This is a genomic window from Xanthomonas arboricola (genome assembly GCF_002940665.1).
GTDB classification, from domain to species: domain Bacteria; phylum Pseudomonadota; class Gammaproteobacteria; order Xanthomonadales; family Xanthomonadaceae; genus Xanthomonas; species Xanthomonas arboricola_B.
Map to the genome: position 1 here is coordinate 1,252,895 of NZ_MIGY01000001.1, position 57,280 is coordinate 1,310,174.

Annotated in this window: 49 protein-coding genes and 1 pseudogene (2 of these 50 cut by a window edge); 18 read left to right on the forward strand and 32 right to left on the reverse strand. The window is 65.6% G+C overall.

All coding sequences use genetic code 11. The features are described 5' to 3' along the window. From XarjCFBP7645_RS05515 to XarjCFBP7645_RS05535, 5 genes are all read right to left on the reverse strand, one after another. Positions 1-1,820, reverse strand: the 5' portion of a protein-coding gene (locus tag XarjCFBP7645_RS05515; RefSeq protein ID WP_104536485.1) for an NADP-dependent isocitrate dehydrogenase. 412 nt of this gene lie to the left of the window's left edge; only the first 1,820 of its 2,232 coding nucleotides appear in the window; it begins with the start codon at positions 1,818-1,820; the stop codon falls past the left edge of the window. A gap of 390 nt (positions 1,821-2,210) precedes the next feature. After that, positions 2,211-2,768, reverse strand: coding sequence for a hypothetical protein (locus XarjCFBP7645_RS05520; RefSeq protein WP_104536486.1), 558 nt, complete (start codon positions 2,766-2,768; stop codon positions 2,211-2,213). A 62-nt stretch (positions 2,769-2,830) separates the two neighbouring features. Next, on the reverse strand, positions 2,831-3,124 hold the full coding sequence (locus tag XarjCFBP7645_RS05525) for a LysM peptidoglycan-binding domain-containing protein (RefSeq protein ID WP_104536487.1): 294 nt from the start codon (positions 3,122-3,124) through the stop codon (positions 2,831-2,833). Between the two features lie 102 nt (positions 3,125-3,226). After that, positions 3,227-4,042 carry an NADPH-dependent 7-cyano-7-deazaguanine reductase QueF gene (gene queF, locus XarjCFBP7645_RS05530; RefSeq protein ID WP_104536488.1) on the reverse strand — a complete coding sequence of 272 codons (816 nt, stop codon included), beginning with the start codon at positions 4,040-4,042 and terminating at the stop codon, positions 3,227-3,229. A 162-nt stretch (positions 4,043-4,204) separates the two neighbouring features. Beyond that, positions 4,205-5,521, reverse strand: coding sequence for a M20 family metallopeptidase (locus XarjCFBP7645_RS05535; RefSeq protein WP_104536489.1), 1,317 nt, complete (start codon positions 5,519-5,521; stop codon positions 4,205-4,207). A gap of 255 nt (positions 5,522-5,776) precedes the next feature. On the opposite strand from XarjCFBP7645_RS05535, the gene XarjCFBP7645_RS05540 reads away from it, so the two are divergent. From XarjCFBP7645_RS05540 to XarjCFBP7645_RS05550, 3 genes are all read left to right on the forward strand, one after another. Then, on the forward strand, positions 5,777-7,018 hold the full coding sequence (locus XarjCFBP7645_RS05540; RefSeq protein WP_104536490.1) for an efflux RND transporter periplasmic adaptor subunit: 1,242 nt from the start codon (positions 5,777-5,779) through the stop codon (positions 7,016-7,018). Between the two features lie 93 nt (positions 7,019-7,111). Next, on the forward strand, positions 7,112-10,360 hold the full coding sequence (locus XarjCFBP7645_RS05545; protein ID WP_181126182.1) for an efflux RND transporter permease subunit: 3,249 nt from the start codon (positions 7,112-7,114) through the stop codon (positions 10,358-10,360). A gap of 133 nt (positions 10,361-10,493) precedes the next feature. Then, positions 10,494-13,634 (forward strand): efflux RND transporter permease subunit, encoded by a 3,141-nt coding sequence (locus tag XarjCFBP7645_RS05550; RefSeq protein WP_104536492.1) that lies wholly within the window; start codon positions 10,494-10,496, stop codon positions 13,632-13,634. A 1,009-nt stretch (positions 13,635-14,643) separates the two neighbouring features. Here the strand turns inward: XarjCFBP7645_RS05550 and hglS are convergent. The 13 genes and pseudogenes from hglS to XarjCFBP7645_RS05620 all read right to left on the reverse strand — a co-directional run bounded on the left by hglS (position 14,644) and on the right by XarjCFBP7645_RS05620 (position 26,288). Next, positions 14,644-16,011, reverse strand: a complete 1,368-nt coding sequence (gene hglS / locus XarjCFBP7645_RS05560) for a 2-oxoadipate dioxygenase/decarboxylase HglS (RefSeq protein WP_104536494.1) — start codon at positions 16,009-16,011, stop codon at positions 14,644-14,646. A gap of 342 nt (positions 16,012-16,353) precedes the next feature. Continuing rightward, positions 16,354-16,491: pseudogene (locus XarjCFBP7645_RS05565) on the reverse strand (beta-ketoacyl-[acyl-carrier-protein] synthase II); the annotation flags it as partial. Between the two features lie 124 nt (positions 16,492-16,615). Beyond that, the gene (locus XarjCFBP7645_RS05570; protein WP_104536495.1) at positions 16,616-17,224 is read right to left on the reverse strand and encodes a hypothetical protein; all 609 of its coding nucleotides are present in this window, start codon (positions 17,222-17,224) and stop codon (positions 16,616-16,618) included. An 83-nt stretch (positions 17,225-17,307) separates the two neighbouring features. Beyond that, entirely contained in the window at positions 17,308-18,066 is a 759-nt protein-coding gene (locus XarjCFBP7645_RS05575; protein WP_104536496.1) for an HAD family hydrolase, read from the reverse strand. A gap of 37 nt (positions 18,067-18,103) precedes the next feature. Beyond that, positions 18,104-18,538: a hypothetical protein gene (locus XarjCFBP7645_RS05580; protein ID WP_104536497.1), complete on the reverse strand. Its 435-nt coding sequence runs from the start codon at positions 18,536-18,538 to the stop codon at positions 18,104-18,106. 253 nt (positions 18,539-18,791) lie between these two features. Then, entirely contained in the window at positions 18,792-19,154 is a 363-nt protein-coding gene (locus XarjCFBP7645_RS05585; protein ID WP_104536498.1) for an EF-hand domain-containing protein, read from the reverse strand. A 226-nt stretch (positions 19,155-19,380) separates the two neighbouring features. Next, positions 19,381-19,758 (reverse strand): hypothetical protein, encoded by a 378-nt coding sequence (locus XarjCFBP7645_RS05590; RefSeq protein WP_104536499.1) that lies wholly within the window; start codon positions 19,756-19,758, stop codon positions 19,381-19,383. A gap of 137 nt (positions 19,759-19,895) precedes the next feature. After that, the gene (locus XarjCFBP7645_RS05595) at positions 19,896-20,093 is read right to left on the reverse strand and encodes a CPXCG motif-containing cysteine-rich protein (RefSeq protein ID WP_104536500.1); all 198 of its coding nucleotides are present in this window, start codon (positions 20,091-20,093) and stop codon (positions 19,896-19,898) included. Positions 20,094-20,172: 79 nt separating this feature from the next. After that, positions 20,173-20,823 carry a M15 family metallopeptidase gene (locus tag XarjCFBP7645_RS05600; protein WP_429001452.1) on the reverse strand — a complete coding sequence of 217 codons (651 nt, stop codon included), beginning with the start codon at positions 20,821-20,823 and terminating at the stop codon, positions 20,173-20,175. 336 nt (positions 20,824-21,159) lie between these two features. After that, positions 21,160-23,115 (reverse strand): peptidoglycan-binding protein, encoded by a 1,956-nt coding sequence (locus tag XarjCFBP7645_RS05605; RefSeq protein WP_104536502.1) that lies wholly within the window; start codon positions 23,113-23,115, stop codon positions 21,160-21,162. Between the two features lie 169 nt (positions 23,116-23,284). After that, the gene (locus XarjCFBP7645_RS05610) at positions 23,285-24,067 is read right to left on the reverse strand and encodes a hypothetical protein (RefSeq protein ID WP_104536503.1); all 783 of its coding nucleotides are present in this window, start codon (positions 24,065-24,067) and stop codon (positions 23,285-23,287) included. Positions 24,068-24,469: 402 nt separating this feature from the next. Next, positions 24,470-25,375 carry a hypothetical protein gene (locus XarjCFBP7645_RS05615; RefSeq protein WP_104536504.1) on the reverse strand — a complete coding sequence of 302 codons (906 nt, stop codon included), beginning with the start codon at positions 25,373-25,375 and terminating at the stop codon, positions 24,470-24,472. A gap of 109 nt (positions 25,376-25,484) precedes the next feature. Next, a complete protein-coding gene (locus XarjCFBP7645_RS05620; protein ID WP_104536761.1) occupies positions 25,485-26,288 on the reverse strand; it encodes an N-acetylmuramoyl-L-alanine amidase in 804 nt (267 codons plus the stop codon). Positions 26,289-26,598: 310 nt separating this feature from the next. On the opposite strand from XarjCFBP7645_RS05620, the gene XarjCFBP7645_RS05625 reads away from it, so the two are divergent. From XarjCFBP7645_RS05625 to XarjCFBP7645_RS05660, 7 genes are all read left to right on the forward strand, one after another. Beyond that, the gene (locus XarjCFBP7645_RS05625; protein ID WP_104536505.1) at positions 26,599-28,011 is read left to right on the forward strand and encodes an SH3 domain-containing protein; all 1,413 of its coding nucleotides are present in this window, start codon (positions 26,599-26,601) and stop codon (positions 28,009-28,011) included. Continuing rightward, on the forward strand, positions 28,008-29,105 hold the full coding sequence (locus tag XarjCFBP7645_RS05630; protein ID WP_104536506.1) for a dipeptide epimerase: 1,098 nt from the start codon (positions 28,008-28,010) through the stop codon (positions 29,103-29,105). Before XarjCFBP7645_RS05625 ends, XarjCFBP7645_RS05630 begins: the two co-directional genes overlap by 4 nt. Positions 29,106-30,070: 965 nt before the next feature. Beyond that, positions 30,071-30,847 carry a L,D-transpeptidase family protein gene (locus XarjCFBP7645_RS05640; RefSeq protein WP_104536507.1) on the forward strand — a complete coding sequence of 259 codons (777 nt, stop codon included), beginning with the start codon at positions 30,071-30,073 and terminating at the stop codon, positions 30,845-30,847. Next, a complete protein-coding gene (locus XarjCFBP7645_RS05645; protein WP_104536508.1) occupies positions 30,844-32,151 on the forward strand; it encodes an APC family permease in 1,308 nt (435 codons plus the stop codon). The genes XarjCFBP7645_RS05640 and XarjCFBP7645_RS05645 overlap by 4 nt, the downstream gene beginning before the upstream one ends. Before the next feature lie 88 nt (positions 32,152-32,239). Next, on the forward strand, positions 32,240-32,737 hold the full coding sequence (locus XarjCFBP7645_RS05650; protein WP_104536509.1) for a hypothetical protein: 498 nt from the start codon (positions 32,240-32,242) through the stop codon (positions 32,735-32,737). 170 nt (positions 32,738-32,907) lie between these two features. Next, positions 32,908-33,240, forward strand: coding sequence for a hypothetical protein (locus XarjCFBP7645_RS05655; protein WP_104536510.1), 333 nt, complete (start codon positions 32,908-32,910; stop codon positions 33,238-33,240). A gap of 434 nt (positions 33,241-33,674) precedes the next feature. Beyond that, positions 33,675-34,853, forward strand: coding sequence for a PQQ-dependent sugar dehydrogenase (locus XarjCFBP7645_RS05660; RefSeq protein ID WP_104536511.1), 1,179 nt, complete (start codon positions 33,675-33,677; stop codon positions 34,851-34,853). 274 nt (positions 34,854-35,127) lie between these two features. On the opposite strand, the gene XarjCFBP7645_RS05665 is transcribed toward XarjCFBP7645_RS05660, so the two are convergent. From XarjCFBP7645_RS05665 to tsaD, 3 genes are all read right to left on the reverse strand, one after another. Then, positions 35,128-37,299, reverse strand: a complete 2,172-nt coding sequence (locus tag XarjCFBP7645_RS05665) for a glycoside hydrolase family 3 N-terminal domain-containing protein (RefSeq protein ID WP_104536512.1) — start codon at positions 37,297-37,299, stop codon at positions 35,128-35,130. A gap of 224 nt (positions 37,300-37,523) precedes the next feature. Further along, positions 37,524-37,880, reverse strand: coding sequence for a dihydroneopterin aldolase (gene folB, locus XarjCFBP7645_RS05670; RefSeq protein ID WP_104536513.1), 357 nt, complete (start codon positions 37,878-37,880; stop codon positions 37,524-37,526). 74 nt (positions 37,881-37,954) lie between these two features. Next, the gene (gene tsaD, locus XarjCFBP7645_RS05675) at positions 37,955-39,022 is read right to left on the reverse strand and encodes a tRNA (adenosine(37)-N6)-threonylcarbamoyltransferase complex transferase subunit TsaD (protein WP_104536514.1); all 1,068 of its coding nucleotides are present in this window, start codon (positions 39,020-39,022) and stop codon (positions 37,955-37,957) included. A 280-nt stretch (positions 39,023-39,302) separates the two neighbouring features. On the opposite strand from tsaD, the gene rpsU reads away from it, so the two are divergent. The 4 genes from rpsU (at position 39,303) to dnaG (ending at position 43,279) form a co-directional block, all read left to right on the forward strand. Next, a complete protein-coding gene (rpsU, locus tag XarjCFBP7645_RS05680; RefSeq protein ID WP_002808376.1) occupies positions 39,303-39,518 on the forward strand; it encodes a 30S ribosomal protein S21 in 216 nt (71 codons plus the stop codon). Between the two features lie 255 nt (positions 39,519-39,773). Continuing rightward, positions 39,774-40,220: a GatB/YqeY domain-containing protein gene (locus XarjCFBP7645_RS05685; protein ID WP_104536515.1), complete on the forward strand. Its 447-nt coding sequence runs from the start codon at positions 39,774-39,776 to the stop codon at positions 40,218-40,220. 249 nt (positions 40,221-40,469) lie between these two features. Beyond that, complete coding sequence (locus XarjCFBP7645_RS05690) at positions 40,470-41,420, forward strand: YihY/virulence factor BrkB family protein (RefSeq protein ID WP_166773899.1); 951 nt, start codon at positions 40,470-40,472, stop codon at positions 41,418-41,420. Between the two features lie 110 nt (positions 41,421-41,530). Then, positions 41,531-43,279, forward strand: a complete 1,749-nt coding sequence (gene dnaG, locus XarjCFBP7645_RS05695) for a DNA primase (RefSeq protein WP_104536517.1) — start codon at positions 41,531-41,533, stop codon at positions 43,277-43,279. Positions 43,280-43,560: 281 nt separating this feature from the next. On the opposite strand, the gene XarjCFBP7645_RS05700 is transcribed toward dnaG, so the two are convergent. Continuing rightward, a complete protein-coding gene (locus tag XarjCFBP7645_RS05700; RefSeq protein ID WP_104536518.1) occupies positions 43,561-44,772 on the reverse strand; it encodes a lipase family protein in 1,212 nt (403 codons plus the stop codon). Positions 44,773-45,088: 316 nt separating this feature from the next. On the opposite strand from XarjCFBP7645_RS05700, the gene XarjCFBP7645_RS05705 reads away from it, so the two are divergent. Then, on the forward strand, positions 45,089-46,099 hold the full coding sequence (locus XarjCFBP7645_RS05705; protein WP_104536519.1) for a bile acid:sodium symporter family protein: 1,011 nt from the start codon (positions 45,089-45,091) through the stop codon (positions 46,097-46,099). 261 nt (positions 46,100-46,360) lie between these two features. Next, positions 46,361-47,941, forward strand: coding sequence for a thioredoxin family protein (locus XarjCFBP7645_RS05710; RefSeq protein ID WP_104536520.1), 1,581 nt, complete (start codon positions 46,361-46,363; stop codon positions 47,939-47,941). Positions 47,942-48,143: 202 nt separating this feature from the next. Here the strand turns inward: XarjCFBP7645_RS05710 and cyoE are convergent, their stop codons facing one another. From cyoE to XarjCFBP7645_RS05730, 4 genes are read right to left on the reverse strand one after another with little or no spacing between them, the layout of a single operon-like run. Beyond that, positions 48,144-49,040 carry a heme o synthase gene (gene cyoE / locus XarjCFBP7645_RS05715; protein WP_104536521.1) on the reverse strand — a complete coding sequence of 299 codons (897 nt, stop codon included), beginning with the start codon at positions 49,038-49,040 and terminating at the stop codon, positions 48,144-48,146. Positions 49,041-49,042: 2 nt separating this feature from the next. Continuing rightward, on the reverse strand, positions 49,043-50,206 hold the full coding sequence (locus XarjCFBP7645_RS05720) for a COX15/CtaA family protein (protein ID WP_104536522.1): 1,164 nt from the start codon (positions 50,204-50,206) through the stop codon (positions 49,043-49,045). A gap of 10 nt (positions 50,207-50,216) precedes the next feature. After that, positions 50,217-50,792 carry a hypothetical protein gene (locus XarjCFBP7645_RS05725; protein ID WP_104536523.1) on the reverse strand — a complete coding sequence of 192 codons (576 nt, stop codon included), beginning with the start codon at positions 50,790-50,792 and terminating at the stop codon, positions 50,217-50,219. A 27-nt stretch (positions 50,793-50,819) separates the two neighbouring features. Beyond that, positions 50,820-51,545: an SURF1 family protein gene (locus tag XarjCFBP7645_RS05730; RefSeq protein ID WP_104536524.1), complete on the reverse strand. Its 726-nt coding sequence runs from the start codon at positions 51,543-51,545 to the stop codon at positions 50,820-50,822. A 60-nt stretch (positions 51,546-51,605) separates the two neighbouring features. Between XarjCFBP7645_RS05730 and XarjCFBP7645_RS05735 the strand changes: the two genes are divergently transcribed. Beyond that, on the forward strand, positions 51,606-51,824 hold the full coding sequence (locus tag XarjCFBP7645_RS05735; RefSeq protein WP_104536525.1) for a twin transmembrane helix small protein: 219 nt from the start codon (positions 51,606-51,608) through the stop codon (positions 51,822-51,824). 98 nt (positions 51,825-51,922) lie between these two features. Here the strand turns inward: XarjCFBP7645_RS05735 and XarjCFBP7645_RS05740 are convergent, their stop codons facing one another. From XarjCFBP7645_RS05740 to XarjCFBP7645_RS05765, 6 genes are read right to left on the reverse strand one after another with little or no spacing between them, the layout of a single operon-like run. Next, positions 51,923-52,798, reverse strand: a complete 876-nt coding sequence (locus XarjCFBP7645_RS05740; RefSeq protein WP_104536526.1) for a cytochrome c oxidase subunit 3 — start codon at positions 52,796-52,798, stop codon at positions 51,923-51,925. A 39-nt stretch (positions 52,799-52,837) separates the two neighbouring features. Continuing rightward, a complete protein-coding gene (locus XarjCFBP7645_RS05745) occupies positions 52,838-53,434 on the reverse strand; it encodes a cytochrome c oxidase assembly protein (protein ID WP_104536527.1) in 597 nt (198 codons plus the stop codon). Next, positions 53,431-53,601, reverse strand: a complete 171-nt coding sequence (locus XarjCFBP7645_RS05750) for a hypothetical protein (protein ID WP_024938846.1) — start codon at positions 53,599-53,601, stop codon at positions 53,431-53,433. The genes XarjCFBP7645_RS05745 and XarjCFBP7645_RS05750 overlap by 4 nt, the downstream gene beginning before the upstream one ends. Next, complete coding sequence (ctaD, locus tag XarjCFBP7645_RS05755) at positions 53,582-55,186, reverse strand: cytochrome c oxidase subunit I (RefSeq protein WP_104536528.1); 1,605 nt, start codon at positions 55,184-55,186, stop codon at positions 53,582-53,584. The genes XarjCFBP7645_RS05750 and ctaD overlap by 20 nt, the downstream gene beginning before the upstream one ends. A 39-nt stretch (positions 55,187-55,225) precedes the next feature. Beyond that, positions 55,226-56,176: a cytochrome c oxidase subunit II gene (coxB, locus tag XarjCFBP7645_RS05760; protein WP_104536529.1), complete on the reverse strand. Its 951-nt coding sequence runs from the start codon at positions 56,174-56,176 to the stop codon at positions 55,226-55,228. Between the two features lie 16 nt (positions 56,177-56,192). Then, on the reverse strand, positions 56,193-56,669 hold the full coding sequence (locus XarjCFBP7645_RS05765) for a DUF2244 domain-containing protein (protein WP_104536530.1): 477 nt from the start codon (positions 56,667-56,669) through the stop codon (positions 56,193-56,195). A gap of 289 nt (positions 56,670-56,958) precedes the next feature. On the opposite strand from XarjCFBP7645_RS05765, the gene putA reads away from it, so the two are divergent. Further along, a protein-coding gene (putA, locus tag XarjCFBP7645_RS05770) for a bifunctional proline dehydrogenase/L-glutamate gamma-semialdehyde dehydrogenase PutA (RefSeq protein ID WP_104536531.1) crosses the window boundary here: on the forward strand, positions 56,959-57,280 show its start. The gene runs 2,879 nt beyond the window's last position; the window shows 322 of its 3,201 coding nt (coding positions 1-322); its start codon is at positions 56,959-56,961; its stop codon lies off the right edge, out of view.

Genomic DNA, 57,280 nt, shown 5'->3' on the forward strand with positions numbered 1-57,280 from the left:
TCGCCCAGCGAATCCCAGCGCAGGCTGTTCTGTTCGACGAACTGCTGCACGTGCTTGGGCGCCGAGCCACCGGCACCGGTCTCGAACAGGCCGCCACCGGCCATCAGCGGCACGATCGACAGCATCTTGGCACTGGTGCCCAGCTCCAGGATCGGGAACAGGTCGGTGAGGTAATCGCGCAGCACGTTGCCGGTGACCGAGATGGTGTCCTGGCCCTTGCGGATGCGCTCCAGCGAGAAGGTGGTCGCTTCCACCGGCGGCAGGATGCGGATATCCAGGCCATTTGTGTCGTGGTCCTTCAGATAGGTGTCGACCTTGGCGATGACCTGCGCATCGTGCGCGCGGGCCTTGTCCAGCCAGAACACCGCAGGCGTCTGGCTCAGGCGCGCGCGCTCCACGGCCAGCTTGACCCAGTCCTGGATCGGTGCATCCTTGACCTGGCACATGCGCCACAGGTCGCCCGCTTCCACCGCATGTTCGAAGACGGTGGCGCCGGTGTCGTCGGTGACCTTGACGGTCCCGGCGGCGGCAATCTGGAAGGTCTTGTCGTGCGAGCCGTATTCCTCGGCTTTCTGCGCCATCAGGCCGACGTTGGGCACCGAGCCCATGGTGGACGGATCGAATGCGCCATGCGCCTTGCAGTCGTCGATCACCGCCTGATAGACATCGGCGTAGCAGCGATCGGGAATCACCGCCTTGGTGTCCTGCAGCTTGCCTTCGGCATTCCACATCTGACCGGAGTCGCGAATCATCGCCGGCATCGACGCATCGACGATCACGTCGCTGGGCACATGCAGGTTGGTGATGCCCTTGTCGGAGTTGACCATGGCCAGGGCCGGGCGCTGCGCGTATTCGGCCTGGATATCAGCCTTGATCTGCGCCTGCTGGTCGTCCGGCAGCGTGGCGATGCGTGCGTACAGGTCGCCGATGCCGTTGTTGGGATCGAAGCCGGCCGACGCAAGCGCCTCGGCATGCTTGCTCAGCGTGTCCTTGTAGAACTCGCCGACCACCACGCCGAACAGCACCGGGTCGGAGACCTTCATCATGGTGGCTTTCAGATGCACCGAGAACAGCACGTCGCGGGCCTTGGCATCGGCGATCTGCGCGTCGATGAAGCCGGCCAGCGCGCGCTTGCTCAACACCGCGGCATCGACGATCTCGCCGGCCTTGACCGCGACCTTGTCCTTCAACACGCTGCTGCTGCCGTCGTTGCCGACGAACTCGATCTTCAACGAGCCAGCTGCGGCCACTGTGGCGGATTGCTCGCTGCCGAAGAAGTCGCCATCGTCCATGTGCGCCACGTGCGACTTGGAGTCGCTGCTCCACTTGCCCATGCGGTGCGGATGCTTGCGTGCGTAATTCTTCACCGACAGCGGCGCGCGGCGATCGGAATTGCCCTCGCGCAGCACCGGATTGACCGCGCTGCCCTTGACCTTGTCGTAGCGCGCCTTGATGTCCTTTTCCGCATCGTCCTTGGGCGTGTCCGGATACGCCGGAAGCGCATAGCCCTGGCCCTGCAGTTCGGCGATGGCGGCCTTGAGCTGCGGCACCGAGGCGCTGATGTTGGGCAACTTGATGATGTTGGCTTCCGGCGTGGTGGCCAGCTCGCCCAGCTCTCCGAGGTCGTCGGCGATCTTCTGCGCGTCGTTTAGGTGCTCGGGAAACAGCGACAGGATGCGGCCGGCCAGCGAGATGTCGCGGGTTTCGACCACGATGCCGGCGGTATCGGTGTAGGCATCGATGATCGGCAGCAGCGACTGCGTGGCCAGATACGGTGCTTCGTCGGTGAGCGTGTAGATGATCTTCGGTGTCTTCGACATAAGGTGCGATGGCTCGTGTGGTCGGAAGGAGCGCCGGCGTCCTTGGCACTGGCGTTGGCGTGCGCGACGGGGGTCGCTGCTGGCACGCCGATCAGCCATCGCGTGGAACGCGGCGATGGGTCAGCACGGCATTGTCGCGTCTGAGCCGCGCCCGGGTAAAGCGACCACAGGCGGATGCTCCATCCCGCCGCTGGCCGATGTAATGGATGCAGCTGTAACGAACATGCCATGCAAGCAAAAGGGCGCGACCTTGCGATCGCGCCCTTTTGTGTCATTGCCTGAGTCAAGCATCCGGCCCAATGCACTGTCGCCGTCTACAAAAACCCTGGGGATGGCCACTGCGGCCACCCGCCACTAGCGATGCGGGATGTGCCTTGTTCGTCGGCGTGCTCACTTCACCGAGATGGTTTGCGGCGCACCGGCCGGCTTGCCATTGACCATCGCCTGCACGGTGTACGTGCCGACCGGCCAGCCATCAGGCTTGGTGAAGCTCAGGTTGGTGGTCTCTGCGCCGGTGGTGTTGAGCGTTGCGATCTGCTCGCCGGCAACCTGGCCGTCCTGGTAGGTCATCTTGGCCGCCACCGGCACGTTATTGGCGCTACCGTCGGTCTTGATCGAGACGATGATCGTGTTCTTGTTCCCGATACTGGCAGACGGCGTCACGCTCTTGTCCGCAGCGGCCTGGGTGCCCACCACCACGCTGGAAACCGTGACTGCCGATCCAGCAGATGCCGCGCTGTCGGTGCTGGCAGCGCCGGTTGCGCTGCTCTGGCCGGCCTGATCGCTTGCCGGCGGTGTGCCGGCCGGACCCGGCATTGCCTCGGTGGCAGCGCCCGCGGTTGGATCCTTGGACACGCTGTCGTCGTCGACCTTCTTGTTGCAGCCCGACAACGCTAGAACGCCGGCCAGGGCAATGGCGAGGGTGCTGGAAACGGTTGTAGTACGCATGGATCAATCTCCGGATATCAAACTATAAAATGGGTCGAAAAGTCGCCAGGTATGCGATGCGCCTACGATTTCGGCGGCAACTGCAGGACCTGCCCTGGAAAGATCTTGTCCGGATCCTTGAGCGTTTCGCGGTTGGCCTCGAAAATACGTGGCCACAGGTTGCCATCGCCGTAATGGCGCTTGGCGATGCTGGAAAGGCTATCGCCCGCCTGCACGGTGACCGATTCGCCAACCAGTTGCGCAGTGCTCTGCACGCTGGTGCGAACGTTGGAAAAATCCGCCGTCGGCGCAACCTCTGCGGTGCTATCCACCGAAGACGTCACGTTGGAAAAATCTGCTTTCTTGTCGACATTCATTGCCGCAATCCCTGTGCATCACGATGACTGCAGGGTGCGCGGTGCGCTGTTAAGCGTGGATCGCGCCACCGTGAAGCTGGCGCGATCCTTGGTTGGGCGCGATCACTGGCGCAGGTCGCGGAAGATCGACAACGGTGTCGGCACGTTGGGCGAACTACGCAACGGGTTGATGTCCAGCCCGCCACGGCGGGTATACCGCGCCTCCACCACCAACCATTCGGGTGCGCAACGGAGCAGCACGTCATTGAAAATACGCTCCACGCATTGCTCATGAAACCCGGCGTGGTCACGGAAACTCACCAGATAGCGCAGCAGGCCTTCGCGATCGATCGGTGCGCCGCGGTAACGCAGCGTGACGCTGGCCCAATCCGGTTGACCGGTGACCGGACAATTGGATTTGAGCAGGGCCGAGGTCAGCACTTCTTCCACGATCGGTTGTGCGTGCGCCGACAGATATGCCGCATTGGGCGGGCCGTAGTCGTCGATGCTGACATCCAGCGCGTCGATCGATTCGCCCTCGCCCACCGCATCGATCGGCGGCAGACCGAATTCCAGCGCCACATCGGCGCCGGCGCGCGTGGACAGGTCCGAGACGATGCGCGTGCGCACCGCTTCGGCGCTATTGAAGCGGGTGGCATTGAGCGAGTTGAGATACAGCTTGAGCGACTTGGATTCGATCAGCGACGGCGAATCGCTGGGCACATGCAGGGTCGCCGTGGCCACGCACGGCTTGCCCTGTGCATCGAGCCAGCTGAGTTCGTAGGCATGCCAGCGATCGCGACCGATAAAGGGCAGGACCGCGGTCAGGCCGATCGCCTCGCGCCCGGCCGCGCGTGGAATGGGGAACAACAGCGACGGATCGTAGCCGCTGGGATAGGCGACCTCACGACCGAGGGCGGAATCTTCTGGGGTATTCATCGCGCCATTTTAGGCCGAGCGGGCTGGCCGTGAGATATATGGCGGACGCTGGAGTACCCAGCTGGCAGCAGAGCAGCGGGCCTTCAAACGGCCCGCCGCCGCCGCACGATCACCAACGCTCAGCGGAAACAGCGCAACTGCACACGATTCCCGATTCCCGATTCAGCTAGCCTCACCCTGATGCAGGTAATCCAGCGAGACCTGCAACAGCGCGCGCAAGCCCACGTCCAGCGACGATTCGTCGAGCAGGAACTGCGGCGAATGGTTGCTGGGCGCGGTCGCCGGGTCGATGCCCTTGGCGGTGGAGCCGACGAAGAAGAACATCGACGGCACTTGCTGGGCGTAGAACGAGAAGTCTTCCGCACCCATCTGCAACGGCGGCTCGTAGACATTGTCGGCGCCGACCACGGCCTGCAGGCTGGGCAGCATCCTGGCGGTCAGCGCCGGGTCGTTGACCGTTGCCGGGTTGCCGGGCTGGTCCGGCACCTGCGCCTGGACCTTGGCCCCGTGGGCGGCTGCGGTGTGCTCGGCCACCGTCTTGAGGTCGGCGAAGATCTGCTGGCGCATGGCTTCGTCGAAAGTGCGGATGGTGCCGACCATTTCCACGTCGTCGGGGATGATGTTGTAGCGGATGCCGCCCTTGATCGCGCCGAAGCTCAACACCGCCGGTTGTTTGGACAGGTTGGCGCGGCGGCTGATCACGGTCTGCGCGGCGCCGATCATGTCGGCGCTGGCCACGATCGGGTCGATGCCGTTCCACGGCGCCGAGCCATGCGTCTGGCGGCCGATCATCTTGATCGCGAACCGGTCCGAGGCCGCCATCAGCGGGCCGCTGCGCACCGCGATCTTGCCGGCCTGCACGCTGGAGAACACATGCAGGCCGAACACCGCCTGCGGGGTGAAGTCGGCGAACAGGCCTTCCTTGAGCATCAGCGACGCGCCGCCCTCTTCATTGCCCGGCGCGCCTTCTTCGGAGGGCTGGAAAATCAGCATCACTTCGCCAGGCAGCTGCTCGCGCATGCCGACCAGCGCTTCGGCCACCCCGAGCAGGATCGCGGTGTGGGCGTCGTGGCCGCAGGCATGCATCACCCCGACCTGCTCGCCGCGGTACTCGGCGGTGACCTTGGAAGCGAACGGCAGGCCGGTCTGCTCCTTGACCGGCAGTGCGTCCATGTCGGCGCGCAAGGCGATCTTCGGACCCGGCTTGCCGCCCTTGATGATGGCGACCACGCCGTGATGGGCAATGCCGATGCGCGGCTTGAGGCCGAGCTTGCGCAGCTGCGCGGCCACGGTGGCGGCGGTGCGCTCCTCGCGGTTGGACAGTTCCGGGTGCTGATGGAAGTCGCGGCGCCATTGCACCAGCTTGCTCTGCAACGGCGCGGCAGCGGCCTGGACTTCGGGCCGGGGCGCAGCCTGGGCGGCGGCGAGGGTGGGCAGGGCGAGCAGCAACGCGCTGGTCAGCAGACGGGAGTGGCGCATCGGCGATCCTCTAAAGACGGTTGCCTAATGTAGTGCAGGTGCGCGCTCGGTAGGCTGCGGTGGGGCTCGATTCAGGCCAGCGGTCAACCGCATCGGCCCTGGCGCGTTGCCGCTGAACTGCATCTGTGAACGCTGCGGTCGTCTGGTCCGGCGGGCCGTTACTTCAGTAACGCTCAATTGCCTGATCGCAACGATATGCTTCGCACAGCCGCCCCACGGTCGCACCAGCGCCCGGCCCGCCCTCAGGAGTTTCGCATGTCGCGTTTTTGGAAGATCACACTGCTGGTCGTAGCGGTGCTCGTCTTGGTGTTCGTCGCAATGCGGATGTTCGGTGGGGGCAATCACGGCAAGCGGGCGGACGCGCCGGACGGCGATGGCACCGAGAACAGCGGCCCGGTACCGGTCACGGTCGTGGCCGCCACCACCCAGGATGTGCCGGTCTACGCCAGCGCGCTGGGCACGGTGACCGCGCTCAATACCGTCACGGTCAGCCCGCAGGTCGGCGGCCAGCTAATGAGCCTGAATTTCAAGGAAGGCCAGGAGGTGAAGAAGGGCGAGCTGCTGGCGCAGATCGACCCACGCACGCTGCAGGCCAGCTATGACCAGGCGCTGGCGGCCAAGCGCCAGAACCAGGCGCTGCTGGCGACCTCGCGGGTGAACTACCAGCGCTCCAACGACCCGGCCTACAAGCAGTACGTCTCGCGCACAGACCTGGATACCCAGCGTAACCAGGTGTCGCAGTACGAGGCGGCGGTGTCGGCCAACGATGCGCAGATGCGCTCGGCGCAGGTGCAACTGCAATTCACCCGCGTGACCGCACCGATCGACGGCATCGCCGGTATCCGCGGCGTGGACGTGGGCAATATCGTCAGCGCCAGCTCCACCATCGTCACCCTGACCCAGATCCGCCCGATCTACGTGTCCTTCAACCTGCCCGAGCGCGAGTTGCAGGCGGTGCGCAGCGGCCAGGCGGCCGCCCCGCTGGACGTGGCGGCGCTGGATCGCGGCGACGCGCACGTGATCAGCGGCGACGGCAAGCTGGAGGTGATCGACAACCGCATCGCCGCCGACAGCGGCACCTTCGGTGCGCGTGCGATCTTCGCCAATACCGACAATGCGCTGTGGCCGGGCCAGTTCGTCAACGTGCGCCTGCAGCTGCGCACCATCTCCGGCGGCACCGTGGTGCCGACCCAGGCCGTGCAGCGCGGCCCGGACGGCGATTACGTCTACGTGGTCGGCAGCGACAACACCGCGCAGATGCGCACCGTGGTGCAGGGCGTGGAAGTGGACGACAGCCATGTCCAGGTCACCAAGGGACTCAAGCCGGGCGAACGCGTGGTGACCGAAGGCCAGTTCCGGCTCAAGCCGGGCAGCAAGGTCAGCGCGCTCAAGCCGGGCGAAACCCCGCCGGAGCCGACCGAGGCCGAACTCAAGGCCGCGCAGGACAAGAGCCGTGACGGTGCCGGCGGCCGACGCGGCGGCGGTGGTCCGCGCTAACTCGCGAGCACCGGCGACGGGACTTCCGTCGCCGGTGTGCCTCGGCGCTGCGCGCGCCGGCATCGATTGACGTCTTCAGCAAGGACACCCCCCGTGGGCTTTTCGACCATCTTCATCCGCCGTCCCATCGCCACCTCGTTGTTGATGGCGGGCATCCTGCTGCTGGGCATCCTGGGCTACCGGCAATTGCCGGTCTCGGCGCTGCCGGAAATCGACGCGCCCAGTCTGGTCGTCACCACCCAGTATCCCGGCGCCAACGCGACCACCATGGCCTCGCTGGTGACCACGCCGCTGGAGCGCCAGTTCGGGCAGATCTCCGGGCTGCAGATGATGACCTCCGATTCGTCGGCAGGCCTGTCCACGATCATCCTGCAGTTCTCGATGGACCGCGACATCGACATCGCCGCGCAGGATGTGCAGGCGGCGATCCGTCAGGCCACCCTGCCCTCGTCGCTGCCGTACCAACCGGTGTACAACCGCGTCAATCCGGCCGACGCGGCGATCCTGACCCTCAAGCTCACCTCCGACTCGCTGCCGCTGCGCGAGGTCAACCGCTATGCCGATGCGATCCTGGCCCAGCGCCTGTCGCAGGTACCGGGCGTGGGGCTGGTGTCGATCGCCGGCAACGTGCGGCCTGCCGTGCGCATCCAGGTCAACCCGGCACAGCTGTCGAACATGGGCCTGACCATGGAGTCGCTGCGCAGCGCGCTGACCCAGACCAATGTCAGCGCGCCCAAGGGCTCGCTCAACGGCAAGACCCAGTCCTACAGCATCGGCACCAACGACCAGCTCACCGACGCGGCGCAGTACCGCGAAACCATCATCAGCTACAGCAACGGCCGCCCGGTGCGGCTGGCCGATGTGGCCAACGTGGTCGACGGCGTGGAGAACGACCAGCTCGCCGCCTGGGCAGACAACAAGCCGGCGGTGCTGCTGGAAATCCGTCGCCAGCCCGGCGCCAACATCGTGCAGACGGTGGAACAGATCCGCAACATCCTGCCGCAGCTGCAGTCGGTGCTGCCGGCCGATGTGCATCTGGAGGTGTTCTCCGACCGTACCGAAACCATCCGCGCCTCGGTGCATGAGGTGAAGTTCACCCTGGTGCTGACCATCGCGCTGGTGGTGGCGGTGATCTTTGTCTTCCTTCGCCGGTTGTGGGCCACCATCATTCCCTCGGTGGCGGTGCCGCTGTCGCTGGCCGGTACCTTCGGGGTGATGGCGTTTGCCGGCATGTCGCTGGACAACCTGTCGCTGATGGCGCTGGTGGTGGCGACCGGGTTCGTGGTCGACGATGCGATCGTGATGATCGAAAACATCGTGCGCTACATCGAACAGGGCAAGAGCGGGCAGGAAGCGGCCGAAATCGGCGCCAAGCAGATCGGCTTCACCGTGTTGTCGCTGACCGTGTCGCTGGTGGCAGTGTTCCTGCCGCTGCTGCTGATGCCGGGCGTGACCGGGCGCCTGTTCCATGAGTTTGCGTGGGTGCTGTCGATTGCAGTGGTGATCTCGATGCTGGTGTCGCTGACGCTGACGCCGATGATGTGTGCCTACCTGCTCAAGCCCGACGCCCTGCCCGAAGGCGAGGACGCGCACGAGCGCGCCGCCGCCGCCGGCAAGACCAACCTGTGGACGCGCACCGTGGGCGCCTACGAGCGCAGCCTGGACTGGGTGCTGGCGCACCAGCCGCTGACCTTGGCGGTGGCGATCGGCGCGGTGGCGCTGACCGTGGTGCTGTATGTGGCGATCCCCAAGGGCTTGCTGCCCGAGCAGGACACCGGCCTGATCACCGGCGTGGTGCAGGCCGACCAGAACGTGGCATTCCCGCAGATGGAGCAGCGCACCCAGGCGGTCGCTGCGGCGCTGCAGAAAGACCCGGCCGTGACCGGCGTGGCCGCCTTCATCGGCGCCGGCACCATGAACCCGACCATCAACCAGGGCCAGCTGTCGATCGTGCTGAAGACGCGCGGCGACCGCGAGGGCCTGGACGAGGTGCTGCCGCGCCTGCAAAAGGCGGTGGCCGGCATTCCCGGCGTGGCGCTGTTCCTCAAGCCGGTCCAGGACGTCACCCTGGACACCCGCGTGGCCGCCACCGAATACCAGTATTCGCTGTCGGATGTGGACAGCAGCGAGCTGGCCACCTGGGCCGGGCGCATGACCGAGGCGATGCGCAAGCTGCCCGAGCTGGCCGATGTGGACAACAACCTGGCCAACCAGGGCCGTGCGCTGGAACTGAGCATCGATCGCGACAAGGCCAGCATGCTCGGCGTGCCGATGCAGACCATCGACGACACGCTGTACGACGCCTTCGGCCAACGCCAGATCTCCACGATCTTCACCGAGCTCAATCAGTACCGGGTGGTGCTGGAAGTGGCGCCGGAGTTCCGCAGCAGCACCGCATTGATGAACCAGCTGGCGGTGGCCAGCAACGGCAGCGGCGCGCTGACCGGCACCAATGCCACCAGCTTCGGCCAGCTGACCTCGTCCAACTCCTCCACCGCCACCGGCGTGGGCGCGCAGAACACCGGCATCGTGGTCGGCGCCGGCAGCATCATTCCGCTGGCCGCACTGGCCGAGGCCAAGGTCACCAACACGCCGCTGGTGGTCAGCCACCAGCAACAGCTGCCGGCGGTCACGATCTCGTTCAATCTGGCGCCGGGCCATTCGCTGTCGCAGGCGGTGGAGGCGATCGAGCAGGTGCGCCAGGATCTGAAGATCCCGACCCAGGTGCATGCGGCGTTCGTCGGCAAGGCCGCCGAATTCACCGGCAGCCAGACCGATATCGTGTGGCTGCTGCTGGCCTCGATCGTGGTGATCTACATCGTGCTGGGCGTGCTCTACGAGAGCTACATCCATCCGCTGACGATCATCTCCACGCTGCCGCCGGCCGGCGTCGGTGCGCTGCTGGCGCTGATGATGTGCGGGTTGAGCCTGTCGGTGGACGGCATCGTCGGCATCGTGCTGCTGATCGGCATCGTCAAGAAGAACGCGATCATGATGATCGACTTCGCCATCGATGCCCGCCGCGAAGGCGCCAACGCGCACGAAGCGATCCGGCGCGCCTGCCTGCTGCGCTTCCGCCCGATCATGATGACCACCGCCGCCGCGATGCTGGGCGCGCTGCCGCTGGCGCTGGGCACCGGCATCGGCTCGGAACTGCGGCGCCCGCTCGGCATCGCCATCGTCGGCGGCCTGCTGCTGTCGCAGCTGGTGACGCTGTACACCACGCCGGTGATCTACCTGTACATGGAGCGTGCCGGCGAGCGGCTGCGCGATTGGCGCGCGCGGCGTGCCGCCCGCCATGACGGCGTGCCCCCGGCCTCCAGCTCGGAGCGCCCGGCATGATGACCGATGGCGTCATCGCTGATCGGTCTGCCTGCCCACGGCACCGCCTTCCCGCACGCGCGTATGGCAACTGCGCTGGCTGTTGCCTTTCCCGATTCCCGAATCCCGAATCCCGATTCCCGGCAGTCACCCCATGAACATCTCCGCGCCCTTCATCAAGCGCCCGATCGGCACCGCGCTACTGGCGATCGGCTTGTTCGTGATCGGATTGATGTGCTACCTGCGGCTGGGTGTGGCGGCATTGCCGAACATCCAGATTCCGGTGATCTTCGTGCATGCCACGCAATCCGGCGCCGATGCCGGCACCATGGCCTCCACCGTCACCGCACCGCTGGAACGCCACCTGGGCCAGCTGCCCGGCATCGACCGCATGCGCTCCTCCAGTTCGGAGAGCAGCAGCATGGTGTTCATGGTATTTCAGAGCAATCGCGACATCGATTCGGCCGCGCAGGACGTGCAGACCGCCATCAACGCGTCGCAATCGGACCTGCCCTCCGGCCTGGGCACTCCGATGTACCAGAAGGCCAATCCGAACGACGACCCGGTCATCGCCATTGCGCTGACCTCGGACACGCAATCGGCCGATGAGCTCTACAACGTTGCCGACTCGCTGCTGGCGCAACGGCTGCGCCAGATCACCGGCATCAGTTCGGTCGATATCGCCGGCGCCTCCACGCCGGCGGTACGCGTGGACGTGGACCTGCGCGCGCTCAACGCGCTGGGCCTGACCCCGGACGATCTGCGCAACGCCGTGCGCGCGGCCAACGTCACCTCGCCGACCGGGTTCCTGTCCGACGGCAACACCACCATGGCCATCGTGGCCAACGATTCGGTGGCCAAGGCTGCCGATTTCGCCCAGCTGGCGATCTCCACCCAGTCCAACGGACGCATCGTGCGGCTGGGCGATGTGGCCACTGTCTACGACGGCCAGCAGGATGCCTATCAAGCGGCCTGGTTCGATGGCAAACCGGCGGTGGTGATGTACGCATTCACCCGCGCCGGCGCCAACATCGTCGAAACCGTGGACCAGGTAAAGGCCCAGATTCCCGAGTTGCGCGCCTATCTGCAGCCCGGCACCACATTGACGCCCTACTTCGACCGCACCCCGACCATCCGCGCCTCGCTGCACGAAGTGCAGGCCACGCTGATGATCAGCCTGGCAATGGTGATCCTGACCATGGCGCTGTTCCTGCGCCGCCTGGCACCCACGCTGATCGCGGCGGTCACCGTGCCGCTGTCGCTGGCCGGCTCGGCGCTGGTGATGTACATGCTGGGCTTCACCTTGAACAACCTCAGCCTGCTGGCGCTGGTGATCGCCATTGGCTTTGTGGTCGACGATGCGATCGTGGTGATCGAAAACATCATGCGTCATCTGGACGAAGGCATGCCGCGTCTGGATGCCGCACTGGCGGGTGCGCGCGAGATCGGCTTCACCATCGTGTCGATCACCGCCTCGCTGGTGGCGGTGTTCATTCCGATGCTGTTTGCCAGCGGCATGATCGGCGCGTTCTTCCGCGAGTTCACCGTGACCCTGGTGGCGGCGATCGTGGTGTCGATGCTGGTATCGCTGACCTTGACGCCGGCGCTGTGCAGCCGCTTTCTGTCGGCGCATACCGAGCCGGAAAAACCCGGCCGCTTCGGCGCCTGGTTGGACCGCATGCACGAGCGCATGCTCGCGGTGTACACGGTGGCGCTGGATTTCTCGCTGCGGCACGCCTTGCTGCTGTCGCTGACGCCGCTGCTGCTGATCGCCGCCACCGTCTTTCTCGGCGGCGCGGTCAAGAAGGGCTCGTTCCCTGCGCAGGACACCGGCCTGATCTGGGGCCGCGCCAATTCCAGCGCGACGGTGTCGTTTGCCGACATGGTCAGCCGCCAGCGCCGCATCACCGACATGCTGATGGCCGACCCGGCGGTGAAGACCGTCGGCGCGCGACTGGGCTCCGGCCGGCAGGGCTCCAGCGCCTCGTTCAACATCGAGTTGAAGAAGCGTGACGAAGGCCGCCGCGATACCACCGCGCAGGTGGTCGCACGGCTGAGCGCCAAGGCCGACCGCTACCCGGATCTGGATCTACGCCTGCGCGCGATCCAGGACCTGCCCAGTGACGGCGGTGGCGGCACCAGCCAGGGCGCGCAGTACCGCGTCTCGCTGCAGGGCAACGACCTGGCACAGCTGCAGGAATGGCTGCCCAAACTGCAGGCCGCGTTGAAGAAGAATCCGCGCCTGCGCGATGTCGGCACCGACGTGGACACATCGGGCTTGCGCCAGAACATCGTGATCGACCGCGCCAAGGCCGCGCGCCTGGGGATTTCGGTCGGTGCCATCGATGGCGCGCTGTATGGCGCGTTTGGCCAGCGCTCCATCTCCACCATCTATTCGGATCTCAACCAGTACAGCGTGGTGGTCAATGCGCTGCCCTCGCAGACAGCAACGCCCAAGGCGCTGGATCAGATTTTCGTACCCAACCGCGCCGGCCTGATGGTGCCGATCACTGCCGTCGCGATCCAGGTGCCGGGGCTGGCGCCGCCGCAGATCGTCCACGAAAACCAGTACACCACGATGGATTTGAGCTACAACCTCGCACCGGGCGTCAGCACCGGCGAGGCGGATCTGATCATCAAGTCCACCGTGGAAGGCTTGCGCATGCCCGACGGCATCCGTCTCAGTGGCGACGACAGCTTCAACGTGCAACTCAGCCCCAACTCGATGGGTGTGTTGCTGCTGGCCGCGGTGCTCACCGTCTACATCGTGCTGGGCATGCTCTACGAGAGCCTGATCCATCCGGTCACCATCCTGTCCACGTTGCCGGCCGCCGGCGTCGGCGCGCTGCTGGCGTTGTTCCTCACCAACACCGAATTGTCGGTGATCTCGATGATCGCGCTGGTGCTGCTGATCGGCATCGTCAAGAAGAACGCGATCATGATGATCGACTTCGCGCTAGTGGCGCAGCGCGTGCACGGCATGGATGCGCGCGCGGCCGCACGCGAAGCATCGATCGTGCGCTTCCGCCCGATCATGATGACCACGATGGTGGCGATCCTGGCCGCAGTCCCGCTGGCGGTCGGCCTGGGCGAAGGCTCCGAACTGCGCCGCCCGTTGGGCATCGCGATGATCGGCGGGCTGATCTTCTCGCAGAGCCTGACCCTGCTCAGTACCCCGGCGCTCTACGTGATCTTCTCCTGCCTGAGCGAACGCTGGAAGGCGCGTCGCGCACGTGCGCGTGCACGCCGGGCAGAGCGCGCGGCGGCACGGCGCCCGGCTGCGTCGGCGCACTGAGGCGAAGCGGCACACGCGCCGGTCTGCATGGGCCGGCGCGTGCCGGCTGGCCAGCGGCTCTGGCGCGGCATCCATGCCGCTCAAGGTCCCGCGACGGTGAGCGGGCAATGACCAGTCGAGATCATCGGTATGCACAGTTAAGAACAGCAAGAGCACCACCGACCGACTCTCTGGTGCGGTGTCCTCGCCGCTTGCGGGACCCTTGGCGGCATGGATGCCGCCAAGGAGCCTCCACGGACGGATTCACGGCGTGTCCCGCAAGCGGTGAGGGCACCGCGCACTCGACTTACCGAGCTTTTGACTTAAGCATCGGATCGCGCCTAAACGCCGCCACTGTTGCAAGTCCCGATTGCTTTGGGGGTCGTGCTCCGAGGGCCTGGTCAGCGCGGATCGATCAGTTGCAGAGCGGATGATCTGCGGCTTGGCTGCAGGGCCCTTGCCCGCCCACCATCGCAGGACACGCCGCAAGTACGTCCTTGTAGGCTCTGGCGCGGCATCCATGCCGCCCAAGGTCCCGCGACGGTGAGCGGGCAATGACCCGTCGAGATCATCGGTATGCACAGTTAAGAGCAGCAAGAGCAGTGCGTGATGTGCGTTGTTCGATACTGATGCGCCGGCTCGACGCCCATACATGTTCGACAAGCGGCTTTTCACCCAACCACCGACCGACTCTCGGGTGCGGTGTCCTCGCCGGTTGCGGGACCCTTGGCGGCATGGATGCCGCCAAGGAGCCTCCACGGACGGATTCACGGCATGTCCCGCAAGCGGTGAGGGCACCGCGCACTCGACTCACTGGGCTTTTGAGCTGAGCCCAGGCGCTTGACCGCGTCCAGACGCCGAGACGAGCAAAGATCTCGGTTGCTGTCTTTGTCCTGCTGTCCGGAGTACGCGCCATCCGGATCAGCAGCGGCGCACATTCGTGCAATGTGCACCGCGCGATCACGACACGCCATGCGCGACAGGGCCGGCAGATCGCAGGCGTGCAAATGCACGCGCCGCGCCGTGACCGCTACACCAGCAACGCCTGCAGCGACGCCCGCTCCAGCTGCGCATACAACGCGCACTCATCGTGCACCTGCGCACCCAGCGCCTGTTCGAAGCTGCGCTTGCTCGAATGGGCGGCGTAGGCGCGTTGTTCGGCGCCACCGAGATTGGACTGGAAGATGCCGGCCGCACTCACCGGCAAGAAATCTTCATAGATGATCGGATCGGCACTGAGCAGACCGAGCACAATGGCGGTTTCTGCCGGCATTGCCGCCACCTGCGCAGGGTCGGCACGTCCAGCCTCGGTCAGCGCGTAGCGGAAATAGCCCAGGCCTTCCTGACGCAGCACGGCTTCGTCGTCGGGAAACGCCACGAACGCGGTCTGCAGCCGCGTCGCGTAATCGGTACCGGTGCTGCCCGCGCCATCGCTGTCGCGCGCCTGCGCCAGTAGCGCGTCGTACAGCGCGCGGCCCTTGGGGGTCAGCGCGAGCCCGCGTTGTTCGATCTCGCCGAAGCGCGCGGTATGCGTACCGTGCTCGGCCTGCCCGCTGTCGCCGACAAAACGCACCGGCTCCTCCAGAGCCTTGAAGCTGGTCTGGCGCAATAGGATCGGCACACGTCGACGCGGCGGCCCTTCGATCACCGCCTTGGCATCGATACCGGCGCGCTGCATCTGCGCCTGCGCCGCGTCGATATCCAGCGTGCGTGGCGTCAGGTGATTGATATGCGGGCCGTGGAAGCTCACAACGTCGGCAATCAACTTGTGCGCCTCGCTCAGCGCGCGGTAGGTCGGCAGCGACACCGTGGCATCGCCGTGCCAGCGGAAGGTTTCCAGCGCCTCGGCCACGAACTGCTGCGCCTGCGCCGCCTCCAGCCCGCCGTGACGCTCGTGCTGCTCGATCAGGTCCAACGCGGCGGCGGTGAAGATCTGCCGCTGCTCCAGGATCTGCGCCGCCTGCGCGCGCAGCGTGGCGTCTTCGATCAATTCTAGCCGCAGCAACGAGGTGAACACGCGGAACGGATTGGCCGACAGCGCCGCCTCGTCGATCGGGCGGAACGCGGTGGAATGCACCGGCACACCGGCCACCGATAAATCGTAATACCCCACAGGATGCATGCCCATCACCGCAAACAGCCGCCGCAGCGTGGCCAGTTCCTGCGCCGTGCCGACCCGGATCGCGCCATGCCGTTCCAGGTCCAGCCGCGCGCGCTCGTCGTTGCGCTGCAGGCGTGCGGCCAGGGCGGGATCGGCGCTCAGGGTGTCGGCATTGACCTGCGCCACCAGCGTCATCAGGTCGCCGTACAACGGCACCTCGGCGCGATACATGTCCGACATCGCCTGCGCGAACAGGCTGCGGATGTGATCGGGGGAGACAAACACGGTATCGCGCATGGGCTGGTCTTGGCAGTGCCGGCCAACGCCGGCGTTGCGGCATTCTCGCCGACCGCGCCCTGCGGCGACCAGCTGCACGGCAGCATGCCGGCGCCTGTGTTGCCGCGCAGACAGGCGCGCAGCCTGTTGGTCACCTCACGTCTTGCCACTGCGCAGGTTCCCACCAGGCATAAACCGCACGCAGTGGCGGCGGGCAAGCCGTGGCGAGCAGTCGTCGGCTGGATGCGGCTGGCGGGCAAGCTTGGAACCACAGCGCACGGCGTGGTCCATGCCGGTCCTAACGCCGGCTGCGTCCGTGTGGCCGGGAGCGCAGTCATCTTGTGCGTCCTCCGAGGATGGCTACAAGCGAGAGAGGCCGCCAGCCTCGCCCAGGCTCAGGCCGACCCGGCGCGCATCGAACGGCTGGCACAGTTCCGGTGCCACGACCTGCAGCGAGTTGAAGCCGAATAGCACGCTGCCGCACCGGTAGCCGACACCACCTTGAGCCGGCAGCCGCCGGATGTGCGTGGACGGCGCGCAGGAGACGCAGCGTACGAGTGGTATACGCCGGTTCCGAGTACCGCCGCACCCGCCTGGCGGCTACGCAGTCGGTTTGCTAGCCGCTCTAAAGTCCGGCCTGCGCCGCCGCCTCGGCCGCCTCGCTGGCCTGGCGCGCGGCTTCCAGCCGTTGCGCGTGATCGCCGAGCTGGCGGCGCAGGAGCGCATCCAGGGTGATCGGACGTTCCCAGCGGTCGTAACTGGCGACGATGGCGTGCCGCAGCGCGCGCAGATGCACGGTCTCCGGGGTGACCGACAGCCGCGTGATCACGCCCTCCCAGCCGTCATGATGGTCGCGGCTGTAGGCGCGCACCGTGTCGCGGCAGGACAACTGCAGCGTCTGCGCCCAGAAACAGGCGAAATAGATGTCGCCGGCGTGCCAGCCATGCACCTGCAACAGCGCCTGCACATAGCCGCGCGGGGTGCCGGTGTAACGCGCAACTTCGTCGATGAAACTGTCCGGGTAGCGCTGCGCGTAGCTGCCCATGTCGGCCAGATGCTGGTCCACCCAGGCATCGCCGGTGCCCGGCGTCACCACGGGCGCAGCAGCGGCGGGCGCGGACCCGGGCGCGGGCGGCGTCTGCGCAATTGCCAGCATCGGCAGCAGCAGCGCGGTCAGCAGCAGGGATCGCAACAGCGAAGTAAGCAGCGAAGGCATGCGCCGATGATGCCGCATGCCCGCGTCGGTGTCAGGCCGACCGCAGCGTGCCGGCCAACTGCATCTGCAGATCCAGGTCGCGGCGCTGGCCGCGACGAAGGTCAGCTTGGCGCGTGCCGCCGGGCCAATGCATCCAGCGCATGCACCGCCGCCGGCCAGCCGGCGGCATCGGGCACTTCGCGCATGCGCGGCTCGTCGGCGGCCACGCCGTGCTCCTGCTCGTGCGCCCAGGTCACCGCGTACGGGGTGTAGATCCCCCAACCGCCGATGGCCAGCACCGGCTCCACGTCCGAGCGCAACGAATTGCCGATCATCACAAAGCGCTGCGCCGGCAGGTCGAATTCGCCCAGCACGCGCGCATAGGTCTGGGGATCCTTTTCGGACACCACCTCCACGCGCGGAAACAGATCGGCCAGACCGGATTGCTCGATCTTCTGCTCCTGATGGAACAGGTCGCCCTTGGTGATCAGCACCACCGCATAATCGGCAGCAATCGCGCCGACCGCCTCGCGCACCCCGGCAATCACTTCCACCGGATGCTGCAGCGTGGCGCGGCCGATCTCGACGATGCGCTGGATGTCGCGTGCGGCAATGCGCGCCTGCGTCAGTTCGATCGCCGTCTCGATCATCGACAGCGTCATGCCCTTGGCGCCGTAACCGAACACCTTGAGATTGCGCCGCTCCACCGCCAGCAGGTGCTGCTGCATGCGGCTATCGGCCAGATCCAGGTAACCGGCCAGGATCGCTTCGAAATCCGCTTCGGCACTGCGGTAATAGTCCTCGCTTTTCCAGAGGGTATCGTCGCCGTCGAAGCCGACCAGTTGGATCGCCTGGCCGTCGCGCTGTGCAGAAGAGGTCATCGCGCCAGTTTAGCAGCGCACTGGAGCGCTGCTGCGATCAATCCCCTGCAGCATCGCCCGGACCGGGCTGGTAGCTGGCGAATTCGTCGCGCGACAGGCGCCCATCGCCATTGTTGTCGAAGCCGGCAAAATTCTCGCGCAGGACAGGGTCGGCGCCGGCTTCGGCCATGGTCAATGAGCCGTCGGCGTCGCTGTCCAGGCTACGGAATGTGCGAGGCGCCAATGTGCCGGCCTGCGGCGCCAGCGCCGCCTCCGCACCGCCTTTGGCAGCCGATGGCGCTGCAGCATCGGCCGGCAGCAAGGGTTTAGTGGCAGGCGGTGGCGGGTCGATCGACGACGGCGCCATTGCCGGTGCTGCCGGCCCTGCGGTGGAAGTCCCACGCGGTGGGTTGGCTGGCGGCAACTCCGGTGGCGCCGCGAGCGCCCACAGTGGACTCGACAGGCCAATCAGCACGGCGATACGCAACAACATGACGGCGTGCCGAAACGATGGAGTCGTGACTTTAGCGCGGCGCACGTAAAAAAAACGGGAGCGACCCTGGCAGATCGCTCCCGCATGTCCATCCTGTTGCGTGGTGATGCGTTTGCTTACCGATGCCGGACATCCGCAGGGATGCCACTGGTCAAACGACAACGCCTACTCAAACGACTGCTGTTGCAGAAGCTGCCTACTGATGTCGAAAAACACGTCAGCAAACCAACTCACTACCTTGCGACCTACTACCTCAGTTGCCTTGCGATCCACTTCCCGCTGCGCCGCCCTGCTGCTTGGCGACAAACGCCTTGTATTCATCAGGGGTCAGCTTGCCGTTCTTGTCGGAATCTGCGTCATTGAAGATCTGCGCAAGCCCGGCGTTGACCTGGGCTTCCTGTGTGCTGATGGCACCGTCGCTATCGGTGTCGACACTCGCCCAGGTCTGGCCGCCGCCGGATTGCGCAGGCTGTGCCGCCGTGGTGGCAGCACTGCCCGACTGGGCCGACGTCGCGGCGGCATCCTGTGGCGCGCTCTGTGCCATGGCCGGCAGCGCCAGGGCGGCGGCAAGGGCGGCGGTGGCGGCGAGCAGCGAGGTGCGGTTGCGATTCTTCATTTGGGTGGTCTCCTTGGCTTGGGAATGCGCGGTTGTCGCCGCACATGACCCCACCTTACCCAGCCCGAATGAACGTAAAACCCGCCGCAATTTCGCGCAAAACGTCCTCTTAACCACCGGCCGGATGTTTGCGCCTAGCCATCTGTTAGCCATCGGTGAGCCAAACAGAAGCACCTCATTCAATGCATCGGAATATGCGAACCACGCCGCGTTTTAGCGTGTGGACTCACGCATTCGGCGTCTCGTCATCCCAGCTTCCGGAACTGAACAGTTTCCAACCTGTTACCACACCGGCGATCGCCCCGGCCACTTCCAGCACCACGCGCGACCCCAGTTCGTTGGGATCGTGGATCTTGGCCAGCGCCAGACGCGCATAGAGCGGCGACTCCAGCCGCACGATGCTGGTGTAGACGAGATTCCAGATGTCGTAACCACCGCCGATGGCGACCGCGAGCAGACAGGCGATGCCCAGCGTATGCCCGTGGGTGAAGTGCAGACGCCGGCCGATGTGCTCCACCGCAGCGAAGACCAGCACGCCCAGCACCAACGCGATCAGGCCGGCCTCCAGCGAGCCGAGCAGACCGAAGTGCAGGGGCAGATTCATCGTCGGGATCCAGGTGGCAGGCGCATCAGTCTAGCGGTTGCGGGCGATGGATCCGCGCCGGAGCCGCAAGCGCAGGCGGTCAGGCGCGTGCGGATCGACCAAGCGCTCCGATTGCCCGCTGCTGCGACATGCCGCGCTCACGCATCGTCCTGCCCCCGCGCACTCACCTGCGCCTCGCCTTCTTCGTCCCATCGCACGCTGACCGAGATCGGCTTGCAGCACACCTGACAATCCTCGATGTAATGCTGGTCGCCGCCGGTCAGATCCAGCGTCAGGGTGATCCACTCCCCGCAATACGGGCAGGCGATATCGATGAAGCGTTCCGGGTCGGACATGGCAATTCCTTGCAGCGGCGTGGGGTGATGCACAACATGGACAGTCCGGTGGCCGGGTCACCGCCTGCGGCGCGGTTGCTCAGTTGACCGGCACATCGAACGCGGTATCCGGCATCGGCTCGGGACGGAAGGTGAAATGCCACCACTCCATCGGATAGTTGGCAAATCCCTCCGCCGCCATCGCACCCAACAGCTGCTGGCGATGGGCCCGCTGGGCAGGACTGATGTCGCGCGCATCGGTGTGCGCACGCGCATCGAAGAAATCGAAGTCGGTGCCCATCGCCACCGGCTGGCACGGGCCCTGCCGGCAATCGAGCAAGCCCAGGTCCAGCGTCGCGCCACGGCTATGCCCCGAAGTCTCGGCAATGTAGTCGCCCAACAGCGCGCGCTTGTCCACACGCGGGTAGTACTGCGCCTTGGTCGACTGGTCCTGCAGATCCGCAGCCCAGGTCACGAACGCCTGCACCGCCCGCACCGGCCGGTAGCAGTCGAACACTTGCAGTCGATATCCCTGGGTCTTGAGCGACCGCGCCACCCGCGCCAGGGCCTGCGCCGCCGGACGCAGCAAATAGCACGTGGGCGCCTCATACCCCGGCACCACGCGCCCGGTGAAGTTGTTGCTGCCCGCATAACGCATGTCCACCGCGATCTCCGGCGCAAGGCCCCGCACATCGACCAGACCGGCCTGTGCGGCGGTCGTTGCCGGCGAGAGAATGGGAGCCGCTTGCACGTTGAGGCCTGCGCACAGAAGAACCAGCGCAGACACCTGCCACCCGATGCGCTGCAGGGTGCATGCGACGTGGTGCGATACGCGATTTACCGGGAATCGTGCTTGCGTCATGCGCCAAGCATAAGCCACCACAAGCAAGCTGCCTGCACAGGAGCGCTCGAACAGGCAAAGCACGTGGCTCGCTTGACGAACAACGGCTCGGGACGGACAGACCGGATCGCTGCGCTCGCCATCTACACATCGACGCACTATCCCCGCTCCTGCGCAATCGCCAGTCCGGTCGAATGCCGGACTGGCGATTGCTGTCGCACAGATTCGCAACCTGATGAGAGGTGCCTAGCGTGCAGGACCCGATTGCGTCTGCGCGGTCTGCGTGCGCTGCTGATCCTCCTGACTCTGCCGCTGCGTTTCCGCTGTGAGCTGTTGCTGACTCTGCTCCAGCGGCACCGATGCGGCCTGCTGCTTGTCCACGTAGGCACGATTCACATCGAGCGGGTTGTTGGGATTGCGCTCCACCGCAATCAACCCCTTGCCATTGGTGCTCGGCAGCAACTCGTCGATACGCGACATCCCACTGACCTTGGCTTCGAACGCGATTTGGCCAGCGGCACGCTGCATCTCGTCGCGACTATTGAAGCCGCCGTTCGGCCCATGCTTCTGAAGATGTTCCATGGCCTGCTTGACCAAAGGATCGACTGGACGTTGCGTTTCCCCAGCGACGGACGCGGAGAGCTTGGCCTCGCCAGCGTTCTTAGCCTGGCCCTGTTGCTTGCCGAGCGCTTCGAGCGTGGCCTTATCGGCGATCCCCGTCGGCTCCATGCCCTTCTCGCGCTGCAGGTTTGCTACCACTTCCTTGGTCCTGTCGCCGTAATAGCCGGTACCGGACAGCAACTTGCCGCTGTTGTCCTTCATCCCGAGTTCGATCAGGGCCTGCTGCATTGCCTTTATATCCGCACCTTGCTCGCCCGGCCGCAACGATGTGCGTGTCGGATGGTCCTGATTCTGCGACTGCGTCTGCTGCCTGTCCTGCAGCAGGTCGCGCGCCTTGGCGAACGGATCGGACGCAAACAACCTGGCGTTCTGGTTGTTGGCCAGATACGTGTCCAAGGGCATGGTGTTGACGCCCTTTGTGCCGCTGGACTGGCTGACCTGCAGTTCGCCGCTCTTCGGGTCGCGCACCACCATCAGGATGTGATCGATGCCCTTCCAATGGTCATGCCCCGAATTCCGGCTGGCATCCACGCCGATGACCATGCCTTCCTTCAACGCACCGGGCTTGAACAGGTCCTGGCCCTGTAGCAGCACGCCGGAATCGTCAAACGCTTTCTTGACAATGCCGCCGGAGCCATTCATTCCTTGCGCCAGCATGTCCTGGCGGCCGAAGACGTCGCGGCCGGCCTTCTGATTGATCTCCCGCATCGTGGCGTTCTGCAGCTCGGACACCCAGCCGGAGCAGTCGATGTAGCCCTGCTCCAGGTGCTTGCCGTCCACGCCCGGATGGAAGAGCCGGTGGCCTTTGATATTGATCGCGTACTTCACATCGTCGTACTTGACGCCCATCTCATACGCGGCGGTGAGCTTGATTGCGTCTTGACTGGCCTGCCCGGCCGCAGCAGCCGGATGCGACTGCACGCGGGCCGGCGCAGCCGGCTGCTGCGACTGGCCCTCGGCAACCGGCTTGATGCCCTTTTCCGGGATGGCGATATGGTCGAACTTGGTGTCCCAGTATTTCAGAAAGGTCTTGGCCATGTCCTGATCGGACATCTTCTTGAACTCGGCCAGCGAGCTGCCGGTGTAAGCCTCGAACTGTTTGGCACCGGCCGCATCCTTTTCGCGCGGCACGTTGTTGATGATGTTCGCGCGCGTATCTGCACGCGCGAAACTGCCGCCGGCAACCGCCGCCTGGACCGACCGATAGCCGGCAGCGCCCTGCTGGTGCGCCATGTACATATCCAGCCCGTCGGGCTGCGGCTTGCCAGACAGGTAAGGACGATTGTCTTTATCGTGCTGGCGGGTCAGCGACCTCGCATTGTCCTGATACAAACGCGCCGCGGCGTCGGTATTGGCCACAGCATCCAATTCACGGCCGCTGATGCCATAGGCCGCGGCGGTACCCGGAGTGAACTGGAACAAGCCCTTGGCGCTGTTGGGGCCACGGCTGGCCTGCTCGTCGAACCTGCCGCCGGTTTCGATATAGGCAAAACGCATGAAATCGTCGACCGGAATGCGGCGTTCCCTGGCTTCACGCTCGATGATGTCGAGGTTCTCGGCCTTCGTGTAATCGCGTGCCATCTCGTGTTACTCCTTGAGGTTGATATACGGCGCTGGGCGCCGACAAGGTCAACCGAGCTCGTCCATGAGCTAATTGGTGTGCGGTCAACAAGACTGTTCGGTGTTGCAAGTCGCAATTTCTTGCTGCTGCCGCTGCATCGCTCCGTGGAGCGGCGCACCGACCGATTCACTAGAGGTCTTTCGGCAGGTACTGGCCGCTCGCTTGGTCATACACATAGACCACCGCATCGGATGCATCGAGCATGCGCACCCGGCCGGGACCGGAAACAACCGTGCCCTGCAACGCCACCTGCATGGCCGGCATCCGCTCGCCGGGCACCGGCTGGAAGCTCAGCGTGCCGGTGCTGGAGACGTGCGGAACGCTGCCCTGTTCGTCGCTGCTGAGCTCGTTCTCTTCGCCGGCTGCAAGCGTTCCACGGTAGACCCAGCCCTGGTAGTCGCCCAGGTCGTTCTTGTCCGGATCGAAGGTAAATAGCGCAAAACCGAAGCTGGTGACGCCATTGTCGACACTGGAGGTCGGCACCGCCAACAGTAGGTGGCCGTTGTCCAGGATGTGCCGCTGCGGCTTGCGCGCCTCGTCGACGGCGTCGGCGCGCTCGTAGCCGCCGAAACGGCCCACGTATTGTTGCGCATGGAACAGCATCCACGGTCGCTCGCTGTCCGGCGCGGTCAGCAGAAACGTGGCCTGGCTGATCGACACGCCTTCGCCCGGATCCGGGAAGGTCTCGGCTTCGTCGTTGCCGTACTTGTTGGGCGTGGCGTAGGCGAAACCGGTGTAGTACTGCTTGCCGCCCAGATCGAAATGCTGGCCGTGCCAGAAACTGGCAACAGCACCGTTATCGATCTGGTACGAGAGCGCGCCGTCCCCATCCATGCCGTAAATCAGATACAGCACGCTCCCCGGGTAGGGCGGTGCCACGGTCGTGACGGCTACTTGAGTGTCGTTGGACATGTGCAGAACATCCTGTATGTGTTGAAGAAGCCGGAACTACAACCGCAAATCCCGACATGTCATGCCCCGTGTCCGGAAAGGCCGTCATCTTGCGCATCGCGGACATCGCCCGACCCGCACAGACGCAGCTGTCGCAGGCGCGGCTTCGGACAGAAAACGGTGGATTGCGATCCGGCCCCAAGACAGGGGCGATGATGGCGATTCGCGCATGGCAAACCGCAAGCCGGCGATCCACTCCGGCATTTCGGGCGAGTGCAGCATCCATTGCCGCTCGCGAATGACTCGCCTGATCATCAGGCCCCGTGGGCGAATCTTATCCAGTTCCCGCGCCCGAAACCAGCCGGCTCTGCCGACCGGTCCGCGCCCCGTGCCGCCCCGCAACGGACCGGCACACGGAAAGGCTCAGCGATCCAGCGGCGGTGTGTACTGGTGTTTGGCTGCGTCGTAGGTATAGGTGACCCCGTCGGCCGGGCCGAGGCTGCGGACCTTGCCGGGGCCGACAATGGCGGTACCACGCATGGCCACACGCAGGCTCGGCATCGATCCACTGCCGGGTTCGAAGCTCAGCGTGCCGGTGCTCGACGCGCACTTCATGTTGCCCTCATCGTCGCAGGCCGCGCTGTTGTCTTCGCCGGTGGCCACAGTGCCCAGGTAGACCCAGCCCTTGTAGTCGCCCATGTCGTTCTTGTTCGGATCGAAGGAAAACACGGCGAAACCCGCGCTGCTGATGCCGTCGGCGAAGCGCGTGGTCGGCAGCGCGAGCAGCAGGTGGCCATCCTTGGTCTCGGTGCGCTGCGGCTTGCGCTTCGGGTCCAGCGTGTCGGCCTTCTCGTTGCCGCCGAAATCGCCAGCCCATTGCTGCGCATGGAACAGCCCCCATGCCGGTTTGCCACCCGCGTCGTCCAGCACATAGGTCGCCTGGCTGATGCTGACGCCGACGGCAGGGTCCGGATAGTTCTCTTCCTCGGATTTGCCGTACTTGCCGGGGCCCGCGTTGGCGAAGCCGGTGTAGTAATGCTTGCCGCCAAGGTCGAAGCGGTAGCCGTACCAAAAGCTGGCCAAGGCGCCATTGTCGATGGTGTAGGACTCCGATCCGTCGCCCTTGATTCCATAGATGTCGGCGAGCACATGCCCGGGTGCCGGCACCTCGGCGTCGGCCGTGGCAGGACTCGCCGCCGCTGGCGCAGCAGCAGGAGCGCTCTGCGAGGGCGATGCCTGCACGTCTCCGGGCGCTGCGCCGGGTGTCCTGGTGCAACCGCCGATCAGCAGGATCGTGGCGGCCCATAGGGCGGTCTTTCCTAGCCTCATCACACAAGGTCCTTCAAGAGTTTGGGCGAGCGGATGCTACCAAGAATGCGGTCGGTATCCAGTACACGCCGCGTTGGTAAGGGTGACGCGAAGCGGTCATGCTGGATTGCTACGGCGCATCCGGTTCGATGGGCGCCGGCGGAAGCTGCAATTGCCGCAGCGCTGGTCGGGTCAACGCATGCAGAATGCGCAAATCCTCGGCATCCAGCGTGCGGGCATCGCTGCCGCGGTAGTGATGATGAAACGCCTGCAGCGTGGCGGCGGGATCGTCGAGGCTGTAGCCGAGCAAGGCGAGCGCCTGCCAGGGATCGACGCCTGCCGGCGCGGCGGGGGCATCGGCGGCAGGCCAGCGGCCGAAGCCGGCATCGGCCAGCCGCTTCCAAGGAAACAACGGGCCGGGATCGTTCTTGCGGGCCGGGGCCACGTCTTCATGGCCGACGATCTGCGTGCGCGGAATGCGCAGGCGGGTGCACAGGTCGTCCAGCAACACCAGCAGGCTGTCGATCTGGGCAGGCGCGAATGGCTCGCTGCCGTCGTTGTCCAGTTCGATGCCGATCGACGCGGAGTTGATGTCGGTGATGGTGCCCCAGCGCCCGGCGCCGCCATGCCAGGCGCGCTGGTCGTCGCTGACCAGTTGATAGCGCGTGCCATCCTCGCCAATCAGATAGTGCGCACTGACCCGGCCGCCACTATTGCGCCCGCGCAGCGTGCCCAGGCTCTGCCGCACCGACTGCTGGTCGGTGAAGTGCAGCACGATCAGGACCGGCCGCCGCGTGTCGTAATTGGGCGAGGGCACCCACCGGGCCAGCGGGTTGCGCTGCGGCGCATGCGCACACGCCCCCAGTGACAGCACCACCAGACATAGCGCGGCACGTAGCCAGGACGATGGTGACAGCGTTGGAGCAGATGACATCGGATTCTCCTGGCGAAACGGCAAGGGCCTGCGCTGCGCCAGCACCCTGATGAGCCGCGCAGGCGATGCGCCCATTATCTGCCGTGCGGGCGATGGCGTGCATCACGCGGCCGCAGCCGGTGGCAGGCAGACTGCACATGCGCAGATACTGACGGGCCTACAGCGCCACTGCGCCATGCGACACGCACCAGGGGATACTTGCGCATGCGTACACTACAAGCCGGCGCGGTCGGCGCAGGCCCGCGTGCGTGCGGTCGTGGTCCCCTGTAAAAGGCCTCGCCAGTCGCTGCATCCATCAAGAGCCCTCTTCATGCCACTGTCGCGCCGCTTGCTGACGTTGTTGCTGCTGGTCATCGGACTGTCTTGGGATGCTGCTGCGGCAACTCCTGCCACCCCGATACCGCAAACGGCACCGTTTGCGGTCAGCGATGCGCAGCTGACCGCCGACTACTGGATCCAGCGCAGCGGCAACGCGCAGACGCTGCGCATGACTGCCGCACAGATCGCCGGCTTCAATGCGCGCTTGCTGCGTGACGACGGCTCCATGCACGACCTGTCGCAACTGGCCCAGGTGCTGCCGGCGGCCGAGGTGCGCGCGCGTATCGAAACACTGTCGGCCATACCGACGCGTGCGCTGTACGACAGCGAAGCTCGCAGCATCGATGCCTCTCGCCTTGCGACGCTGCGCCACGCCCTGGCACTGGATGCGCTGCCTGCGCAGGTCACGCCACGGTTCGCACTGGTGGTGCAGCGCGCGGCATTGCGCACCTTCCCCACCGCGCAACGCGTGTTCAGCACTACCGACGACCACGATATCGACCGCTTCCAGGAATCGGCGCTCTACCCCGGCACACCGGTGGCGGTGCTGCACACCAGCGCCGATGGTGCATGGCACTTTGTGCTGGCGGCCAACTATGCGGCCTGGATCGCCGCCGACCGGATCGCCCTGGGCACGCGTGACGAGGTGCTGGACTACGCACAACGCAGCCCACGGCTGGTGGTCATCGGCGCCCACGTGCAGAGCGTCTACACCCCGGAAGCACCAGCCATCTCCGCACTGACGCTGGATATGGGCACCAGCGTGCCGCTGCTTGGCGACTGGCCGCCGCAACAGCCGGTCAACGGCCAGTTGCCACAGGCTGCCTACGTGGTGAAGTTGCCGCTGCGCAACCGCTATGGTCGCTTGCAGCTGGTGCCGGCACTGATCCCGCGCGGCGCCGATGTGCGCATTGGCCCGCTGCCGGCCACCCATGCAGCGCTGCTGCGGCAGGCGTTCAAATTTCTCGGCGAACGCTATGGCTGGGGCAACGATTACGATGCGCGCGACTGCAGTGGTTTCGTGCTGGACGTGTATCGCAGCCTGGGCATTGCATTGCCGCGCAATACCGGAGATCAGGCACGCAGTCCGGCACTGCTCGGCGTTCCGTTCCAGACGCAGGCAACACTGCCGCAGCACCTGCAGCAACTTGCGCGGCTACAGGTCGGCGATCTGATCTACATCCCCGGACATGTGATGCTGGTGATCGGACATGAGCACGGTGCGCCATGGGTGATCCATGATGTAGCCGGCGCCAGTTACCGCGACGCAGCCGGCAACGTGCAGCGTGCGCGCTTGAATGGTGTGTCGGTGACGCCGCTGCTGCCCTTGCTCGCCAGCGACGGCACACCGTTTGTCGATCACATCACCCGCATCCAACGCATCGCACCGATTGGCTCCCCATGAAGATCACCGGCTTCCGCCTAGGCATGCTGCGCGTGCCATTGAAAACCCCGTTCAAGACAGCGGTACGTACCGTGCAGGCAATCGAGGACGTGGTGGTGCTGCTGCAGACCGATAGCGGCCACATCGGCTACGGCGCTGCACCGGCCACCGCCCCGATCACCGGCGATACGCATGGCTCCATCATCGCCGCCATCGATCATTGCATCGGCCCCGCGTTGATCGGCCAGGACGTGGCCGATCTCAACCGGCTGTGCGCGCTGGTACAACACGCGCTGGAGCGCAACACCAGTGCCAAGGCGGCAGTGGAGATCGCGCTTTACGATCTGTGGGCGCAGGCCCTGGGCACCCCGCTCTACCGGGCGCTCGGCGGTGGCGCGCCGCGCATCACCACCGACATCACCATCAGCGCCGATAGCATCGATGTGATGGTGGCAGCGGCACAGTCCGCGCTGGCGCGCGGCTATCGGTCGCTGAAGATCAAGGTCGGCAAGGACAGCGGCTCGGACCTCGAGCGGATCACGGCGATGCATGCCGCTGTCGCTGGTCGCGCATCGCTGCGCCTGGATGCCAACCAGGGCTGGACGCCCAAACAGGCAGTGCGCACCATGCGTACGCTGGAACACGCAGGTATCGTGATGGAACTGGTGGAGCAGCCGGTCAAGGCCGCGGACATCGACGGACTGGCGTTCGTCACTGCACGGATCGACACACCGGTGATGGCCGACGAAAGCGTGTTCTCGCCTTGCCAGGTGATCGACCTCATCCAGCGCCGCGCCGCCGATATCGTCAATATCAAACTGATGAAGACCGGCGGGTTATCCAACGCAATCCGCATTGCCGATATCGCTGCCCTGTACGGCGTGCCGTGCATGATCGGCTGCATGATCGAATCCAGCATCAGCGTGGCTGCGGCAGTGCATCTGGCGGTAGCCAAGGCCGACAGCATCACCCTGGCGGATCTAGATGCGCCCGCGCTCGGGCAGTTCGATCCCACCGCGGGCGGCGTGCACTTCGACGATGCCCAGATCCATATCGACGACTCGCCGGGCCTGGGCATCCGTCGCATCCGCGGACTGGAGCTTTTGCCGGCTTAACTTGCCGGCGAAAACGCCAGTTGGATCTCCAGGCCGCGTTGGTCCCGTATAGCGCCCTCAGCGCTTCTTTGCACACGCAGTCACCCGGACAGCGAATGTTGTGCGTTGCCTGCACCATGCCCACCGACCATCCCGACAGGTGCTTGTCCGCCCACCGTCGCGGGACCTTATGCGGCATGGATGCCGCATAAGAGCCTACAGGGAAGGTACCTGCGGCGTGTCCTGCGATGGTGGCGTTTAGGTGCAGTCCGATGCTTAAATCAAAAGCCCGCTGAGTCGAGTGCGCGGCGCCCTCACCGCTTGCGGGACACGCCGTGAACCCATCCCTGGGGGCTCGGTGGCGGCATCCATGCCGCCACACGGTCCCGCAACCGGCAAGGACACCGCACCAGAGAGTTGGTCGGCTGCTTTTGAAAGCTTGTTGCTCGGCTAGCGGTAATAGCTGAGACGTTTTAAGTTGCGTGTTGAAGCCTGTCTGCTGCTCGGCTTGCGATGGGAAGCTGGTGAGGCGCTAGTCGAACGCACAAGTGATCCGGCCAGTGCGCTTCTATGCTCTGCTTGCGACCATGCACACCGACCATCCTGACGGGTCCTTGCCCGCTCACCGTCGCGGGACCTTATGCGGCATGGATGCCGCATAAGAGCCTACAAGGACGTACTTGCGGCGTGTCCTGCGATGGTGGGCGGGCAAGGGCCCTGCAGCCAGGCCCAAAATCAGCCGCGTTGCAACCGGCTCAGCCACAGCGGCCACGCCTCCCAGAAAAACAAAGCACACTCGCTAACCGTTATAAGCCCCGCCAAGAAAGCGCCGGACCAGGCGCGCGCATGCGGCACACGGCCGCATTGCTGAGTACAGTAGCGACATGATGGTGTGCCCCCAACGGTACCAGAGCAGCGCACTGCCTCCGTCAACCGTGTATCGATCCAAGACCCGTCCCCGCTCGACCCATTCTCCCGGAGCCTGCATGCGCCTTGCCACCTTGTTTCGATCCGTCGTGCTGTTGGCGCTGGCAAGCTGCAGCAGCGTTGCCGTCGCTGCCGGGCCGATCGCGGCCTTGAATCAAGCGCGCGCATTGATCGTGGTGACCACGCCGGATTGGGACAGCACCCAGGCGCGCTTGGAGACGTTCACCCGTGTGGACGGCCACTGGCAACCAGCCGCAGCGGGCTTTGCAGTCGCGCTCGGGCGGCATGGCAGCGCCTGGGGCGACGGTCTGCATCCAGCGCAGACGCAAGGCCCGCAGAAGCGCGAGGGCGACGGCCGCAGCCCGGCCGGCGTATTCGCGATCGGCCCGGCCTTCGGGTACGCCCAACAGATCGACAGTGCCATGCCATACCAGGCGATGAGCGCCACCCACTACTGCATGGATGTGCCGAGTTCGCCGCTGTACAACCGCATCGTCGACGCCGCGCAGGTCGGTCAGGCCGCAGTGGCCGGGTCGACCGAACCGATGCGCCTGGACCTGCAACATCCCGGCGATGCACGTTACAGCGAAGGCTTTGTGATTGCCCACAATCCCGATGCGGTTCCCGGGCGCGGCAGTTGCATCTTCGCGCATCTGTGGCGCACGCCGGGCCAGTTCACCGCCGGCTGCACCGCGATGGCGCCGGCCGATATGCAACGCCTGCTGGCCTGGTTGACGCCGGACGACAAACCGCTGTTCGTGCTGTTGCCGCGTGCCGAATACGCACGCCTGCAAGCCCGGTGGCAGTTGCCCGAGTTGAAGGAGCCGGCACAATGAGCACCCCGGCCCCTGCACCCGATTCCACTGGCCTGGTTCGCGTGGTCAGCCGCTGGCAGATCGTCGGCCTGTCGATCAACGATGTCATCGGCAGCGGCATCTACCTGCTTCCGGCGGCCACCGCTGCCCTGCTGGGGCCGATGAGTCTGTGGGCAGTGATGCTGGCCGGTCTGGCGGTGGCGTTGCTGGTGTTGTGCTACGCACAGGCGGCGAGCTATTTCGACACGCCGGGTGGCAGTTATCTGTACACGCGTGAGGCCTTCGGCCCGTTTGTCGGCTTTCAGATCGGCTGGATGATCTGGCTCACGCGCATCAGTTCGGCAGCGGCATTGAGCAACGGCCTGGCCGATGCGGTCGCGCGGTTCTGGCCGACCGTGGCGACCGATCACTGGGCGCGCTTGCTGGTGGTCGTCGGCTCCTTGGGTCTGCTCACCGCCATCAACGTGATCGGCGTGAAATCGGCGGCGCGTACCGGCATCGCGCTGGTGATCGGCAAGCTGGTGCCGTTGCTGCTGTTCGTGGCAATCGGCCTGTTCTACGTGGATTGGTCGTGGGCCTTTGCCGGCACGACGCCGGATCTGCGCGATCTTGGCAATCTCGGCGAAGCGGCCTTGCTGCTGCTGTTTGCCTATGCAGGCTTCGAAAACATTCCAGCGGCCGCTGGCGAATACCGCAATCCACGCCGCGACGTGCCGTTTGCGCTGATCACCATGATCGTCACCGTCACCCTGATCTATGCGGCGGTCCAGGTCGTCGCACAGGGCACGCTGCCAAATCTTGCGGCATCGCCCACTCCCTTGGCCGATGCCGCAAGCCGCTTCGGCGGTGAGGCGCTGGCGCTGATCCTCACCGTGGGTGCCACCATTTCCATCCTCGGCACCACCAGCAATACGGTCATGCTCGGGCCGCGCTTTCTGTTCGCGCTGGCACAAGATGGCTACGGCCCCGCATTCCTGGCACGTGTGCATCCGCGCTTCCACACCCCGGCTGCGGCAGTGCTGACCCAGGGCGTGCTGTCGCTGGCACTGGCGTTGTCGGGCTCGTTTACGCAGCTGGCATTGCTGTCGATGGTCACCCGGCTGTTTGCCTATATCGGTACCGCTGCGGCAGTGATCGTGCTGGCGCGTCGCTACCGGCAACGCACCGATACCTTGCGCCTGCCTGGCGGGCCCACCATTCCCATCGCAGCGCTGCTGCTGTCGCTGGGCCTGCTCGCCAGCGCCAGTTTGCAGAACCTGGCCGCCGCCGGTGTGGCGCTGCTGGTGGGCTGGATGATCTACCTGCTTCCGCGCAAGCCTGCGTAGCGGTTTTCGCAGGACGCTCGCGCGGTGATCACGCACGACTAACCATGCGCGCCCAAGGCTGCAGTTCTCACCTGTATGGGAGCCTGCGATGAAACTGCGTCGTGTCTACAGCACGCCCGATATCGAGAGTGCGCAACGCGTCATGCAGGCTGCACGCAGCGCCGGCATCGACAACGATGCGCTGTCGTTGATTGCCCGCTCGGATATCGAACTGGAAGGCGTTCCCGATGAGCGCAAGGACGCCAAGACGGATTTTCTCCCCGCTGCAGCGCGCGGCGCCGCCACCGGTGGCGCTGCAGGCCTGGTCGCCGGGCTGGTTGCCATCGCCGTGCCGCCGATCGGCCTCACCATCGCTGGCGCCGGTGTGATGGCACTGGCGGGCGCTCTGGTCGGCACCTGGTCATCTGCACTGATCGGAGCCACCGTGCCCGATCCGGTGCGCCGCCAATTCGAGGACGAAATCCAGGCAGGGCGCGTGCTGGTCATCATCGATGCCGACGAGCCATCGCTGCAGCATGCCGAAGCCAGCCTGCGTGCCGCCGGCGCCACGCCGCTGCCGTATGAAGCTGCATCGGCAGCGACGTGATACAAGCGTGAGCTGCCAGTGCCGAGCGTACGAGGCACGGCACTGGCATCGCGGCGCGCCTGCAAGCGCTGCCGGGCACTGCATGTCTTGATCCCCTCCTCACCTGCCCTGGCAACGGATTTAACGCCTGCCCGCCTACGTTAGGTCGCACATTCACCACGGAGTCGAGCATGAACGTGCCGTATCAGATTCCAGGCCGCGCGCCGGACGAAGACCGCAGCCAGAACGTGTCCAATTATTGGCGCGAGCGCTTCACCGAAGAATCGTATTACACCGAAGGTGACCGCTACGAAGATTACGAGGGCGCCTATCTCGCAGGACACGAGGCGCGCATCCGCGAAAATGCACGCGCCTACGACCAGGTGGAAGCAGAATTGCACCGCGACTGGGAAGCCAACCGCGGCACCGATGGCCTGAGTTGGAGCAAGGCCCGTCACGCAGTCAAGCGCGCCTGGGAAAATGCCACTGACCTCGTCACCGGCGACAGCAAGTCCAAGCCCTGAAGACCACAACGCCACCGTCGAGGTGGCGTTGTTGTATCGGTTGAGTCATGTCTTTCAGATGCTGGCGGCACTGTGCGCGCTGCGCTGTCGACACTCGTCGCGTCAGCCGTGTTCTGCTGCATGCGACCGTACCGACTATGTTCACTGCACCTGGCATTGGATAAGAATTTTCCGCTCCGCAACAGGCTTGCATCGACCGATTCGAGGGCCAGCGACTTCGGTGCGGCATGTAGCAATGCGACCGAGGTTCTCGCGATGTGCCATGGAGCCGCCTTTTCATGATGAAACGACGATTCGGGACAAGCGTGCTCCGCAGAGAGTGATCTACGACAAGGGCGGCCTCGACGGCGTCGTGTAAGGTGTTTGAAAACCCAACGCAGGCCATGTTGCGGGAGGGCTGCAACGTCGCTGCGCCCATCCCCCTGGAGGACCTCATGTCTATCCGACGTCTGCTTGCTCTGGCCTGTTCGGCCAGCTTGTTCACCACCGCAGCCGCATGCGCTGCGCCTGCCGTCGCGCCGGCTGCCGCCATTCCCAAGGCACAGTGGCCGTTCCAGGCCACCACCGTCGCCGATTTCGACGAACCCTGGGCAATGACCTTTCTGCCCGACGGTAGCCTGCTGGTCAGCGAAAAACGCGGCGCATTGATGCGGCTGGATCTCAAGACCAAGCGCAAGAGCGCCATCACCGGCATTCCGGCAGTGGCCTACGGCGGTCAGGGCGGCTTCGGGGATGTACTGGCGCATCCGCGCTTTGCCAAGAATGGCCTGGTCTATGTCAGCTACGCCGAACCCGGACAGGGCGATACCCGCGGCGCGGCAGTGGCGCGCGCCAGGCTCACGCTGGACGCCACCGGCGGCGGCACGCTATCGGACTTGAAGGTCATCTGGCGGCAGGATCCCAAGGTTACCGGCAACGGCCACTTCGGGCACCGGCTCGCCTTCGGCCCGGACGGCAAGCTGTGGATCAGTTCCAGCGAACGCCAGAAGTTCACTCCTGCCCAGGACATGCAAGCCAATCTGGGCAAGCTAATCCGTTTGAACGATGACGGCAGCGTGCCGGCCGACAACCCGTTCGCTGCGCAGGGCGGCGTTGCCGCGCAGGTGTGGTCGCTGGGTCACCGCAATATTCTCGGCCTGGCCTTCGATGGCAAGGGACGCCTGTGGGAACACGAGATGGGCCCGCTCGGCGGCGATGAGTTGAACCTGATCCAGCGCGGCGCCAATTACGGTTACCCGATCGTCTCCAACGGCGACAACTACGACGGCACCCCGATTCCCGATCACAGCACCCGCCCGGAATTTGCCGCGCCCAAAATCAGCTGGACGCCGGTGATCTCGCCAGCCGGCTTTGTGATTTACAGCGGCAAGCAGTTTCCTGCATGGCGTGGCAACGGCTTTATCGGCGGCTTGTCGTCGATGGCGCTGGTGCAGGTTTCGCTTGGCGATCAGCCACGCGAGGTGGCCCGCTATGACATGGGCGCGCGCATTCGCGAAGTGGAGCAGGGTCCGGACGGCGCGCTGTGGTTGCTGGAAGACGAAGCCAGCGGCAGCACCGGGCGCCTGCTCAAGCTGACGCCCAAGAGCAAGGCGGCAGTCGAGAACGACGCGTAACGCCGCGAGTTGCGTCCAGGGGAATCGTGCCATCGCCACGCATCAACCGCGTGCTGGCGGTGGCCACGATTTTCGCGGCGAAGCCGCGTTCGATCCGGCGCGGTGCCTGTCGCGACATATGGAGATGTCCGCAAACCCGTGGTTCACATCGATCAGGCACCCAGCTACATCACCTCCGACCCGATGACGGCGAGCCCCTGGGCCACGTCCGTCATTGTCACACCCCGTGCTAGTCGTCGCACTGCGCCGCCTATCGCGCGACGCCCGTACGTGTTCAGGCGTCAAGCAACTCGAACGTCACCGCCTCGCCGCTCTTGGCCGACGCGCACACCCAGACATCGAACACGCCCGGCTCGGCACCAAACACGTTCCTGTGGTTGGTAAAGGCCAGTGCGTCGCGCGTCAGGGTGAACACCACGTCCGCGCTTTCGCCAGGCTGCAACAGCACCTTGCGGAACCCCTTGAGTTCGCGCACCGGGCGTACCCGGCTGGCCACACGATCGTGCACATACAGCTGCACCACCTCTTCGCCGGCCACGCGGCCGGTATTGGTAACGCGCGTGGTGATGGTCAGCGTCTGGTCCCAGCCGAGCTGCGCACTGCTCAGCTGCGGCTGCGCATACGCAAAGGTGGTGTAACTCAAGCCATGACCGAACGGATACAACGGCTCGTTGGGCATCTCGCGCCAGCGTGCCTTGTACTCGGACAGCGTCGGCAGTTCCGGGCGGCCAGTGCGCAGATGGCTGTAGAAATACGGCTGTTGCCCGGTCACCTGCGGAAAGCTGATCGGCAGACGCGCGGAGGGGTTGTAGTCGCCGAACAACACATCGGCCACGCCGGTACCGGTCTGCGTGCCCAGGTACCAGGTGACTGCAATCGCATCGGCATCGCGCACCGCACCGCTCAGGGCCAGCGCGCGGCCATTGCGCAGCAACACCACCATCGGCGTGCCGGTGGCGGCGATGGCTTCGGCCAATGCCTGCTGCGCCGGCGGCAACACGATCTCGGTGCGTGACTGCGCCTCGCCACTGAAGCGCTGCGGCTCGCCCAGCGCCAGCACCACCACATCGGCGGCCTGCGCCGCATCGATGGCGGCGGAAATGCCGCCCGGCAGCGCCTCTTCCAGGCCGCAGCCCGGCACCACCGTCAGATGCTCGCCATCGACCACCGCACGCACGCCCTGCTCCAGGGTCACGTAGCGCTGCTTGTCGCCGAACAGCGTCCAGCACCCCTCGATGTTCTCGCGGTCCTGCACGAACGGCCCGATCAGCGCGATGTGCTGCCCGCTTTTCTTCAGCGGCAACACCTCGCCCTGGTTCTTCAGCAACACGATCGAACGCCGCGCCGCATCGCGCGACAACGCATCGTGCGCGGGCAGGTGCGCGGTGTCGGCTTCGCGTGCCGGATCCAGCGAACGGTACGGGTTGTCGAACAACCCGATCGCTTCCTTCAACTGCAGCATGCGCCGCACACTGGCATCCAGCGTGGCCATCGGCACCTCGCCGCTTTCCACCAGCGACGGCAGATGCGCCGCGTAAAAGCCGCTCTGCATGCTCAGATCCAGGCCGGCCAGGAACGCTTTCTTGGTCGCATCACGCTCATCGGCCGCATAGCCGTGCGCAATCAATTCCATGTCGGCGGTGTAGTCGGAAATCACCACGCCGGGGAACTGCCATTGCCCGCGCAGGATCTCGGTCAGCAACTCGTGGTTGGCACTGGCCGGCACGCCGTTGATGTCGTTGAACGAGGACATCACGGTCAGTGCGCCGGCATCGAAGGCGGCCTTGAACGGCGGCAGATGCACATCGCGCAGTGTCTGCGGCGCGATGTCCACGGTGTTGTATTCCATGCCCGCGGCCACGGCGCCGTAGGCGGCGAAGTGCTTGGGGGTGGCCAGCAGGCAATCGTCGGCCTTCAGATCGCTGCCCTGGAAGCCGCGCACGCGGGCGGCGGCAAACGCTGCGCCCAGCACCACGTCTTCGCCGGCGCCTTCCGCGCCACGGCCCCAGCGTTGGTCACGCGCAATGTCCACGGCCGGTGCGTAGGTCCAGTGCAGGCCGGCGGCGGTCGCCTCGATCGCGGTGGCGCGCGCGGTGCGCTCGGCCAGCTCCGGCTCGAAGCTGGCCGCTTCGCCCAGCGGAATCGGGAACACCGTGCGCATGCCGTGGATCACATCCGCCGCCAGGATCACCGGGATGCCCAGGCGGCTTTCTTCCACCGCCACCTTCTGGATCTGCACGCCCAGCGCGGCGCCGACGCCATTGAACAGCGAGCCGACCCGGCCCGCGCGCACCTGCTGCAGCACCTCGTCGGCGTTGAGCACATTGGCTTCGGGATTCACGTCCGGCGCGAACGGCCGCACCATGTCGGCGAACACACCCAACTGTCCGACCTTCTCTTCGACGGTCATCTGGGCAATCAGGGTTTCGATACGATCAGCAGCCATGAGATCCTTGAGAAAACGTTTACATGGCCGTCAATTCTAGCCTGACGCGACCGCGAGGGTGCAAGTGTCAGGATTTGGAATTGGGGATTGGGGATTTGTCGGGTCCGGTTGAACCGCGCTTTGGGCTGGGATCGGTCGCGTGGTCGTGGATCGCTGGTCCGGCGCCGCCTGGATCTTCCGGGTTCGGCTGTGGATAGGAACGCGCCCACTGGTGCCGGCGGCGGTCAGCGGGCTCGCTCACGCTCGATGATCACACCCACCGCCTGCGCGCCGCGCACCGCGCCGGGCTTGCTCAGCTTCAACCGCAGCCAGTACACGCCGAACTCGTCCAGCACGATCGCCGCGCAGCGCTCGGCCAGGGTCTCCACCAGCCCGAAGTCCGAGGCCTGCACGAATTCGATCAGCCGCTTGCTCACCGCCTTGTAGTTCAGGGTGTCGGCAATGTCGTCGCTGGCGGCCGGGATGCGGTTGTCGAAGCCCATCTCCAGATCGAACCGCAGCGTCTGGCGGATGCGCCGCTCCCAGTCGTAGATGCCGATCAACGCATCGATTTCCAGGCCTTCGATAAACACTTTGTCCATTGGGAGCCGTGATTGGGGATTGGGGATTCGGGATTGGCAAGAGCGCGACAGACAGCAGGTAGAGGGACTAGCTTCTACGAATCCCCACTCCCGAATCCCGAATCCCGCGCTGCCGCCGCCAGCGGCGGCAGCGCAGCCATATCCCAGCGCGGCGTCACATGCACTGCCGCACCGGCGCGCTCGCCGGCTTCCAGCCGCAGCGCGCCGGCAAAGGCGATCATCGCGCCGTTATCGGTGCACAAGGCCGGCCGCGGGAAGCACACCCGGCCGCCGCGCCGCTGCGCCGCGTCCTGCAGGCGTGCGCGCAAGCGCTTGTTGGCGCCCACGCCGCCGGCCACCACCAGGGTGTTGCAATCGGCCGCATCCAGCGCGCGCAGGCATTTGATCGCCAGCGTCTCCACCACCGCATCCTCGAACCCGCGCGCGATATCCGCCCGCGTGGTGTCGGACTGGTCGCTGCCGCGCCAGGCCAGCAGCACCTGGGTCTTGAGCCCGCTGAAACTGAAATCCAGCCCGGGACGGTCGGTCATCGGCCGCGCGAACCTGTAGCGCCCCGGGGTGCCGGTTTCGGCCAGGGCCGCCAGCTGCGGCCCGCCCGGATACGGCAGGCCCATCATCTTGGCGGTCTTGTCGAAGGCCTCGCCGGCCGCATCGTCCAGCGTCTCGCCAAGCACCTCGTACTGGCCCAGGGCCTTCACCGACACCAACTGGGTGTGACCGCCCGAGACCAGCAGCGCCACGAACGGCGGCTGCGGCGGGTCGTCCTCCATCAGCGGCGCCAGCAGATGGCCCTCCATGTGATGCACGCCGATCGCCGGCACGTCCAGCGCCCAGGCCAGCGACCGCGCCACACCGGCACCGACAAGGAGTGCGCCAACCAGGCCCGGGCCGGCGGTATAGGCCACCCCATCGAGTTCGTCGATACGCAATCCGGCCTCGCCCAAAGTCTGGCGGATCAGCGGCAGCAGCTTGCGCACATGGTCGCGACTGGCCAGCTCCGGCACCACGCCGCCGTATTCGGCATGCAGCGCGATCTGGCTATAGACCGCGTGGGCACGCAGCGCCGTCACGCCGGACAGCGCGGTGTCGTAGACCGCCACGCCGGTCTCATCGCACGATGATTCGATCCCAAGAACTTTCACGGCAACTCGGCAGGCGGGCACATGCGGCCTATTTTCGCAGCTTTTGCCCTGCGCAGATCGGCAAGGGGCGATCTGCTGCACCGCCGTGTGACCGCCACCGGGTCACCCGCAGGCGCAGGCTTTATCGGGCTCGCCCGCGCTGATGCTGCAGGGGGCTTGCAGGTCGTTGGCAAGTCGTTATAATGCGCGGCTCGCCGGGGCAACCCGGAAATTCCGTCACGCGAGTCCGCTCGCACCCGCCCGGGGCTCCCGGACGGAAATCCCATTATCTGGAGAACCCATGCCCAGCGTTAAAGTCCGCGAGAACGAGCCCTTCGAATTTGCGCTCCGCCGTTTCAAGCGCACCTGCGAAAAGGCCGGCGTGCTGGCCGAAACCCGCAAGCGCGAGTTCTATGAAAAGCCGACCCAGGAGCGCAAGCGCAAGGCTGCCGCTGCTGTGAAGCGTCAGTTGCGTCGTTCCTCGCGCGACGTCACCAAGCGCCAGCGCTTGTACTGATCGAACGCGGTTCCGCCGATGGGTATGCGCTGAAGGCGCGGCCCATCGGAGTGGAACCCAGGAGCCGGCACGCGCAAGCGTTGCCGGCTTTTTGTATTTGCCCGATGCCAGGCAACCGTTGCGCTCTGCGCAACCGCCGGGGCGACCGGCATCGCTGCCGTCATCCGCGCCTGTCCGGCCCGACTTCCTGCCGATGCACTGCGCCCGTCATGGCGCATCGGCACATCTGCAACACGCACTCCCAGGAGTTACACCATGCCCCTCAAGCAGCAGCTCACCGATGACATGAAGGCCGCCATGAAATCCGGCGACAAGCACAGCCTGGGCGTGATCCGGCTGATCAATGCCGCGATCAAGCAGAAGGAAGTGGACGAACGCGTCGAGATGGACGATGCCGCCGTGATCGCCGTGCTCGACAAGATGGTCAAGCAGCGCAAGGACTCGGTTACCCAGTTCGACGCCGCCGCACGCGACGACCTGGCACAGATCGAGCGCGAGGAGATCGTGGTGATCGAGCGCTACCTGCCGGCCAAGATGGGCGAAGCCGAGATCGTCGCCGCCATCCAGGCAGCCATCGCGCAGACCGGTGCCAGCGGCCCGGCCGACATCGGCAAGCTGATGGGCGCACTCAAGCCCAGGCTGGCCGGTCAGGCCGACATGGGCCTGGTCTCGACGCTGGTCAAGCAGCATCTGGCAGGCTGAGTTCTTCGCCTGTGCAGTGCCCTGTGCCCGAGGGTCAGGGCACTGCTGCGAGCCGCCTGCGTGCACCTGGCTGCAGCGCCGTTTCAATAGCAGCACACGCGCGCCATCCAGCGCTCGCTTTCACCCGATCTTTGAACACGCCCTGTTAGAACACCTTCGCCAGCACAGGTCCGGGTGAAGCATTCCGCATGCCGGCTTCGCCTTACGATGCCTGCGCGCACAACGGTATGCCCAAGGATTCCCCCGCCGGTGACGAAGCTCTCAACCGAACACCTGCAGAAGCATCTGAGCCGCCTGCAGCGCAGCCTGCCGATGGCACTGCTCAATCGCTTTCTCGAGATCGACGTGATGACGCAGGCCGCGTCGCTGTCGTTCTACGCCTTGCTGTCGCTGGCACCGCTGCTGGTGTTGCTGCTGTGGCTGACCGCATCGCTGTATCCGCCTGCGCAGGAAGCGCTGGTACAGCAGATCGCGCAACTGGCCGGCGGTAGCGCGGCGGAAGTGGCCGACACGGTGATCCGCAACGCCACCGATCAACCCGGCGTGGGCTCGTTGGCTGGACTGTGGAGCACGTTGCTGCTGTTCATCGGCGCCACAGCGGTATTTGCGCAGTTGCAGAACGCCCTGAACCTGATCTTTCGCACCGACAAGCAGCGCCTGGAAGGCCTGATGGCGTGGCTGAAGAAGCGCGTGTTCTCGTTCGGCGTGATCCTGGCGCTGGGCTTTTTGTTGATCGTATCGATGATTGCCACCACCGCATTGCAGGTGGTGTTCGCACGGCTGCCATCGGTGCTGCCGGCGATCGGCTACATCACCACCCTGGCGCTGTATTCGCTCGCCTTCGCTTTTCTGTATCGGTATCTGCCCGATCGCACCGTCAACTGGCGGCAGGCCTTCGTCGGCGGCGTGATCACCGCGCTGTTGTTCGCATTGGGTCGCTACGGCATCGGCCTATACATCGCCAGGGCCGCGCCTGGCAGCGCATACGGCTCGATGGGCACGTTGGTCATCCTGCTGGTGTGGATGTACTACGCCTCGGTAGTGTTCTTCGTCGGCGCCCTGTTGACCGCGGTGATCGACGAGCGTGTGCGCTCGCATCGCAAGCTGCGCGAGGCCGGCGTGGACACGGACAACCTGCCGCCGGCCGCCGCCGAACCAGACGCCGCGCTGCAGCCGCCGGAAGCGCCCACGCGCAGTTGATCGCGCATGCCGAGCCTGATGCCGCGCATGCCCGCGTGGTAGCCACCGCTTCGCCGAGGGCCATCGCTGGCTGAAATCGGCGAGCGCCGCGGCTGGGATATCCTAGCGGGATGGCCCGCATCCCGGACGCATTCATCGACGAACTGCTTGCACGCACCGACATCGTCGAGGTGGTGGGCGGTCGCGTGCCGCTCAAGCGTCAGGGCAAGGAATACTCGGCGCGCTGCCCGTTCCATGACGAGCGCTCGGCTTCGTTCACGGTCTCGCCGACCAAGCAGTTCTACCACTGCTTCGGCTGCGGCGCGCACGGCACCGCGATCAGTTTCTTGATGAATTACGACCGCCTCGAATTTCTCGATGCGGTCGACGAGCTGGCCAAGCGTGCCGGCATGGAAATCCCGCGCGAGACCCAGCAACGCACCCCGCAGCAACAGGATGACAGCCGCGAGCTGTATTCGGCACTGGAGGCGGCGACCAAGTTCTTCCAGCGTCAGCTCGATAGCAGCGAACGGGCGCACGATTATCTGGACGGCCGCGGCGTGGATGCCGACAACCGCGCGCGCTTTCAGATCGGCTACGCGCCCGATGGCTACAGCGCACTGAAGGACACGCTGGGCACCGATGCGCGCCGCATGAGCGTGCTCGAACGCGCCGGGCTGTTTTCCAAGAACGATCGCGGCCATGTCTACGACAAGTTCCGCGACCGGGTGATGTTCCCGATCTTCGACCGCCGCGGCCGCGTGATCGCCTTCGGCGGACGCATCCTGGGCGCGCCGGCCGATGGCCGCGATCCGGGGCCGAAGTACCTCAACTCGCCGGAAACCGCGCTGTTCCACAAGGGTCGCGAGTTGTACGGCCTGTGGCAGGTGCGCCAGGCCAATCAGAAGATCGAACGGCTCATCGTGGTGGAAGGCTATATGGATGTGGTCTCGCTGTTCCAGTTCGGCGTCACCCAGGCAGTGGCCACGCTGGGCACGGCGACCACGCCCGAACATGCCGAGCTGCTGTTCCGTAACGCACCGGATGTGTACTTCTGCTTCGACGGCGACAACGCCGGCCGCAAGGCCGGCTGGCGTGCGCTGGAATCGGTGCTACCGCGCATGAAGGACGGCCGCCAGGCGTTCTTCCTGTTCCTGCCCGACGGCGAGGACCCGGACACCATCGTGCGCAAGGAAGGCGCACAGGCCTTCGACCAACGTCTGGCACAGGCCACGCCGCTGTCGCAGTTCTTCTTCGACGAGATGTCGCGGCAGATCAATCTGCACACGCTCGATGGCAAGGCGCGGCTGGCCGAACGCGCAAAGCCGATGCTGGCGCAGATCCCCGAGGGCGCGTTCGGCGATCTGATGAAGCAGGAGCTGTCGCGCCTGACCGGCGTGGGCGCCGGTCAGGCGGCGCAGGCGTCCGCATCGCAGGCACGGCCACCCGCACGCATGGGCGCCCCCACGCAAAAGCGCAGCCTGGTACGCGCGTCGATTGCGATCCTGCTGCAACAGCCATCGCTGGCGATGAGCCTGGAGGGCGACCACGATTTTTCCGGCCTGCGCCTGCCCGGCATCGAGCTGTTGATGGAACTGCTGGCACTGGTGCGGCAACGCCCGGAAATCAGCACCGGCGCACTGCTGGAACATTTCGCCGAGCGCGACGAACAGGCTGCTTTGCAGAAACTGGCCGCGCAGGCATTGCCCGGCGACGAACACAGCTGGGCGATGGAGCTGCATGACGTCGTCGCGCAACTGGACAAGCAATTGCTGCGTCAGCGCCTGGACGAACTGCAGGACAAGCAGCGCGCGCAGGGCCTGGACGACACCGACAAATACGAATTGCGCGAGCTGTTCAAGGCGCTTGCCGCGTTGTAGGCGGGTTGGCGCGACGGGATCAGGTCACGCTGTCGTGTGCGGTGCCGGAGCACACGCTGCACGACGCCATGGCCCAGCTGGACCGGCAGCTGCTGCAGCGACGCCTGGAAGAGCTGCACAGATCAGGCAACGCGCACAATGACTCGGCGCGACCGACAAGGACGGGCTGCGCGATTTGCTGCGCCTGCGTCCGGGCGCGCGCCGAACATCCAGCGCATGCTGTCAAGCCATCTGTTGCCGACGCACTTGGCCAGCCCTGGCCGCTGCATGCCGGCGCGCGCTCATAGCTGCTTGAACAAGGTCTTGGCCATCGAGCCAAGCGCCGCGCTGACCGCTTCGATCTTCTCGGCATCGGCCAGTGCGGCCTGGCCGGCATGCGCGGTCAGGCGCTCGATCAGGGCATCGCGCGCGGGCGCGCCATCGGCACTTTGCGTCTGCGGCGTGCCAGCCACGGGGATGAGCCAGTCGGCAATCAGCGCCTGATAGGCGGTGGTGTGCTGGTAGGCCATCTGCTCGAGAAATTGCACGATCGTGGTCGGGGTGCCGGTGAGCGTACCGCTCAGCGGCTGGTTGCCGATCTGCCGGTAGTTCACCGTGGACGCTACTGCATTGGCGATGGCCACATCGACCAGCACATCGATCTCCCTGATCGGCGCATTCCCGTACAGCGTCTTGATCTGGTTGAGCATCGGCACGGTCCAGGCATGCGGCACGCAATCGAGCGTGTTCCACAAGTCGGCATTCCAGATCTGGTACGGCGCCGCGCCCGGCGCTGGAGAGGGCAATGCCTGCGCATACAGCGCGGCGAACCCGCCGTTGCCCGGCGTGGCGCCGGCGGTGGGATAGCAATGCACGGCGCTGAAATTGTCCAGTTTGCCGTTGGTCTTCAACCAGGTCGCCAAGGTCGGCGACAGCGCACCGCCCAGGCTGTGCCCGGCAAAGATCACCGTCGCCTTGCTGCCATCCCGCGCTTGCAGGAAATCCAGCAACGTGGTGTTCGGCGCCACTGCGGTGGGGGGGCTGACCATGTTCAGCAGATGCCATACACCGGTGGCGGCCCCCATCGAGATGACCGCCGCACCTGGCTTGACGGGTTTCTTCGCCGCAACCGGCGCGGTGCCGAGCAGCGGCGTGTAGGTCGCAAAATCCACCACCGAGGACACATCGAAGTCTTCGGTGAACCAGTCGTAGAGCGACTCCGGGTTGGTGGCGCTCAGCGCGACCACATATGCCTCGCCGATGCCCGGCATGGCGTCGGTACGCGCCACGTACATGGCATTGCCCGACAGCGACGAATCGGCCGCCTGCCAGACCTGCGGCCCCCACACCAGTTGCCAGTCGCCGATCCTGTCCTGGGTGTCGGCCGATGCCAGCGTCTGCAGCAACGTGGCCTGGTAGTCCGCCTGCAACGCCGGCTGGCTGCCTCTGCGATCGCCCACCCAGTTGGCCAGGGCGGAAAGCGCGAAGGTCTGTTGATATTGGTCGTAGCGCATGGACTGGCTCCTTTCCTTAAGCCTTGCGTGGAAACACGATCGAACACGAGCGCGCGCGGCGTGTGCAACCGGAATCTAACAAAGGATATGCGTGCCCGAAGCGTCCACGCAGCGGATTTTCGACGTATCGCACGAATCGCTCACCGCTCCGAGTGGCGCTGCCCGCACCGCTGCAGGCAGACGCAACCGCACCCTCCTGCCGGAGCCGGTGCGAGCACGCATGCGTCCCCGGCCTGCGCTGCGCGGCCGACTCGCACGGTGCACGCTGCCCTCTACAATGGCACTCTGCAGACAGCCCTCCCCCTGAATACGCACGATGATCAAACACTGGCTGGCGCGGTTGCGCATCGATCCGTTCACCCTCGCGCTGCTGTGCACGGTCACGCTCGCCTCGTTCCTGCCGGTCTCCGGCACCGCCGCGGCGATCATGGACGATGTCACCGACGTGGCGATCGCCGCGCTGTTCTTCCTGCACGGCGCGCGCCTGTCGCGCGAGGCGGTCAAGGCCGGCGCGCTGCATTGGCGCCTGCATCTGGTGATCCTGGCCTGCACCTTCGTGCTGTTCCCGCTGCTCGGGCTGTTGTTCAAACCGCTCGCGCATCTTGCGCTGACACCGGAGCTGTATGTCGGCGTGCTGTTCCTGTGCGCGCTGCCGTCCACGGTGCAATCGTCGATCGCCTTCACCTCGATGGCGCGCGGCAACGTGCCGGCAGCCGTGTGTGCCGCCTCGCTTTCCAGCCTGCTGGGGGTGTTTTTCACGCCATTGCTGATGGGCGCCCTGGTCGGCAGCCAGGGCGCGATGGCGCACCCGGCCGAAGCGATCGGCAAGATCCTGCTGCAGTTGCTGGCGCCGTTCCTGGCTGGCCATTTCATGCGCCCGTGGATCGGCGGCTGGGTCGAACGGCATCGCGCCGTGCTGCGTTACACCGACCAGGGCACCATCCTGCTGGTGGTGTACACCGCCTTCAGCGCATCGGTGAATGAAGGCCTGTGGCAGAAGACGCCGTTGCCGGCCTTGCTTGCGGTGCTCGGTGCGGCCGCACTGCTGCTGGCGGTGGCGATGCTCTCGATCACCTTCATCGCGCGGCGCCTGCGTTTCAACCGCGCCGACGAAATCGCGATCGTCTTCTGCGGCTCCAAGAAGAGCCTGGCCACCGGCGTGCCGATGGCCAAGGTGATGTTCGCCGGCGGCGGCCTGGGCGCGATCGTGTTGCCGATCATGCTGTATCACCAGCTGCAGCTGATCGTCTGCGCATTCGTGGCCGCGCGTTACGCGCGCACCGCACCTGGGGAGCCGCAGACCACTGCCGGTGATCATGGAAGGTGATGGCCATCGCACGGCAGTAGGCTGATCGACGACACCCAGCACAACCCGCGGCTGCGTGACCTGCAAAAGCCTGCTTGCCGCCGGCGTGGCCTGCGTCGCCATCGCCAGGCCGCTACGCCCGGCGTGCCATTGGTTCGGGTTGCGTGCCGGTGCCGGTTGTAAGCAGATAGACAACGGTCATGACGCACTCCGACGCTGGCACAGTGCCGCTCGCTAGAGTGTTCGATCCACCTCGCTGCCGTCCCCCCATCGGTGATTGCCATGACGCTGTCGTTCCGACGCCCTGCCCCGTCCCTGATCGCGCTGCTGGCGGTGCTAGCCACGCTCACTGCCTGCAACAAGCCCGCCACGCCGCCAGCACCGGCACAGACCAAGGCGGCCGCCACACCGGCACCCGCGTCCAGCATCGCCTGGCGCGAGGGCGATGTCGAAGATGCCTTCGCCGAGGCCAGGGAAAGCGGCAAGCCGATCCTGCTGTACTGGGGTGCGGCCTGGTGCCCGCCCTGCAATCGCCTGAAGGCCACCTTGTTCAAGGACCCGACCTTCATCGCCCGCACCCAGCAATTCGTGGCGGTGCATCTGGATGGCGATTCGGAGGGTGCGCAGGCCTGGGGCGAGCGCTTCGGCATAAAGGGCTACCCGACCATCATCGTGCTGCGCCCGGATCGCAGCGAGATCACCCGCCTGGCCGGCGATGCCGACAACGCACGCCTGGCCGATGTGCTGCGCGTGGCCGCCAGGAGCACCAGCACCGCCAGGCAACTGCTCGACACCGCATTGCAGACCCCGCAGCAGCTCAGCGCGGACGACTGGGCCGTGCTCGGCAACTACGCCTGGGGTACCGACGATCGGCTGGTCAAGCCGGAGCAGGCCGTCGATGTGCTCACGCGCCTATCCAAGTCGGCGCCACAGCCGGCCCTGCAACGCCGCTTCGCCCTGGCGGCGATTACCGCAGCCAAGGAACCGCCTGCCGCCAGCGCGGCGTCGCGCACGTTGCTGGAAGCGGTGCTGGCGGATCCGGCAGAGGTGCGCGCCAATCTCGGCACGCTGAGCTACATGCCCGCACGGCTGGTCGCCGCTGCCAGCAGCGATGCCGGCGAACGCACCGCCTTGTCCAACGCGCTGAATCTGGCATTGGACAAGGTCTACGCCGACACCGCACTGCCGATCGCCGACCGGCTCGGCACCGCGCACGCACGGATCCAGCTGGCACGCCTGACACAAGGCCAGCCCACCGAAACCCAGGCCAAAGGCCCGCAACCGCCGCTGTCCAAGACCGTGGTCGACACCGTGCAGCAACGCGTGCAATGGGCGACCGCCACCGCCAGGACCGATGAGGAGCGCCAATCCACCATCAGCACCGCCGCGGCACTGCTCGGCGAGGTGGGCGACAGCAGCGGCGCCGAACAGCTGCTGCTGGCCGAGTTGACGCGCAGCAAGACGCCGTACTACTACATGCCCGAACTGGCCGATCTGGCCGAACAGCGCGGCGATAAGAAGACCGCGCTGTCCTGGCTCAGGAAGGCGTACGACAGCGCACAAGGACCCGCCACCCGCGTGCAATGGGGCGTGATGTACGTGGATGGCCTGGTCCGGCTCAGCCCGGACGACACCGCCGGCATCGAGACAGCTGCCACGCAGGTGATCGGCGAACTGGCCGGGCAACCCGATGGCTACCGCCAACGCACCCGTCAGCGCTTCGCCACGCTTGGCGCCACGTTGAAGACCTGGAGCAGGCAGCATCGCCAGGACGGCGATGCGGTGCTGACGCGACTGCAGCAGAAGATGCAGAGCAGCTGCGGCAGCAAGAACACCAGCGAGTGCGCCAGCTGGTTGAGCTGAGCCGGCGTGAGGGCACAGCCAGCTACGCAGCGAATGGGAATGCGCTCACTGGCGATCGGCCGCCGGATGCCGGACGGCGCGCGCAATTGGTGTGTCCGACTGAAATGGGCCGGTTCCCGGCGCCAGCGGCGTCCGCCTGACGGCTACGTCAGTCGCGGGTCGATCGCCTTGGGGGCAGCAGCGGGCTTTTCTTCGCTGGCCGCTAGCGCACCCACGGCAACAGCAGGTGATCCACCATCAAAAATGCGAACAGCGCCATCAGATAGACGATGGAGTAACCGAACATCTTCATCGAGAACAGCTCGTCCGGCGGGTCGAGCATGCGCCAGGCGTACCAGAGGAACACCACGTTGAGCACCACCGCGCCGCCCAGGTAGAACAGCCCGCTCATGCCCACCGCCACCGGCAGCAGGGTCACGATCGCCAGCAGTACCGTGTATACCAGGATCTGCTTGCGCGTATGCGGCACGCCATGGGTGACCGGCAGCATCGGGATCGCCGCCTTGGCGTAATCGGCACGGCGGAAGATCGCCAGCGCCCAGAAATGCGGCGGCGTCCAGATGAAGATGATCAACACCAGCAGCGAGGCATTGATCCAGTCGGCGCTGGTCGGCAAGCCGGTCACTGCGGCCCAGCCCAGCATCGGCGGCGTAGCGCCGGCCAGACCGCCGATCACGATGTTCTGCGAGGTCGCACGCTTCAGGTACACGGTGTAGATCACCGCGTAACCGATCAGCGACGCAAACGTCAGCACCGCCGTGATCACATTCACCCAGACCACCAGGATGGTCATGGAGATCACGATCAGCACGCTGGCAAACAGCAGCACCTGCCACGGCCGCACCTTGCCCACCACCAGCGGGCGCCATGAGGTACGCGCCATCTGCGCGTCGATCTTGGCGTCCAGCAATTGGTTGATCGCTGCCGCCGCCGACGCCGCCAGCCAGATGCCCAGAAAGCCCAATGCACCGGTGCGCACCTGCACCCAGGTCGGCATATCGGGGATGGCCAGGAACATGCCCACCAGGGCAGTGAACACGATCAGTGCCACCACCTTGGGTTTGGTCAGATCCCAGTAATCGCGTGCGCTGACAGCCATGCTCACTCCGGCGCGCGCAGCCGCGCCAGCAGCGAGACCAGCACGAACACCAGTGCGACCGCGCCCCCGTTATGCAGCACCGACACTTCCAGCGGCAACGCCAACTTGACGTTGAGCATGCCCAGCGTCACCTGCACCGCTACCAGCACCGCCAAGGCACCGGCCCACACGCGCATGCCCGGCGAACGCGACAGGCGCCAGGCCAGCCACCACAGATACAGCGCCGTCGCGATTGCCCACAACCGGTGCGCCATCTGGATGGCGATGCGCGCTGCGCCATCGAGCACACCGCCTTCGTAATCCACCCCGATCCCGCGCCAGAGCGTGAAACCCTCGCGGAAGTCATGCGGCGGCCACCACTGGCTGACGCAGCGCGGGAAATTGTCGGCCGACCAACTGCCGCCGCCACAGGCCAGCGCCGCGTAGTTGGCACTGACCCAGCCGCCGAGGGCGATCTGCAGGCCCAGCACCGCCACGCCCGCGCGCAACAGCCACTTGAGCCGCGATGCATCGGCCAGCGTGATCGGCAGGTGCGTCGCACGCCAGGCCATCCACACCAGCAGCGAGAACATCAGCATGCCACCGAGCAGATGGCCCATCACCACGATGGGTTTGAGCAACAGCGTCACCGTCCACATGCCCAGCAGCGCCTGGAAGATCACCACCGCCAGCGTCAGCACCGCCGCACGCGCCAGGTCGATATTGCTCCAGCGCAGCGCCGCCAGCAGCAGGATGGCCTCGCCCGCGATCGCCACGCCGAACGCCAGTGCGTGCCAGCCGGACATGTACAGCGGAATCGACAAGGCCACCAGCACCGCGGCAGAGACCACCTGGGCGATGCCCATGCGGCGGCGGCGCACCGCCAGCAACGACAGCACCAGCACCTCCACCCCGAGCGCGCCGGCCAGGAAGCGGTGCACCTGCTCGCGCCAGGCCTTGTGCGATTCCAGCGGACGGATCTTGCTGGCCACATGCGTATTGGCTTCGTCGCTGCTCTGCGGCCAGGTGACGCGGCCGTAGCAGGTCGGCCAGTCCGGGCAGCTCATGCCGGCATCGGACAGGCGCACGAACGACCCGAACAGGATCGTGCTCGCGGTGAACAACGCAGCCAGCCAGGCCATGCGATGGAAGTGGCGGAACAATGCCGGTGGCGCAAACAGGTTCATCAAAACGGGCTCACATCAGTTTCAGCAGCTTGACCAGATCGGCACGCAGGCCGGCCGGGTCGAACCCCGGGGCATACCGCAGGATCACGAAGCCATTCGGGTCGATTACATACACCGGCACACCGGCGGCATCGTTGGCACGCGGCAGGCCCTGCCGGAACCGCGCGTCGTCGCGCAGCACACGCAGGGCCGGCATCGGCGGCAGACCGGCTGGCGGGCTGCCGATCCACAACACCTCCACCTTGTCGGCGCGATGGCCGAGCAGCTGCCACACCTTGTCCAGTTCGGCCGCCAGCATCACGCACTGCTGCGTGCAATTGGCAGGCGGTGCGAGCGCAATCCGCCACATACGTTCGGCAGGCGTCCATGCATACGGCTGCCCGTCCGCGCGCACCGGCACCAACCCGCGCAGGTCGGCAGGCGGCTTGAGCAGTTCGCCGTGGTTGCGCATCGATGCCGGCTGCCATCCGGAGAAGCGCAGCGCACCGGCCAGCAACATCGAGCCGAAGAACAGCGCCGCCAGGGCAATCAGCATCCTGCGGCCGCGTTTGACCGAATGCGGCGTGGCCGATGTGGAGGGGGTCATGCCGTCGATTTTCTCATGCCGCAGGCGTCAGTGCCCGCGTCGCTGGCGGCGACGCGCACGCCAGCTCAGCAGCGTCGCGGTGACCAGCACGGCCACGGCCAGGCCGAACCATTGCACCGCATAACCCAAGTGCCGCGCGGGTGGCAGCGTGTTCGGCAGCATCTCCAGGTCGCGTGCATAACCGACCGGCAGGGCCGGATCCAGGCGCAAGACCTGCGACGAAATGTCGCGCCTGCCAAACGCGCTGCGCAGGGCGGCGGTCTCCAGACGCGTGGCCAGCCAGGTCTGCGGCGCATTGGCGGCCGACAACGCCGGCCCCATCGCAAGTCCGGCCGAGGGCGGCGCAGTCAGCACCCCCTGCAATGTCCGGGTGCCTTGCAGCGGCGTAATCGTCGGCAACTGCCGATTGGCCGGCAACGGCAGCCAGCCCAGATCGACCAGCAGCGTGGCCGGGCTGCCTTGCGGCGCGGCGAGTTGATAGATCCGCACGCCGGCGCGCCCGGCATGCAGCTGGTTGTCCAGCAGCACCTGCTGCGGCAGAAACCGCACCTCTCCGCTCACCCAGGCCAGCGCATGCGGCGTGGCCAGGGCCTGCACCAGGGTCAACGGCGTCTGCCGCACATGCGCCGCACGTTCCAGCAACGCCTGTTTGCCGTGCATACGCTGCAATTGCCACTGCCCCAGCGCCGCAAAGCCTGCGCTGACCAGTAGGGCAAGACACCATCCCAACACCGCCGTGTGCTTGCGCATCATGACAAGCGACGCAAAAAGGCGTGCAATGCCGCTACCACGCCGACGACCACCGGGGCTGTTGTGAACGATTCGCTCAAGACGTTGCTGATTGTCGCCTTCCTGATCGTGATCCTGTGGAACCTGGGCGCGGGCCTCTACTACCTGCTCACCGACCGTGGCCAGACCAAGCGCACCGTCAACGCACTGACCTGGCGCATCGGTCTATCGGTCGCACTGATCGCCGTCGTGATCCTCGGCATCTACACCGGCTGGATCAAGCCGCATGGGCTCGGCCGCTGACGCGACCGACGGGATTGGGAATTCGGCATTGGGGATTGGTAACAGCAAACGCGGATCGCTCTAGCGAATCCCCAATCCCGACTCCCCAATGCCCGCCCTCAAAGCACATACACGAACAGGAACAACGCCAGCCACACCACGTCGACGAAGTGCCAGTACCAGGCCGCCGCTTCGAAGGCGAAGTGGTTGTCGCGGGTGAAGTGCCCGCGCGCCACCCGCAGCCACATCACCGCCAGCATGATCGTGCCCAGCAGCACGTGCATGCCGTGGAAACCGGTGAGCATGAAGAAGGTCGAGCCGTAGATGCCCGATCCCAGCGTCAGATTGAGCTCGGTATAGGCGTGGATGTATTCCTCGGCCTGCAGGAACAGGAACACGCAGCCCAGCAGCACGGTCAGGCCCAGCCACAGCAATAGCGCGCCGCGACGGCCGCCCTTGAGCGCGTGATGCGCGATGGTCAAGGTGACGCCGGAGCTGAGCAGGATCAGCGTATTGATCAGCGGCAGGCCCCAGGCCGGGATGGTCTGGAATTGCCCACCGATCGTGCCGGGACCGTTGGTCGGCCACGCAGCGGAATAGCCGTTCCACAGCAGCTCGTTGGTCATCACGCCATCGCCTTCGCCGCCCAGCCAGGGAAGGGTCAGCACACGCGTGTAGAACAACGCACCGAAGAAGGCGCAGAAGAACATCACCTCGGAAAAGATGAACCACACCATCCCCATGCGGAAGGAGCCGTCCACCTGGCGGTTGTAGTGCCCGGCGTTGGATTCGCGGATGACATCGCCAAACCACATGAACAAGGTCGCCAGCAACATCGCCATGCCGACAAAGAACGTCGAGCGCCCCCATGCCGCATCGTTGAGCCAGCTGGCCACGCCGATCATCATCACGAACATCGCAATCGACCCGACGAAGGGCCACTTGCTCTGGCTCGGGACGAAATACGCATCGGCGTTGGGACTATGGTCGGCCATGGCGTTGCTTCCGTGTCGGTGCTGCGTGTGGATGAAGGATCAAGGCGCCGCGCGCGGCGCGCTGGATGCGCCACCGCCCTGCAACTCCGAGGTCAGGGTGTCGTTGCGATAGAACGTATAGGACAGGGTGATCGTGGTGACTTCCGGCGGCAGTGCAGGGTCGACGATGAAACGCAGCGGCATGTCGCGCGTTTCGCCGGCCTGCAAGGTCTGCGCGGTAAAACAGAAGCATTCGGTCTTGTTGAAATACCCCGATGCCCGCGCTGGCGCCACCGAAGGCACCGCGCTGCCGACCACTGCCCGCGCGCTGTCGTTGCGTGCGAAGTACAGCGCCTCGTTGAGTTCGCCCGGCACCACATCCATCGTCATCTGCTCGGGATGGAAGGTCCACGGCAGTTTGGAATTGACCCCGGCATCGAACTCCACCCGCACCGTGCGTTTGCCAGCCCCTGCAATCGCAGCGGCATTGCCACGCGTATTGCCCGGTGCGCGCTCCATGCGGATGCCGAATACTTTTTCGCACGCGATGCGGTACAGCGGCACCAGCGAAAAGGTCAGCACGAACACGCCCAACACCACGCCCAGCAGCTTGAACAAGCCGGCCGTCGGTGCAGGTGCGGGCGCCCGCGCGTTCACCGCCCGATGACTCCCGACGCGATGAAACCGGCATAGATCAGCAGCGCGATGATGCCGACCGTGATCGCCGTGCGGCGCACCGCGCGACGCTGTTGCGCCTGCCGTTCGGCAGCGGAGAGCAGACGTGCCACAGCCGGCGGCGCGGACTCAGTGACCGATGTCTTCATGCGCAAGATCTCCAGGCTTGATCACCGGCGGCACGGTGAAGGTATGCGCCGGCGCCGGCGACGGCACCGTCCACTCCAGTCCCTTGGCGCCTTCCCAGGCACGTGCGTCGGCCCTGGCCCCGCTGCGCAGCGAGGCGAACAGGATGCCGGCCATCAGGAACGGCGTGGCGAACATGCCGAACGCGCCGATCGAGCTGATCAGGTTCCAGTCGGCAAACACCACGTTGTAATCGGGAATCCGCCGCGGCATGCCGGCCAGGCCGAGGAAATGCTGCGGGAAGAACAGCAGATTGACGAACACCATCGTCCACCAGAAATGGAACTTGGCCCAGGTCTCGTTGTACATCCGCCCGGTCCACTTCGGCCACCAGTAGTAAACCGCCGCAATCAGCGCGAACACCGCACCGGTGACCAGCACATAATGGAAATGCGCGACCACAAAATAGGTGTCGTGATACTGGAAATCCGCCGGCACGATCGCCAGCATCAGGCCCGAAAATCCACCGATGCTGAAGAGAATCACGAACGCCACCGCCCACAGCATCGGCGACTCGAACGTCAGCGAGCCCTTCCACATCGTGCTGACCCAGTTGAACACCTTCACCCCGGTCGGGATGGAGATCAGCATCGTGGCAAACATGAAGTAGATTTCGCCACCGAGCGGCATGCCCACGGTGAACATGTGGTGCGCCCACACGATGAAGCTCAGGAACGCGATCGCCGCAATCGCATAGACCATCGCCTGATAGCCGAACAGCGGCTTGCGGCTGAAGGTCGGGATGATCTCGCTGACCACGCCGAACGCCGGCAGGATCATGATGTAGACCTCCGGATGCCCGAAGAACCAGAAGATGTGCTGGTACATCACCGGGTCGCCGCCGCCGGCCGCATTGAAAAAGCTGGTGCCGAAGAACTTGTCGGTCAACAGCATGGTCACCGCGCCGGCCAGCACCGGCATGACCGCGATCAGCAGGAACGCGGTAATCAGCCACGCCCAGCAGAAGATCGGCATCTTCAGCAAATCGATGCCCGGCGCACGCATGTTGAGCACGGTGGCGATGATGTTGATCGCACCCATGATCGAACTGACGCCGGCAACATGGATCGCAAATACGCTGAAGGCCACGTTGTAGCCGCCCTGCAGCGACAGCGGCGGATACAGCGTCCAGCCGCCGGCCGGCGCACCGCCGGGCAGGAACAGCGTCAGCAGCAGCAAGGTAAATGCCACCGGCAGCAACCAGAACGACCAGTTGTTCATACGCGGCAACGCCATGTCCGGCGCGCCGATCTGCAGCGGAATCATCCAGTTGGCCAGCCCGACGAAGGCCGGCATCACTCCGCCGAAGATCATCACCAGGGCATGCACGGTGGTCATCTGGTTGAAGAACTCGGGTTTGACGAACTGCAGCCCGGGCTGCATCAGTTCGGCGCGGATCACCACGCTCATCGCCGCGCCGATGATGAACATCACGAAGGAAAACAGCAGGTACAGCGTGCCGATGTCCTTGTGATTGGTCGAGAAAAACCAGCGCTCGACGAAACCGGGCTGGTGGTGTCCGTGGTGATCGACTGCGGTATGCGCCATGACGGAACGACCTCTACGAAGCGGTGCGGTTGCGGGCGATTAAGGAGCGGCGGTCGGTGCGGCGGCCGGAGCAGGCGCTGCGGCTGGAGCGGCCTCGCCGGCAGGCGGTGCTGCAGGTGTGGACGCCGGCGCCGGGGTGCCGGGCGGTGCGGCAGGCGCTGCGCTGGCACTGCGACGGGCCGCCAGCCAGCGCTGGAATTCGGCCTTGGGCAGCGCTTCCACCACGATCGGCATGAAGCCATGATCCTTGCCGCACAACTCGGCACACTGCCCGCGATACACGCCCGGCTGCTCGATATTGGTCCATGCCTCGTTGACGATGCCGGGGATCGCGTCCTGCTTCCAGCCAAGGGCCGGCACCCACCACGCATGAATCACGTCGTCGGCGGTGATCACGAAACGGATCTTGGTGTTGACCGGCAGCACCAGGCGGTTGTCCACATCCAGCAGATAATGCGGTTGCGATGCAGCGGTCGGACGCTCGCCACTCTGGCGGATGCGGTCCGATTCACGCGCCAGCCGGCTGGTGAACTCCACGCCCTGGCCCAGATACTCGTATTTCCACATCCACTGGTAGCCGGTGACCTTGACGGTCATTTCCGACTCGCGGGTGTCGTACATCGCAATCAGCTTGGCCGTCGCCGGCCAGGCCATCGCGATCAGCACCAGCACCGGGATCACCGTCCACAGCACTTCGGCCGTGGTGTTGTGGCTGAATTGCGCGGCCACCGCGCCCTTGGACTTGCGGAACTTGAAGATCGCATAGCCCATCGCACCGAACACCAGCGCGCCGATCACCACGCAGACCCACAGCGCCACCATGTGCGCCTCGTAGGCCATGCGCGCGGTCTGGGTGACCCCGCGGCCCATGTTGAGCTGCCATTCCTTTGGGTCGGCCGATTGCGCCCAGGCACCTGAAGCGCTGGGCAGCGCCAGAATTGCCAAAGCCAACTTCGAATACGTCGCCTTCCAGCTGCTGCGTTGCGTCATTGCCTAGACCCTTACGTCATCGGTGACGGCCATTGGCGGCCGCGAGCAAGCGTTTCAACGTCGTTGCCAGTTCCACACGTTCGGCCGGCCCGAGAAAACTTCCGATCTCGATCTGCTTGCCGCTGCTGACCAGCACCACCCTGTCGTCGCGTTCCATGCATAACCGCACCCAATGCGGATGTGCCTGAAACGCTGGTGGCGCCTGTCCGGACGGAAACACCTCGACAACGGTCTCGCCTATCCGGATCGCTTCTTCGCGCTCGCCGCTTCGCCACAACTGCCGTAGCGCCAGCGCCACCACACCACTGTGCAACAGGGCGAACACCGGCGCGAATGCATTGCCGGTCCACCACCCCAGGCCCGCACATACCCACATCGTTCCGGCCAATACTGCGAACAGCTGCACGAATTGCCTGGCCGACAATGCCCGCGGAGGCCGCAACTGCAACTGCGTCCCGACCCCTTCGGACATCAACGGCAGAACTTCGATCATTGGCAGCACGCAGCGCACTGCGGGAATGGCCCGATGGTAGACCCGCACGAACGCATGCGGCAAGCGTTTCCGGCAATCGATCAATTGCTGCAGTGCAGCTAAAAACACGCATAAATCAACCACTTCCCGATGCATGTGCCGATACCCGCGGCTGCGGCCGGCAACGATCGGGTCCGTTCGGGGCTGCGCCGGCCACGTGCACAAAACGGCAGAAAAGTTGCCGCTTCCACACAAGTGCGCAGGGGCTGCGGCTCTCTAGAATGAGCACGGATTCCCAGGCACCCTTCGCATGAACGCTCAGCTCGACCCGCTTGCCTCTCCCTCAGTTGCGCGCCCGCTGCTGGCGCCCGAGCTGCCTGCCGCACCCGGCGCATTGCGTGCGGCGATCACTGCCGCCTGGCTCAAGGACGAAACCGAACACGTCCGCGAATTGCTCGACCAGGCGCGTCTGCCCGCCGCCGAACAGGCCAGGGTGCAGGCGGTGGCCGCCGATCTGGTCACCCGCGTCCGCGCACGTGCGCAGGACCAGGGCGCGATCGAGGCCTTCATGCGCCAGTACGACCTGGGCAGCGAAGAAGGCGTACTGCTGATGTGCGTGGCCGAAGCGCTGT

Excerpts from the sequence above, each read along its gene's own strand:
- XarjCFBP7645_RS05535 (WP_104536489.1), bottom strand. The coding sequence starts at position 5,521 with ATGCGCCACTCCCGTCTGCTGACCAGCGCGTTGCTGCTCGCCCTGCCC.
- XarjCFBP7645_RS05605 (WP_104536502.1), bottom strand. The coding sequence starts at position 23,115 with ATGGCACGCGATTACACGAAGGCCGAGAACCTCGACATCATCGAGCGT.
- XarjCFBP7645_RS05720 (WP_104536522.1), bottom strand. The coding sequence starts at position 50,206 with ATGAACCTGTTTGCGCCACCGGCATTGTTCCGCCACTTCCATCGCATG.
- XarjCFBP7645_RS05540 (WP_104536490.1), top strand. The coding sequence starts at position 5,777 with ATGTCGCGTTTTTGGAAGATCACACTGCTGGTCGTAGCGGTGCTCGTC.
- XarjCFBP7645_RS05700 (WP_104536518.1), bottom strand. The coding sequence starts at position 44,772 with ATGCGCTACGACCAATATCAACAGACCTTCGCGCTTTCCGCCCTGGCC.
- XarjCFBP7645_RS05655 (WP_104536510.1), top strand. The coding sequence starts at position 32,908 with ATGAACGTGCCGTATCAGATTCCAGGCCGCGCGCCGGACGAAGACCGC.
- XarjCFBP7645_RS05615 (WP_104536504.1), bottom strand. The coding sequence starts at position 25,375 with ATGAGGCTAGGAAAGACCGCCCTATGGGCCGCCACGATCCTGCTGATC.
- XarjCFBP7645_RS05650 (WP_104536509.1), top strand. The coding sequence starts at position 32,240 with ATGAAACTGCGTCGTGTCTACAGCACGCCCGATATCGAGAGTGCGCAA.
- XarjCFBP7645_RS05595 (WP_104536500.1), bottom strand. The coding sequence starts at position 20,093 with ATGTCCGACCCGGAACGCTTCATCGATATCGCCTGCCCGTATTGCGGG.
- XarjCFBP7645_RS05620 (WP_104536761.1), bottom strand. The coding sequence starts at position 26,288 with ATGTCATCTGCTCCAACGCTGTCACCATCGTCCTGGCTACGTGCCGCG.
- XarjCFBP7645_RS05685 (WP_104536515.1), top strand. The coding sequence starts at position 39,774 with ATGCCCCTCAAGCAGCAGCTCACCGATGACATGAAGGCCGCCATGAAA.
- XarjCFBP7645_RS05710 (WP_104536520.1), top strand. The coding sequence starts at position 46,361 with ATGACGCTGTCGTTCCGACGCCCTGCCCCGTCCCTGATCGCGCTGCTG.
- XarjCFBP7645_RS05550 (WP_104536492.1), top strand. The coding sequence starts at position 10,494 with ATGAACATCTCCGCGCCCTTCATCAAGCGCCCGATCGGCACCGCGCTA.
- XarjCFBP7645_RS05765 (WP_104536530.1), bottom strand. The coding sequence starts at position 56,669 with ATGATCGAAGTTCTGCCGTTGATGTCCGAAGGGGTCGGGACGCAGTTG.
- XarjCFBP7645_RS05730 (WP_104536524.1), bottom strand. The coding sequence starts at position 51,545 with ATGATGCGCAAGCACACGGCGGTGTTGGGATGGTGTCTTGCCCTACTG.
- folB (WP_104536513.1), bottom strand. The coding sequence starts at position 37,880 with ATGGACAAAGTGTTTATCGAAGGCCTGGAAATCGATGCGTTGATCGGC.
- XarjCFBP7645_RS05665 (WP_104536512.1), bottom strand. The coding sequence starts at position 37,299 with ATGGCTGCTGATCGTATCGAAACCCTGATTGCCCAGATGACCGTCGAA.
- coxB (WP_104536529.1), bottom strand. The coding sequence starts at position 56,176 with ATGACGCAACGCAGCAGCTGGAAGGCGACGTATTCGAAGTTGGCTTTG.
- XarjCFBP7645_RS05640 (WP_104536507.1), top strand. The coding sequence starts at position 30,071 with ATGCGCCTTGCCACCTTGTTTCGATCCGTCGTGCTGTTGGCGCTGGCA.
- ctaD (WP_104536528.1), bottom strand. The coding sequence starts at position 55,186 with ATGGCGCATACCGCAGTCGATCACCACGGACACCACCAGCCCGGTTTC.
- XarjCFBP7645_RS05740 (WP_104536526.1), bottom strand. The coding sequence starts at position 52,798 with ATGGCCGACCATAGTCCCAACGCCGATGCGTATTTCGTCCCGAGCCAG.
- XarjCFBP7645_RS05625 (WP_104536505.1), top strand. The coding sequence starts at position 26,599 with ATGCCACTGTCGCGCCGCTTGCTGACGTTGTTGCTGCTGGTCATCGGA.
- XarjCFBP7645_RS05750 (WP_024938846.1), bottom strand. The coding sequence starts at position 53,601 with ATGAAGACATCGGTCACTGAGTCCGCGCCGCCGGCTGTGGCACGTCTG.
- XarjCFBP7645_RS05580 (WP_104536497.1), bottom strand. The coding sequence starts at position 18,538 with ATGTTGTTGCGTATCGCCGTGCTGATTGGCCTGTCGAGTCCACTGTGG.
- XarjCFBP7645_RS05645 (WP_104536508.1), top strand. The coding sequence starts at position 30,844 with ATGAGCACCCCGGCCCCTGCACCCGATTCCACTGGCCTGGTTCGCGTG.
- XarjCFBP7645_RS05520 (WP_104536486.1), bottom strand. The coding sequence starts at position 2,768 with ATGCGTACTACAACCGTTTCCAGCACCCTCGCCATTGCCCTGGCCGGC.
- XarjCFBP7645_RS05575 (WP_104536496.1), bottom strand. The coding sequence starts at position 18,066 with ATGACCTCTTCTGCACAGCGCGACGGCCAGGCGATCCAACTGGTCGGC.
- XarjCFBP7645_RS05705 (WP_104536519.1), top strand. The coding sequence starts at position 45,089 with ATGATCAAACACTGGCTGGCGCGGTTGCGCATCGATCCGTTCACCCTC.
- XarjCFBP7645_RS05585 (WP_104536498.1), bottom strand. The coding sequence starts at position 19,154 with ATGAAGAATCGCAACCGCACCTCGCTGCTCGCCGCCACCGCCGCCCTT.
- XarjCFBP7645_RS05570 (WP_104536495.1), bottom strand. The coding sequence starts at position 17,224 with ATGCGGCATCATCGGCGCATGCCTTCGCTGCTTACTTCGCTGTTGCGA.
- dnaG (WP_104536517.1), top strand. The coding sequence starts at position 41,531 with ATGGCCCGCATCCCGGACGCATTCATCGACGAACTGCTTGCACGCACC.
- cyoE (WP_104536521.1), bottom strand. The coding sequence starts at position 49,040 with ATGGCTGTCAGCGCACGCGATTACTGGGATCTGACCAAACCCAAGGTG.
- rpsU (WP_002808376.1), top strand. The coding sequence starts at position 39,303 with ATGCCCAGCGTTAAAGTCCGCGAGAACGAGCCCTTCGAATTTGCGCTC.
- hglS (WP_104536494.1), bottom strand. The coding sequence starts at position 16,011 with ATGCGCGATACCGTGTTTGTCTCCCCCGATCACATCCGCAGCCTGTTC.
- XarjCFBP7645_RS05630 (WP_104536506.1), top strand. The coding sequence starts at position 28,008 with ATGAAGATCACCGGCTTCCGCCTAGGCATGCTGCGCGTGCCATTGAAA.
- XarjCFBP7645_RS05660 (WP_104536511.1), top strand. The coding sequence starts at position 33,675 with ATGTCTATCCGACGTCTGCTTGCTCTGGCCTGTTCGGCCAGCTTGTTC.
- XarjCFBP7645_RS05610 (WP_104536503.1), bottom strand. The coding sequence starts at position 24,067 with ATGTCCAACGACACTCAAGTAGCCGTCACGACCGTGGCACCGCCCTAC.
- XarjCFBP7645_RS05725 (WP_104536523.1), bottom strand. The coding sequence starts at position 50,792 with ATGACCCCCTCCACATCGGCCACGCCGCATTCGGTCAAACGCGGCCGC.
- XarjCFBP7645_RS05590 (WP_104536499.1), bottom strand. The coding sequence starts at position 19,758 with ATGAATCTGCCCCTGCACTTCGGTCTGCTCGGCTCGCTGGAGGCCGGC.
- queF (WP_104536488.1), bottom strand. The coding sequence starts at position 4,042 with ATGAATACCCCAGAAGATTCCGCCCTCGGTCGTGAGGTCGCCTATCCC.
- XarjCFBP7645_RS05525 (WP_104536487.1), bottom strand. The coding sequence starts at position 3,124 with ATGAATGTCGACAAGAAAGCAGATTTTTCCAACGTGACGTCTTCGGTG.